Raw genomic sequence first — 57,671 nt, forward strand, 5'->3', positions numbered from 1 at the left:
AAAGGCGAGCTTTTGGCAGACCCGCCAGAGGGAGAGCTGAAATGGGTATCCTTGCAAAAGGCACTGGAGCTGCCGATGCAGGACTGGTTTGCAGAGCGGTTTCCGCGCTTTTTTGATGCGGGTACGTTTGAACGAAGTGTAGTCTGGGAAAAGTCGAGTGGGCAAACCTTGCAGGAGACGTTCAAGACCTACAGCGATGAAGCTGTACGGAAGTAGGCAGGATAACAACAGTTTGTACAAGGGCAAAGGGGATGAATAGGATGGGATATGAGCAGGCGCTGAGCGCATATATAGAAGCAACCAATACACATCGGTTTGATGAGGTAGGCAAGCTGCTTGCACCAAATGCACTGTATTGGTTCACAGGCACTTCCTGCACAACGCTCGCGGAGATACAAGCATATTTCGAGAACGCCTGGGAGACAGTGAAGCACGAAGTGTATCGTGCAGAGGATGTGCAGTGGATTGCTGTGGACGAGCATCAGGCGGTATGCACCTATACGTATCACTGGGAAGGATATGTGCGTGGAGAATATGCTTCAGGACAAGGGCGTGCAACAAATGTGTTTGTCCAGAATGATGAGGGGCATTGGAAACTGGTTCATGAACATTTAAGTACGGGAAAATAAATAGGTGAACATAAATTATATAAGTTGAACTAAAGAATGTACACAATCCACTCCAATATGCTCATCAATTCAGACACATTAGTCCAATATCGTCCATCGCTCATGGCAAGTGGCAAGTGCAAGTCTGCCACCCTCTACTGCGAGCGCTAACGATCAGGAGAAGCCTTATTTCGGCATATTCGGGCTTGGGAAAATTCTAACGATCCCCAGAGACGCTATTGTGCCGAAATCAGCTTGATCAGGCTCATTTTTCAGGATTTCGAACGGAATAAGCTTCCTGGAGATCGTTAGAATTCAAATGTCCCCGATTCAGGGAAAATAAGCTCTATGGGGATCGTTAAGCGGCATAATGTCGTTTCTTTAGTTCAATTTATATAGATAGATTAAACACCATCTTATAGTATCCATATCTATATATTTTGTTCCATATATTATGATATAATGGAGTTTGGTCTTTTTGAAGAGGGGTGTATAAGTGAGCATTGTATTTCGTGAAACACTGGATGGAGTAGAGCTTGAGCAGTTAAGCGGAGGTTTTTTCGACGGGTGGCCGAATCCGCCTTCTACTTCAACGTTTTATAAAATGCTGGAGCAGTCGTACGCGATTGAACTGGCTGTTGATGAACAAACCGGGAATGTTGTTGGTTTTATTCAAGCCATCTCGGACGGGGTACTCAGTGCTTATATTCCACTTCTGGAAGTGTTGCCCGAATACAAAGCTCAAGGAATTGGTAGTACGCTTGTGCAGCGTATGCTTGAGCGGCTTCAGGGACTTTATATGATTGATCTCTTGTGTGATCCGGAAGTACAGACCTTTTATGAAAGACAAGCCATGCAGAGAGCGACGGGCATGTGCATTCGTCATTATTCCAATCAAGCAGGACGCATTGACAATAGACAGAGTGACTAACATAGATTGTGGGACAGCAGAAACATGACGCACGAAACATTCATTTATATAAGTTGAGCTATTCATTTACACGTTAACGGAGAGGACAGAAAAAACCTGGAAAAGCGGAGCTAAAAGCTTTCTGTAAGAAAGCTGCATCGGAAGCATAAGCTTCGCCTTTATCACCGGATTTTCCCCTTTGGAAAAGGGAATCGAAAAAATCTGGGGATAACCGCTACTCTCCAGGTTATTCTGTCATCGGAGTGGTTTGTGTAAAATCTTTAATTTAACTTATATAAAACCGAGCTGATTCGGGAAAGAAGATTTGTAGATTTGCCATACATAGGCTTCTGCAAAAGGCATGAAAAAGTATAATTTGGTTGATGAAAAGGTGGGGATTGGCATGAATTTGTCGTTCCGGATTTTGGACTGGGATGAAGAAAAACCTTATGAGCTCTTGCTGATGGCAGACCCTTCAAAAACGATTGTAGATGAATATCTGAGCAGAGGAGTTTGTTTTATCGCGGAGTATGAAGGAGAGATGGTGGGGGAGTTTGTACTGCTCAAGACTCGTCCCGAGACTGCAGAGATTGTGAACATCGCCGTACAGGAGGAACTGCAGGGGCAGGGTGTAGGTAAACACATGATCAAAGAAGCGATGGAGGCTGCGAGAAGGCTGGGATGCCGAATACTGGAGATTGGAACGGGCAATTCCAGTTTTCATCAATTGAAATTATATCAGCGCTGCGGTTTCCGCATTACGGGTGTAGAGCGGGATTATTTTATAACCCATTATGAGGAAGAGATTATCGAGAACGGTATTCGCTGTGTGGATATGATTCGCCTTGCTGTTGATCTGGATACCATAAGAGATGAGGATAAGAGATAGAGGGCTTCAGAACAGCGAAAGTCCCTCTACCGGGGAGGTGCATGAAAGTGAACAAACACACGCATCTAGGTGTATATGGGCTGGCTGTATGGGAGCAGTCCTATCTTTTGATTCAGAAGGCTCGGGGTCCCTACGTTGGGAAATGGGATCTGCCGGGCGGCAGGATGGAATTCGGAGAGCCGCCAGAGGCCGCATTAAAGCGTGAATTTGAAGAGGAAACGGGTCTTATTCCAATGAAGTTTTCCATTTCTTCCTCCCAATCCACTGTATTGCAGTGGGAGATTCAGGGGAAACCCGAGGAAGTGCATCATATCGGTATTTTATACCATGTGATTAGTCTTCAAGGTAATCAACTGCAACTGCAGCATATCAAACGAGTGGCTGACGGGCATGATTCGCTCGGAGCAGAATGGTTTACATTGGATCAAATCAAGGATATGGAACTGACGCCCTTTGCAAAATACATGATTGATCTTCGTTTATCAAAGGAACGTCATAGCGAACTGAAAAACGAAAGCAAGGTTAACTGATCAAAGCCGCCGGAGATTTGCATTCGGTCGGCTTTGTTTTGCTGCATGTTGCCTTGTCCAAAGCTGTCAAGAGAGCAATGCATTTTTCTGTTGAATGACATGCCAATTGGTTAATGTAATAATGGACGGTTTGTTTTTGTGCAGAATGGACCACAATTGTAAAAAAGAGGTTTAAACGGAATTCAGGTCTTGACTATGATGTAATTCAGCGTTCGCGTTTTCAGTTAAAATCATCTAAATGACTCGATTCATCTAATTTATGCATCAATTGGACTAAAAATAGGAAATGCTCCTGAGCGAAAAAGTTTATAGAATAGATATTAGAACACGGGCTTTGCTAAATTCAGGGAAGCACGTATACCTTCGAACGGATCAGGACAGTATTCGACATCTGTGCGACGGTAGAAATAATCATTGTTTTACTTTGATTTTGAAAACGCAGACAAACCTTTGACGGGAGCGTCGGAACAACGTTATTACCACGAGCAGCACGACTATTGGACTTCATGAAAAATTTCGCTTAAAATGTTGAACGAACGCGAATTACAGCTTATTCAATGATTTCCGTCAAACCCTATGACAAAATCAAGACGGAGGGAACGTCGATGACGATCGAGAAAGGCAACATGAAACCCTGGGAGAGTTACTATGGTCCCAATATGGGATACGTGCAAGAACAATATGAATTATTCACCCAGGATCCGGGTGCAGTAACGCCGGCTTATCGGGAATTGTTTGAACAATGGGGCGCACCGCCGATGTCTGGCAAGGGTGCAGAGTCTCTTTCGAATTCCGGGAACGCCCAAACTGCTTCCGGAAGCGTAGATATCCAGCTATTACAGAAAGCGGTTACAGCGGGCAAGCTCGTATGGAATATCCGTACGTACGGCCATCTCGCTGCTGATATTGATCCGCTTGGAATCAGTGAAGCAACCGACACGTCCTTGCTGGAGCCGAAGCATTTTCAATTAAATGAAGAAGATTTGAAGGCACTGCCTGCTTCCCTGATCTGGGAAGGTGCAGATGGTCAGACAACAACTGGCTGGGATGCTATTCAGCGTCTTCGTCAGATTTATACAGGACCGATTGCTTATGAATTCAGCCACGTTCATGAAGTACAGGAGCGTGAATGGCTGAATCGTCGTGCGGAATCCCGTACATCACCTGCCCCGTTAACACAGAAAGAACGTACAGCGCTGCTGGAGCGTCTGGTCGAAGCGGAGCAGTTTGAAGATTTCCTGCACAAAACGTTTGTAGGACAGAAACGTTTCTCCATTGAAGGTAACGATGTGCTCGTGCCGATGCTGGATGAGGCCGTTCGTCTGATGACAGAAGCCGGCTCAAGCCACATTCTGATGGGTATGGCTCACCGCGGGCGTCTGAACGTTCTTGCTCACGTGCTTGGCAAGCCATACAGTAAAATTTTCTCTGAATTCCATCATGCCCCGAACAAAGATTTGGTTCCATCCGAAGGTTCAACCGGAATCAATTATGGCTGGACAGGGGATGTCAAATATCATATGGGCGCCAACCGTTTTGTAAAAGACGGAGAGACGGTGCAGGCCCGCCTGACACTGGCTAACAACCCGAGCCATCTGGAGTACGTCAATCCTGTGGTGCAAGGTTTTGCGCGTGCGGCTCAGGATGATCGCCGTGAGCCAGGTTATCCGAAGCAGGATGTAACCAAAGCAGCAACCATTCTAATGCACGGGGATGCGGCATTCCCTGGGGAAGGCATCGTGGCTGAAACATTGAACTTCAAAGCATTGCCTGGATACCAGAATGGCGGAACCATTCACATTATCGTGAACAACCGTCTTGGTTTTACAACAGATAGCAGTGACTCACGTTCAACGTATTATGCAAGTGACCTTGCCAAAGGATACGAAATTCCGATTGTGCATGTGAATGCAGACAACCCGGATGCTTGTATTGCAGCAATCCGTATGGCTGCCGAATACCGTAATCGATTCAAAAAGGATTTCCTGATCGACCTGATCGGATATCGCCGTTATGGTCATAACGAGACAGATGATCCTGAAACGACACAACCGCTTGTTTACGACAAAGTGAAAAATCATCCGACGGTCAGCCACCTGTACCAGGAGGTGCTCAAGAAGGAAGCGGTCATCGATGATGCGTATATTGCAAACATTCGAGAAGGAGTAGCGAACCGACTGAAAGAAGCTTATGACCAGATGAAGAAAAATGAAGTACATGAATACTATCAACGCAACATCAGTGAGTCCCAGGCGGTTACCGTTATGCCGACTGCGGTTCCGCTGGAGCAGCTGCGCAGCATTAATGCAGATCTATTGAAATGGCCGGAGAACTTCAACGTTTATCCGAAATTGCAGCGGATTTTGCAGCGTCGCAGTACAGCTCTGAATGAAGGAGAAAAGGTAGACTGGAGCCTTGCGGAAACATTGGCATTCGCAACCATTCTGGCAGACGGCAAACCGATCCGTATCAGTGGTCAGGATGCAGAGCGCGCAACCTTTGCGCACCGTAACCTGGTGCTGCATGATGCGAAGAACGGTGACAAGTTCTGCCCGCTGCATCATCTGCCACAAGCGAAGGCATCCTTCGCGATCTATAACAGTCCGTTATCCGAAGAATCAGTTGTCGGATTCGAATATGGGTATAACGTATATTCACCAGATACACTTGTGATCTGGGAAGCGCAATTTGGTGATTTTGCAAACTGTGCTCAAGTAATCTTTGACCAGTTTGTATCGGCAGGCCGTGCAAAATGGTCTCAAAAATCAAGTCTGGTTATGCTGCTTCCTCACGCGAACGAAGGTCAGGGACCGGAGCATACCAGCGCGCGTCTGGAGCGTTTCCTGCAGCTGTGTGCTGAGGACAATATGACGGTGGTTAACCTGTCTAGTGCATCACAGTATTTCCACCTGCTGCGTCGTCAAGCTTCGTTAACGGAGACAGAAGATGCACGTCCGCTTGTGATGATGTCACCAAAAAGTCTGATCCGTAACCCGCGTGTCGCGTCACCGGCTGTGGAATTCAGTGAAGGCAAATTCGAACTTGTGCTGGAGCAGCCGGGTCTTGGTACTAAACCGAATCAGGTAGAACGTATCATTCTCTGCAGCGGTAAAGTTGCGATTGATCTGGAAGATGCAATTGACAAGGACAAAGAAGCAGACTGGTCTTGGCTTCACATTATCCGCGTAGAGCAGCTCTATCCGTTTCCGGCAGAAGAGATCAAACGTGTACTCGCACGTTTCAGTAAATTGAAAGAGCTGGTGTGGGTACAGGAAGAGAACAAAAACATGGGCGCTTGGACGTACATGGAGCCTCGTCTCCGTGATATCGCACCTGAAGGTACTACCGTGAGATACGAAGGTCGTCCTGAACATGCAAGTCCTTCCAGCGGTTATCAGCTTGTGCATAGTATGGAGCAGCAATTGTTTATTGCAGCAGCGTTGAAACAAACGACGAAGAATAATATTCCACTGGGGAGGTAACAGCTGTGAGTGAAATTAAAGTACCTGCAATGGGTGAGTCAATAACGGAGGGAACGGTATCCAGATGGATGGTCAAAGAAGGAGATACCGTTAACCAGGGTGATGTTCTGCTTGAGCTCGAGACAGATAAAGTCAACATTGAGATCAGTGCTGAAGAGAGCGGTGTACTTGAGAAAATCATTCGTCAGGAAGGCGAGACCGTTGAGATCGGTGAAACGATCGGTACTCTTTCAGCTGGAACAGGAGGAGGCAGCGCTCCGGCTGCTTCCGAGCCGGCAGCGGCTGAGTCCAAACCTGCTGCCCCTGAGGCTCCTGCAGCTGCACCAACACCAGTGCCTGCGCCGCCTGAGTCTTCGGATAGCACCAAAACAGCTTCTCCTTCTGCTCGCAAGCTGGCTCGTGAGCGTGGAATCGAGCTGGATCAGGTGCAAAGCAAAGACCCTATCGGGCGTGTATATCAGGAAGATGTTAAAAGTCATGGCAGTCAGCCTTCCGCTCCAGCGGCACCGGCTGCATCGAAAGCTCCGGCTGCAGCACCTTCGGCTCCAGCGGCAGGTGGCTCTACATTTACCAAGCCGGTAGAGCGTCAACGTATGTCTCGCCGCCGTGCGACGATTGCGAAACGTTTGGTTGAAGCGCAACAGACGGCAGCGATGCTGACCACCTTCAATGAGGTTGATATGACAGCGATCATGGACGTTCGTAAACGCCGTAAGGACAAGTTCAAAGAGAAGCATGACATCAATCTTGGATTCATGTCGTTCTTTACCAAAGCGGTAGTTGGCGCACTGAAAAAGTTCCCTACGATTAATGCCGAGATTGATGGCGAAGACGTAGTATTGAAAAAGTTCTACGATATCGGAATTGCTGTATCTGCCAAAGAAGGTTTGGTCGTGCCTGTTGTGCGTGATGCCGATCGTCTGGGCTTCGCCGAGATCGAAAGAAGCATTGCTGATCTTGCTTCCAAGGCTCGCTCCAACACGCTGGCTTTGTCTGACCTGCAAGGTGGAACGTTTACCATTACGAATGGCGGGACATTCGGCTCCCTGCTGTCCACACCGATTCTGAATACGCCGCAAGTAGGTATTCTCGGTATGCACAAAATTCAGCTTCGCCCGGTGGCGATTGATGCTGAACGAATGGAAAACCGTCCAATGATGTATATTGCCCTGTCATATGATCATCGGATCATTGATGGAAGCGAAGCGGTTCGATTCCTGGTAACGGTAAAAGAACTGCTTGAAGATCCGGAATCCTTGCTGATCGAAGGTTAATGAGTTTCATTGTCTGCAACGGACTTTATTTCATTCCTATGAGATTTGAGATTAAGATTCCGCAATAGAATGGAAAATCCCCTGAACGGGCACAGTACGGACTGTGTCTGGTCCAGGGGATTTTACTTTAATGCCAGGTTAGATTTGATGTAGCTGCTGGAATTGCCCGGTCGCTTGCCGCTGCTGGTTATCTGGCATATGGCGCTCAAGCCAATCCAGAACATCCAGTGTGACTTCTGTCCGATTGGTCTCGTGCAGCATCTCATGGCGCCCGCCAGGGTACAAGCGATATTCTACATCCTGAAGCCCAAGCTTCATATACTGGGAGTATAGGTTAAGAACACCTTTGCCACGCAGACCGACAGGATCAAGTTCACCTGAAAAAAGGAAAATTGCTTTATGCTTAGGGATGCGCTCCATATGCTGTGGTAGGTGGATCTCCAACAGCAGCTTGAAGAAATCGCGGAAAAAACCTGCTGTACAGATGGCTCCGCACATCGGATCATCAATGAAGCGCTGTACCTCGTTATGGTCACGGGACAGCCAGTCAAACGGAGTAGCAGCTGGGCGGAACGCCCGGTTGAATCCGCCAAATACGATAGCATTCAGCAGCATACTGCGATGATTGTCGCCCTGAATGCCACATTGGAGCAAAGCCAGTTTTTCTCCAAACCGGAGCAGCCCTCGTTTCCCGTTGGTACCAGACAGTATAAACGCATGGTATCGCTCATGCCCCGCATACATCAGATACTGAACGAGAAAGGAACCCATACTGTGCCCCATAAGAAACAGAGGTACCTCTGGATGGGCTTTGGCTGCCGTTTCCCCCAGATTAAGCATATCACTAGCCATCCAACGAAAAGCGTCCACACCAGCATCACCCAGCGATTCGGGGTTCTCCACGGTTTTGCCATGCCCTCGATGATCGTTGGCATATACAGCGTAGCCCTGCTTGGTAAGATAACCCGCAAATTCGGCATAACGTGCTGCCGTCTCGCCCATCCCGTGTGCGATTTGAACAACAGCTCGAATGTGTTCGTCTGCATCGGGAAGCCAACGGTACACATGAATACGGGCTCCTTCATTGCCGAGCAGCGTAAAGGTAGATTCCTGCATCTCGTGTCATTCCTCCTTCACAGGTTATCTCTAACTTTATTAAAGTTATTTCCAGGTCTTTCGTTATGCAGTTCTCTTTAGGTCTTTCGTTGAAGGTTATGGAAGATAAGAGCGAAGAACGGTGGTGTTCCCGCTCAAGGTGTAAGATCCCAGGTTGGCTGGCAGCAGATAACACTGACCTGCTTTCAGCGCCAGATGTTCGTTATCAGCGCCAGACCAATCCAGTCTGCCTTCGCCCTCACACACAACCAGAATCGTGAAGCTGTCCGGTGTAGTGTGCAATTCCCAACGATCGGTCACAAGCCCTTTCTCTACAACAAAGTACGGACATGCAGCAAGCCGGAGCCATTCTCCCGGAACAGCATGGTTTGTTTTCATTGTTGTGGCTCCAGCGCCTTCATATGCCGTAACATTCAAAGAATCCTGCACATGCAGTTCCCGTGGTTTGCCATCCAGTCCAGGACGATTATAATCATAAATCCGGTAGGTGGTATCCGAGTTTTGCTGTATCTCGGCTACGACAACACCAGCACAGAGTGCGTGCACTGTCCCGGCAGGAATAAAGAAGGTATCTCCAGCCTCAACAGGAACCTGACGTAAAGTGTCCATCACAGTGCCGTTTTCCAGCGCTTGTTTCAAAGCTTCCCGATCCACACCCTCGTTCAATCCATAAATGATATGAGCGCCAGGCTTGGCATCAAGCACATACCACATTTCCGTTTTGCCCAGTTCACCTGGAGGAAGAGCCTCGTAATCATCAGTCGGGTGGACCTGAACGGACAGATCGTCATTGCAGTCAAGCAGCTTGATCAACAGAGGGAAACGTCCTCCTTTTTCAGAAACACCCTTCGTTCCAAGCCAAGCCGTGCCGAACTGTTCGCGGACCTGATCCAGACCTTTCCCGGCCAGTGGACCGTTGAGAACCTTGGTTGTACCATTGGCATGATCGGCAATCATCCAGCCTTCCCCAATATGTCCTTCAGGTGGGGTAAGACCAAAATGCTCGAGCGCTCGACCGCCCCATACACGTTCTTTGAATTCTGGCTGGAATTGCAATGGATATGGAGTAAACATGGTATCTCTCCTCTAGTATATGAAATGGTGAATCGCTTTAAACGGTTCCAGGTGGGGACAGGGCCTTCTTACTTTTTCTCGATGCCAATCAGATATGGAGACGATGCTCGCTGTAACTGGCGGTAAATGACAACCTGAGCCTGTTCAACAGGCAGCGCTGCGGCCCATGCGGATACAGCTTCTGCTTCCTGAGCGCCTCCGTCATGGCCTGGATAAAGTACAGCTGTAATAATACCGCGTGTACGCAACAAGGACAGCGCTGCTTCAAGCGCTGCAATTGTACTGGTCGTCTCGGTGATAATGGAAGCATCTGCACCTTCAGCAGGCAAATACCCAAGGTTAAACATGACCGCCCCTACCTGTCCTGCCCACGTCTCGGGAACAGCTTCATCCATCCGTGCATGGCTTAATTCCAGCAATGAAATGGAGCCGAGCTTGCTGCCTTCGGAATGCTTGCGAATTCGTGCTTGGGCCAGTGTCAGGGCTTCACTCTGGATATCAAATCCGATGACCTGACCACGATGCCCTACCTGCTGTGCAAGAAATAACGTATCAGCACCTGTGCCTACCGTGGCATCAATCGCCAGATCGCCCGGCTGCAGCCGGGAACTGATCCATTGGTGTGCACAGCTCAAAACGGATAAAAAGCCCAAATTATGCTCCCCTCCAATACTTACCCTGCCAGGAGTCCCGTTCACGCAGCTCGCGGTCAATGGAGTTCAATACTTCCCACTTATTCAGCGACCACATCGGTCCAATCAGCAGGTTGCGAGGGGCGTCTCCTGTGAGACGGTGTACAATCATTTCAGGCGGCAGCATTTCAAGCGTATCAACAATCAGTTTAATGTACTCGTCCTGCTCGAGAAATCGAAGCAAACCAGCTTCATACTGTTTCACCATTGGTGTTTTGCGCATCAGATGCAGCAGATGTATTTTGATCCCCTGCACATCCATATGAGCAACTGCTCGCCCGGTATCCAGCATCATTTCGTGTGTTTCCTGAGGCAGACCGTAGATAATATGTGTACATACCCGAATATTGTGCTTGCGCAGCTTTTTCACAGCGTCTTCGTAACATTGTGTATCGTGTGCGCGGTTGATCAAATTTGAAGTGGAGTCGTGAATCGTCTGAAGTCCCATTTCTACCCACAGATATGTGCGTTTATTAAGGTCTGCCAGGTACTCGACGACATCATCGGGCAAGCAATCCGGGCGGGTAGCGATGGATAAACCGACAACACCGGGCTGTTGCAAAATCTCTTCAAAATATTCGCGCAGCTCCTCAACTGGCGCATAGGTGTTGGTATAGGCTTGGAAATATCCGATATAGTGAGCTGACGGCCATTTCAGATGCTGCTTGTCCCGAATGGTATTAAATTGAGTGACAAGATCTTCGCGTCTACTGCCTGCAAAATCACCCGAACCTCTGGCGCTGCAGAACGTGCAGCCGCCTTTGGCGATAGAGCCATCCCGGTTGGGACAGGTAAATCCGGCATCCAGCATGACTTTGAACACCTTGTTATTAAATTGATCGCGCATTTCGTAATTCCAGGTGTGGAATCGTTTATCCCCCCACATCAGCGGAGCTTGTAAAGCGGGTGCATTCATGTTTAAGGTACTCCTTTAAAGTCTGTGTCTTCAAATTCTTCATTATCTTTATATTTGATACGGGAATAGCATACTTGAACTAGAGCGTCAGATGCTATGCTGTTTTCGTCATTTATTGTATCAAATATCTGAAAAAAAGGGGAATGAAAACGTAAAAAAAGGGCTTGAAATCAACCGTTTTCACTTGAAGTACTTTACACCTTATGTTATATTTAAACTAACGTCAGACACCATCCAGTGAGTAGTTTTCATCGTAGCATTTGAATGAATGCTGACGTCATGGATCATACTATACCGTGAGGTGATATGAATGAATTCACAAGTTAAAAATAATGAATTCCAGCACGTATCCGTTGAATTGACTGCAGAAGAGGCACTGGCCTTGACAGGTGTTCGTTTTAATGGGAATCCGGAAGTGAAAGCGATTGCAAGAAAAAAAGTTCGCGATGCTTTCGAAAAGACATTTGATTTTTCACACCAAGATAAGGTAGACTATGAACTACTAAAGTAGTTGGACCCCAATTCCAAATAAATCGAAAAGGGAATCTTTGAGATCTGCCCAATCTGGCAGGTCCGAAGATTCCTTTTTCATTGCTCTTTACAATTGGCCGGTTCTTCGGCAAAATGAGTCTGAGACAAGTATGGACAAACGGAGGAATAAAATGCGTTTACGTGGCAGAAAAGGGATTCGAGAAAATCTGGAGCAGCAGAATGATCTTGTTGTACTGGAGCCAAAGCAATACAAGGGCAAGTGGGCTGAGCTGTTTGGCAACGATCATCCGATCTTTGTTGAGTTTGGCATGGGTAAAGGTCAATTCATCAGTCAAATGAGTTATAAATATCCCCAATATAATTTTATCGGCATTGATATGTATGATGAACTGGTACGCCGTGCGAGTGAGAAAGCGCGTAACGCCTGGAGTCAGTCCGAGGTAGAGACGCCGCCGAACCTGAAGCTCGCACTGGCCAACATTGAACAGATCGAAGAGGTGTTTGAACCGAAGGAGCTGGAACGTATTTATTTGAATTTCAGTGATCCTTGGCCAAAAGCGAAGCATGCACGTCGCCGCTTGACACATCCACGTTTCTTGAAGAAATATGTGGACTTGCTCAATCCGAAAGGACAGATTCATTTCAAGACCGATTCCGAAACGCTGTTTGAGTTCTCTCTGAATGCCATCGCTGACTTTGGCCTGCAGATGACGAATTTGTCGTTGAACCTGCATCGTGACGGTCTGAACGAAGAGCATGTCATGACGGAATATGAGCAGAAATTCATGGGTAAAGGTATGAATATTCACCGGGTTGAAGTCATTGTAGGGGAAGAGGCCCTGCGAGAGTACAACGCAATGCGTCTGGACAAGTATAAAGTGCGTGAAGCGACAGACGAGTCTGGTGAAAATCAGGACGAAGAATAATTAAAAAGCGGCATCTGAGGCTAATGTGTGGTCCTCGGATGCCGCTTTTTTGTATAGGGAAGAAGAGGCTAGAGCTGGTCAGCCTGAAGCTCTTTCCTGCGATAATCGTTAGGAGTCACGCCGTTGAATTTTTTGAACATGCGATAAAAGTAAGAGCTGTTCGTAAAACCGGTTCGCTCGGCAATATCTGCGACAGAACTTTCAGTCTGAATGAGTAAATGCTGCGCCTTGGTAATCCGTGTCTCATTAATAACGTCTGTAAGTCCTTTTAAAGTGAGCTGTTTATACAGCCTGCTGACATAAATAGGCGACATGGATAACTCCTCGGCAATGGAGGTCAGGCACAGATTCGGATCGGCGTAGTTTCGCTCGATAATGTCATTAATTTTGCGAATGAGTTCTTCGTGCTTGAGTGTACGCTTTTCCTCGACCTTGGAGCCAAGCTCATCAAACATTCGGTAAAAGTGCTCATGGACCTCGCTGATATCCTCTGCATTTTTCACGGGAAGCATCAGACCGCCCGAATCGGAATCCAGTCGAAGCTGATTATTTTTCTTGAGCGTGTTGCGCACATGATTCAGCGTCATCGTCAGATGGGACAGGGCAAGCTGAAAGACGTTGAACGGATAAGCTGCTGTTTCACTGACGATGTCGGCGTAGATCAGCTTGGCTTCCTCCGTTTTGCCAGTCATCAGACAGTCCACAAGCTGTCTTTCTTTGTTTGCAGGGAAAGTGTATTCCTTGTTCTGATATGCCATGATGTCGGATGTAAAGATGAGACAGCCCGGCCCCATGAACAAGCGGTGAAGAGAGGCCTCGGCAGAACGCGCATAACCTTCAATACATTCCTCAAGTGACTGCTCCTCTGGACCTACTGTGCAGGAGATGGAGCATTTGAGATGAGTCATGACCGCAGCCTGCATCATACGCAGCAGTTCTTCGATCTGATGACAGGCGCTGCCCGAGAGTGAATCATGCCCTGATTTTTCATTAAACAGAAGTGTAATCAGGTCACCACCCATATCTACCGCTTCTGCATGGTAATGAAGGTCGGCTGTCTCGGTGCAGATATTCATCATGGCATATTTAACCAGCTTGGTATCGTCCCGGTAAGTCTCGCAAAATTCAGTATAGTGGTCGATGCGAAGCAGCACCAGCCGGGATGTCCGATGTACGTCAACAGCAGAACCGTAAAATTTCATCCGTTCCTCCAGCATAGTGCAGGTGACCGTTTCTCTTCCTTGCAGTGCACCGCGCAAAAAGTCCTGTCTTAACAGGTGCAGACTGCCCCGGCGCTCAGCCTCCATCACGCGCATGCGGACAAGCACATTATTAATCGGATGGTACAGCTTACGGGATACCAGATAGGATAGAATCAGCCCGGCAGCCAGCAATACAGCACAGAACAGCAGCGTATGGGTGCGCATATTGCGAATGTCTGATGTAATAAGGTCATAGGGAGTAATTCGTACATATCGCCACCCAAGGCTGTCCGGAGCGGTATAGGTAATCAGTGATTTTTCTCCGTCCACTTGCTCGGTAAAATAAGCAGAATGCTCTGTATCCTGTAGAATCGGACGCATGAAGGTTTCGTCAGAGAGGTTGTTAAGCAAAGCACGATCCCCGAAATCGGATAACAAATCTCCTTTTTCGTTGACGATAAAGGTTTTGCCTGGTTGATCTACCGCGTTCATATTAGGACTAAGCCAGTCATCCTTAATGTTAACGACAACGGCATAATTCAGCTTGGCATTGTCATTGATTGTGTCATAGCACAGATACGTATAGCTGTTCACTTCACTGGCCCCGGTTGAGCCAACCTTGTATGTACGCGGGATGGGCACAAAGGGTTTATAGTCATGGAAGCGGTCAAGAATGCTTTTAATTCCTTGATCATCGATTTCGGATACAGACTGCTGCCCGTTGCGGACACCGTCGGAACTGATAAAAAATTCATTGTTTCTTGAATTGTAGACATAGATGGATTCAATAAAAGGAAGAGACATACGGTAATTATCGAGCTGCTCCATTGCGGAGGTGATCTGATAGATGCTTGGCTTGGAATAGAGCAGCAGGGAAGAGATAGTATAGTCCTGATAAATCTGGTACGAGAGCGACTTGGCGCTTTCAGTCATCTTGGCTACTTCACGGCTGGTCTGGGTGAGGCTGTTCATATCTGTACGGTAGACCTGCCGCAGAGCAATCCGATTATAATTTACATATAGAATAGCCGAAGCCACAAGCAGTGTTGCTGCTGTGCTTATAATAATGCCAATCAGAATTCGCGCGAATACCTTCTGGCTGTCCTCTGAACGTTTGCGCATTGGTTTTCCCCCTTGAACCTGCTGATGAACAGGAGTGAACTTATATATTTTCATGTGGTTTCACATGAGATATCGGATCGCATAAGTTGTGGAACAGAATGAGAAGAATACCTTGAATTATATATTATGTATGCGTTTTCATCAATGTAGAACTGGCATTTTAGTCCATTATCACTACATAAAGTTCAACTTTCGCAGAATTGTTCACCTGCTGAAGAGCATGCACGATATCAACTTTTGTGAACGTACATGTGCTCATTTCATGATTGGTGCAAATTGTTCACAGCCGAAATCACAGTATCGTTCATGATTCGGCAGGAAGCTTCAGTATGCAAAAGAAAGGATGGCAGTCTACAATAAATCCAGAGCTTCACGATGCGTCTTCGTCACATATCATGTACGTTGTTACAAAAACAGCATCATTCACATCGTTATATTACATCAATCGTGCACATCGCTACATCACATCATTGTGAAACGCTACAAACAATCATCATGCATCGCTGCTACAATTCGGGAGGGGATCGAGCCATGCTCAAAGAATTGAACAAAAACAAAATCATGTTTCTGATGCTGCTGCCCACGCTGATCTTTTTTCTAATTAACTCGTATTTTCCGATGGTCGGTATTTATTACGCGTTTACCAGCTATGATTTTGCAGGAGGGCTGTTTGGAAGTCCGTTTGTCGGGCTGGATAACTTCAAGTTCCTCTGGCAGTCCGGCATGCTGCTGAAACTGACGACCAACACGGTCGGTTACAACTTGGCTTTCATTATACTGGGGAACGGTCTTGCCATCTTTTGTGCAATTATGCTCAGTGAAATTCGGGGCAAGCTGTTCAAAAAAATAACCCAGTCCGTCATGTTTTTGCCGTACTTCATCTCTTTTGTTCTATTAAGTGTAATCGCTTACAACATGTTTAACTATGAATCCGGGTTTGTGAACACGGTGCTCAAACGGTTTGAAGCAGGGCCAGTTGATATTTACAACACACCATGGATCTGGGTGTTTCTGATCATTATCTTTTATCTATGGAAAAATCTCGGGTACAGCATGGTCATCTATCTGGCTGCAATTACAGGTATAAGTGACGAGTATTATGAAGCAGCCCGGATTGACGGGGCCAACATCTTTCAGCGAATCTGGTACATTACGGTACCGATGCTTAAACCAACGTTTGTAATCCTGCTGTTGTTCTCGCTGGGCAGCATTATGAAAGGGCAGTTTGACCTGTTCTATCAACTGATCGGAAATAACGGCGTGCTTTACAACGCTACAGATATCATTGATACGTATGTTTACCGCTCTTTGAAAGTAACCTTCGATATTGGTATGGCAACCGCAGCGGGGCTGTATCAGTCGTTATTTGGTTTCATTCTGATCATGACGGTCAACTACATCATTCGCAAAATTAACGAAGACTACGCCTTGTTCTAATACATCCGCCCGCAGGGCAGAAGGGAGAACCATATGAGCACACAAACGCATACGCAAAGGGGAATTCGTACCCGCACTCGTGCCAAAGATTCCGAATTCAATCTGGCCTTTCAATTGATTGCCTACAGTATCATCATTATTTTGTCATTGATGTGTCTGCTGCCATTTCTGCTTATATTGTCAGGATCCTTCAGCAGCAACGAATCCATCGTACGGGACGGCTATCATCTGATTCCCACACACTTCTCGCTGGAAGGTTACAAGATGGTGTTTAAATTCCCGACTCAGGTTCTGAAAGCATATGGGGTGACGGTGTTTACAACGGTAGTCGGCACCACACTGGGCTTGTTTTTTATCACGATGGCTGGATTTGTACTCCAGCGCAAAGATTTCAAATACCGGAACAAGTTCTCCTTCTTCATCTACTTCACAACCCTGTTCGGCGGTGGGCTTGTGCCGTGGTACATTATGCTTGCGAACTATTTTAATCTTACAGATACGTATACGGTGTTGATTTTCCCGGGACTGATGACGCCGTTTCTGATTATTCTGATGAAAAACTTCATTCGCTCTGCTGTACCCGATGAACTGATCGAATCCGCGAAGATTGACGGAGCTAACGATTTTCGAATTTATGTCAGTATTGTGCTGAAGCTGGCGATGCCAGGCATCGCGACAGTAGGTCTGTTTCTTGCCCTTGGATACTGGAATGACTGGTTTACATCATCCTTGTTCATTAACAACCCGGATATGTACCAGCTGCAATTTTATCTGTACAACACGATGAATACGATTACATTTATTGACCAGATGGCGATTGGTACAGGTGTTACGCTCAGTCAGGACGTTCCGACAGAGTCCACCAAGATGGCGATGGCCATTATCGTTACCGGGCCGATTCTGTTCCTGTATCCGTTTGTGCAGCGTTATTTTGTCAAAGGACTCACGATTGGCGCAGTCAAAGGTTAGAACGTATACACGCTGGGAACTTCAGGCTTACGTGCTGGTGAGGGTCTGATGCATAGCGGGTCTGCGCTAACATATATAAGGTCTAACACAAAAAGGGAGGATGCGTATGCGTAACAAAATGATTCGGCACCTGTCTCTGGTACTTGCCCTGATGCTGTTTGCCGGGGTGCTGGCCGCTTGTAACAGCGGTTCTGGAGGAAATGCGCAAGGCAGTGAGCAGGGGGGCTCATCCGATAATAAAGGTGAGAAGGTAACGCTGCAATTTTACATGCTGGGGGACGCGCCTAAAGACCTGCCTGTGATTGAATCCGAAATAAACAAGCTGGCAGAGGCGGACTTAAACGTCAATGTAAAATTCAACTACACCTCCTGGACCGACTGGGATCAAAAATATAAATTGCTGCTGTCCTCCGGTCAGCCGATCGACTTGATCTTTACAGCAGACTGGACGAATTATCAGTCGTATGCGAAGAAAGGTGCTTTCCTGCCGCTGGACGAACTTTTGGCTAAAACACCTGAGCTGAAATCTCATGTTCCAGATGATATGTGGAATGCAGTTAAAATCAACGATAAAATCTACACGGTTCCATCCACATGGATTGAATATGTAACGGAAGGTATTGCGTACCGCGAAGACCTGCGCGAGAAGTATAATCTGCCGAAGCCGGAATCCCTGGAGACGCTGGAGGCTTACCTGGACGGCATCAAAGCCAATGAGCCAAACATGATTCCGATTGCAGACAGCAACGCAAACCATACACACGGCATTCGTCAATTGACTTCCAAGCTGGTAAATACGGCAGGGCAGCTTCCATATGGACTGGATATTATGTATGACGCACCATCCACAGTGACATCTTATTGGGGCTCACCACAGCACCTGGAGGACCTGAAAACATACAAACGCTGGATGGATAAAGGCTTTTTCCCGAAAAACGTACTGAACGTGAAGGATACATCCAATTCCTTGCTTCAAAATGGTAAAGCGGCTGTCGTTCTTGCCGGAGAGAATCCGAACAAATTCAATTCGGACGTCATCAAAATTCAGTCTACTCACCCAGACTGGAAGCTGGGATACTTCCCTTATCCAAATGCTAAAGGGTTTGCACAGCCAGTACACCCAATTCACAACGGCTTTGCTATTCCGCGCAGCAGCAAAAACCCGGAAAGAGCGCTTGCATTCTATGAAAAAATGGTTACCGATAAACGGTATAACTGGTTGACCGAGTACGGTGTAGAAGGTAAAAACTTTGAAGTAAAAGACGGATATTATCATATGATCGGAGACGCGCAAAGCAATGGCTTCCCGCGTGAAGGCATGAATGGCTGGGCATGGCGTAATCCGGAGTTCATGCTCTACGACAAGAGCTTTGATGATGTACTGACCATGTTCAAGGATCTGGATAAAATTAAAAAGCCGGACATCTTCACTGGTTTTGCAGAAGACTGGACTCCTTATCAAGCGGAGAAAGCCGCTTTGGAGCAAGTGGAGAAGCAATATTTGTATCCGCTTAACGTGGGCCTTGTTGCCGATGTTGAAAGTGGACTGAACACCTTTATGGAAAAGGCAAAACAGGCAGGTCTGGAGAAAATTCAGTCTGAGTATACGAAGCAATGGCAGGAGTACCTGAAATCTGCGGGTATACAATAGGCAGCAAAGCGGAAATGGAACAGAACTTGAATAGAGAAAAAAAGGTGCCTTCGCTCTGAAGGCACCTTTCTTGGTTAGACGTCTATAAATTATTCCGTTTGAGCTGCTGCCAAAGTCAAAGTTATACGGGTGTTTCCTCTGAGGAGGAGGGTCGTACATCCTGCAGCAGATTCATTATACACTGCGCGCTTTCCATCGGATGCACTTTGGCTATTTCCGCCAGATGCTGTTCTCGTTTCTGAACTACTTCAGGATAATGGTGGAGCAGTGTGTCCATCCATTTGACAACGACGTCCAACGAAGTGATAAGTTCACCGAGACCTTTGGCTGTGAAATAATGTACGTTTTCTTCTTCCTGTCCGGGAATCGGATTATGAAACAGCATCGGAATGCCTTTAGCTAATCCTTCACTGCAGGTCATTCCACCGGGTTTGGTAATCAGTAGATCCGAAACTTCCATTAATTTATCAATTTCCGTTGTGTAACCAATGATATGAATGTTTTCTTTTTGAAACTGTGGGTCCTGTTCCATGCTGATTCGTGCTTTGTCATTGCGGCCGTGGCAAAAAATAATCTGGATATCCTCATGCCAGCGCGCTAACAGCTGGTGAACCACCTTGTCGCTAAGCATCCCCCAGCCACCGCCCATCACAAGCACAGTTGGCATGTTTCTCAGATTGAATCTGGAGCGAATCTCATCATGACGGGGGTGCTCCCAGAAGTTTGGATGCACAGGTATGCCTGTGACTTTGATTTTGTCAGCAGCTACTCCCCGGTGCATCAGCTTGGCCTTCACCTCTTCGGAAGAAACGAGGTACAGATCCACCTCCGGGCTAATCCATGTGCCGTGCGCATCATAATCCGTCAGGACGTTGCACAGCGGAACCTGTGTGCCAAGCCGCTTCAACCTGGATATAACAGCACTTGGAATCGGGTGTGTACACACAATTGCATCGGGATGCAGCTGACGAACGACACTGCGCGTATGGGTGTAGAACAATTTGTGCAGTGCAAGAGTAGTCAGCCGATTCAATGGTTTTTTATACTGCTGCTTATATACGTATCCAACAAGCTTCGGCTGATTGGTTACTGTTTTTTTGTACGCATTAATAATAAGCGGTGCAACTTTCGGGTTCAGGAAGCTTCCAAGCTCAAGCACTTTCGTTTGCAGATGAGGCGATAACTTCCGTAAATGGCTGGACAGTGCATAAGCTGCCTGAGTATGACCTGCTCCGAAACCTTCTGATAATAGTAAAATTCTTTTCTTTTCCACGCTTGCTTCACCTGTTCCTGCTAGGTTTTCCTGAGTCTAACATATCGGCTTTAAGCCCAGAATGCAACTGTCGCAAGTGCGACTAAAGTACCGATTGTCGCTCCTGCCAAAACATCTGATGGATAATGAAGCCCCAGATAAATTCGAGAGAATCCGACAATTATAGCCACAGGCAGCAATGTGAGCAAAAGAAACGGCTCAGCAGCCATAAAGGGCACGGTAACCGAAAAAATAGCTGTTGTATGCCCTGATGGAAACGAATGATCCGTTAAAGGATTGCGAAAAGTGATCGTATCCGGCATGGCCAGGTATGGCCGGATGCGCGGATACAGTTTTTTGGCTATAGCTACAGGAATATGACTCACTGCTAATGCAATGCAGGCCTGAAGCCCGATCGTGCTCCATGGAGCTGGTGCGAGAAGCCAGATGATCAGAGATACAGCAATGGAAGCCGTTGCGCCGCCTAGATGGGTGAAATAGTACAGCCAGAAGTTCATAAACCGGTTATGAAGACGGCCATTGATCCACATAAACACATTACGATCGTACTGTTGAAACTTTAAGATAAAACGGCTCATATTGGCCTCCTGCCAGTCAGGCCGCCCCGAGGGCGGCAGTATTTCCGGGATGTTACCAGTGTCCGGTTTCGCCTTGATTACGATATACCCCCTGTTCAAGGGATTGAAATAAATGTCCTCGAGGTTTCGAGGTTATTTCAGGGTTATGTTTATCATATTTTTAAATGTTGTCCTTTTCAAGAAGAACACATGTAAAGAACGTAAAATTCATGTAAAAGAGTGGGTGAAGAACCAGCGCTTCTTTTTGACTTCGAATGGTGAAAAAAGATACAATGATTCAATGCGGCTGAATTGAGGTAAAAAAATGTGAGTTTCAATTCAGGTAAAAAAATGTGAGTTTGAGATTAAACTTTTTGGGGCCCGATTACGTTATTAGAGGTAGGAGCACGCTTAAACTACTGCAAACCGCATAAAAAAGAAGGGACTTTAGAAATAAAAATCAAGAAAACGGCTGAAAATAAGATATAACAGGCATGAATGCGAGGTTGTGGCATGACGGAGTGTATATTCAGCGTTTTAAGTTCACATTTCTGCTTCAGGAAGTGGAATTGGGGTTTTGACAAAAAGCTGAAAAGAATACAGAATCGATAAAGCGGCCCACAGGTCGCTGCCATGAGTTGAAACATTGCCTGAAATATTTGCGTAGTACTCAAAAGAAACAGGGTCATATTCTGCAATTTACAAAAAAATGAGATGCAGAATCAGGAAGAGAAAAACTTATGTAATCTGGGTTTTAAAAAAAGGGGGTAACAGAGAACGATGTTGGACGCTATATTCGTCACGCTGCAGGTCATCTTGGCGCTGCTGGCTGTGTACCAATTCACGTTTTCGCTGTTCGGTCTGTATAAGAAAAAGAAAAAGAAAAATTATCCTGCTACAAAATCATTTGCTGTGCTCGTAGCAGCACATAACGAAGAACAGGTTATCGGTGCGCTGATGGAAAATCTGAAGCAGCTGGATTATCCACGGGATCTGTATGATGTATTTGTCATCTGTGACAACTGCACAGACAGTACAGCGGACATTGTCCGTGAACATGGCTGGAATGCTTGTGTGCGTACTAATCCGGACCTTAGAGGTAAAGGGTATGCCATCGAATGGATGCTCAAGTATTTATGGGATTTGCCACGCCAGTATGATGCGGTAGTCATGTTTGATGCCGATAATCTGGTGGAGCAAAACTTCCTTACTGAAATGAACAATGATCTGTGCAATGGAGCACGTGTCATTCAAGGGTATATCGATACGAAGAACCCTGAAGATTCCTGGATTACAGCTGCTTATGGTGTATCATATTGGTACATCAATCGTCTGTGGCAGCTGTCCCGTCACAATCTGAACATGGCCAATTTCCTTGGCGGTACCGGAATGTGTTTTGAGACGAACCTGCTCAAAGAGATTGGCTGGGGTGCGACAAGCCTTGTAGAGGACCTGGAGTTCACCATGCGGAGTGTGCAGCGTAATGTATACCCGGTGTTTAACTATGATGCCAAAGTGTTTGATGAAAAACCATTGACGTTCAAAGCTTCAGCGAGACAACGTCTGCGCTGGATGCAGGGACACTTTACGGTAGCAAGAAGATATTTCTTCCCGCTATTATGGCAGTCCATAAAGGAACGCAGCCTGGTTAAGTTTGACTTGGCCGTTTACGGTGCCAATGTGTATGTCGTACTGCTGACCTTCCTGCTAACCGCTGTAATGTCACTGGACATCTATGTATTTGATGGCCCGCATATTGCAAACATTTACGGATATTTCCCGTTATGGGTTGGTTTCATAGCGATCGGAATGAACGTGCTGACGTTCCTGTTGTCGATGGCGCTCGAGAAGGTTACTTTTGCCAAAGTATATCTGTACCTGGTTTTGTTCCCGATCTATCTGTTGTCCTGGTATCCGATTACGTTCTATGCGTTCTTTACACAGAACAACAAACAGTGGAGTCACACGCAGCATACACGGGTTGTACGTCTGGATGAGGTTCAGAGTAAACAGGGATAAGTTTCACACAGGTTAATTCGAGATAATAACCTATGCTATGCACATTGTCACAAAGGTTGAAAAAAAAGTGATGCTTTTGCTGTTGACAATGATGCTCGGCAGATGGTATAGTATTCAAGTGTGTTAAACAAATAGCAAAATGGAATCACAAGCAGAAGTCCGACTTCTCACCTGTCCAACAGCAGTTGGCTGGTCAACGATCCCAATAATTTATGAAGTGTATACTCATGAAGAATTGTGTTGATTACAGGGATGTCGGTAGCTTGACCGGCATCCCTTTTATTTTTGTGTAACAGGATATTCAAAATGACCTGGAGGTGGACGGTTATTAGTAAAGATCACATGATTAATGACGAGATTCGGGCGAAGGAAGTACGCCTTGTCGGAGCTGAAGGAGAGCAAATCGGGATTACTCCTATTCGTGAAGCACTTCAAATGGCAATTGACCTGAACTTGGACCTGGTCAATGTGGCCCCACAGGCTAAACCGCCGGTGTGCCGCATCATGGACTATGGCAAATTCCGCTATGAGCAGCAAAAGAAAGAAAAAGAAGCCCGTAAGAACCAGAAAATTGTTGACATTAAAGAAGTATGGTTCCGTTCCAATATTGAGGAGCACGATTATCAAACGAAGCTTCGTAATGTAGTTAAGTTTTTGAAAGAAGGCGACAAAGTGAAATGCTCCGTTCGTTATCGCGGACGTGAGATTGCACATGCCGCTATTGGTCAACGGATTTTGGAGCGTGTGAAAACGGAAGTTGCAGAACTCTGCACCGTTGAGCGTCAGCCAAAACTGGAAGGCCGCAGTATGATCATGATTCTGGCTCCTAAAGCCTGATAACATTGAAGGAGGAAACACAACATGCCTAAAATGAAAACACACAGCAGTTTGAAAGGACGCTTCAAAATTACCGGTTCCGGTAAAGTCCTTCGTTACAAAGCTCACAAAAATCACTTGCTTTCCCACAAATCCAAACGTGCTAAGCGCGTTCTGAACGGAAATCCGGTAATGGCAGCAGGCGACGTGAGACGTTTGAAACAAGGTTTGGCTAACTTGAAATAGTACATCCGTATGGGGGATCGGCTCAGCCGAGCACATATCACGGATACATTTAATATTTATTTGGGAGGTTCTTTAATATGGCAAGAGTAAAAGGCGGTTTTGTAGTACGTCGTCGTCATAAAAAGGTATTGAAACTGGCAAGAGGTTATTTCGGTTCTAAACACCGCATTTTCAAAACAGCTAACGAGCAAGTAATGAAATCCCTGGTTTACGCATACCGTGATCGTCGCAACACGAAACGTAACTTCCGCAGACTGTGGATCGTTCGTATCAATGCTGCAGCACGTCAAAACGGTTTGTCTTACAACAAATTGATCCACGGATTGAAACTTGCTGGTGTAGACATGAACCGTAAAATGCTGGCTGATCTGGCCGTTAACGACATCAATGCGTTCAACTCTTTGGCTACTGTAGCTAAAGGCAAAATCAACGCTTAAATCTGTATTTGCAAGCCGCCGTACATGGCGGCTTTTTTTACGGATTGGGAATAAGAACATGATAGGAAGAACAAGCTAAATATATCGTCAGAGGCTGGGAATGCATCGGGCGAGAAGCAGTGTTAGTGAATAACACTACCTGGCATTACATAAACTACAACGGTGAGAAAGTGCAAATAAAAACCTTTGTTTCATATGGAATTCAGGAGTGATTGAGAGGTATTTGTTATGTAACATCACACCGTTGTAACGTTAGTGTGTTAAACCGTTAAATTATTAAGCGCTTTCAACAAAAAAAGTACAAAAATAAGTGAACTTTGGTGATTATACATCTGGATTTTAACACTGGTTGATTGTATAATCACCTCTAGTAGGCCAGTCCTAAATTTTTCTTTCGGGTCACAATGTTCGGGTTTTCGACAGAAGAGCAGCGAATGTGAAGAGGAAAATGCGCTTTTAGTCGTACTTTAAACAGACATTTTTGCTTCGGGTATGCTTTTCTATCTGTTGATTGCGCAACGCAGACAGGATTTGAAAGGGACATATTATTAAGGGGGAAAAAGAGAAATGAAAAAAATGCTCAGCTTGTCTCTGGTGATGTTGCTGGCAGTATCGGTTATGCTCGCAGGATGCGGAAGCAAACCGAAAGAAGAAACGAATGCCGGAGGAGACAACGGTGGAACTTCCACTGAAGCGAAATCCGACCTCAAAATCGGTATGGTTACTGACGTAGGCGGCGTTAACGACAAATCCTTTAACCAATCCGCTTGGGAAGCTCTTCAAGCAACAGAAACTGAAACAGGAGTAGCAGTTAAGTACCTGCAAAGTAAATCTGACGAAGAATACATTCCAAACCTGAACGAATTCGTTAAAGATGGATATGATCTGACTTGGGGTATCGGTTTCCAATTGGCAGATGCCATCAAAACTGTAGCTGATCAAAACCCTGATTCCAAGCTGGCAATCATCGACAGCGTTGTGGATGCACCTAACGTAAAATCCGTAACATTTGCTGAAGAAGAAGGATCTTTCCTGGTTGGTGTTGTTGCTGGTCTGACAACAAAAACAAACAAAATTGGTTTCGTTGGTGGTATGGAAAGCCCGCTGATCAAAAAGTTTGAAGTAGGTTTCAGAGAGGGCGTTAAGGCAGTAAATCCTAATGCTGAATTCATTTCAAACTACACAGGTGCTTTTGACAAGCCTGACCTGGGTAAAGCAGCAGCAGCTACACTGTACAACAAAGGTGTAGACATTATTTTCCACGCTTCCGGTGCAACAGGTAACGGTGTGTTCAACGAAGCTATTGCTCGTAAGAAGCAAGGTCAGGATATATGGGTAATCGGTGTAGATAAAGACCAATCTTTGGAATTTGGCGATGAAGTAACACTGACTTCCATGATCAAAAAAGTAGACGAAGCGGTTAAACGCGTAAACAAAGAAGTCGTTGACGGTACATTCAAAGGCGGTTCCGAGAATCTGACACTGAAAGAAAACGGTGTTGGTATTGCGGACACTTCAAGCAAAAATGTAAAACCTGATGTTTTGGCTAAAGTTGACGAATACAAAGAAAAAATCATCAGCGGCGAAATCAAAGTTCCTACAGAGTAAATCACGTAGAAAATTTGAATCTGCTGTAACATCATCATCGGGCCGGTCTTGACCGGCCTTGTGATTGTAAACAGAGGAACATTTGATCAAGCTATCATAACATTTGTACAAGTACTCATTTGTGCAGTAACGCTCCGGTAGGAGCTTTTCTTTCGTTTGCGGAACCACACTATATCAGTTATAAGGGTGATTACATGGGTGCAGCAACCCCCGTCGTTGAGTTGAAACAAATAACGAAGCGTTTCCCAGGCATTGTTGCCAACGACGCCATCAGCCTTCAGCTTCGTAAAGGCGAGATTCATGCTCTACTGGGCGAAAACGGCGCTGGTAAGTCAACATTGATGAACATTGTTTTTGGTCTCTATCAGCCGGATGAAGGTTCCATTGAAGTGAATGGCAAACCTGTCATCATCGACAGTCCAAACCGGGCAATCGATCTTGGCATCGGTATGGTGCATCAGCACTTTAAGCTTGTACAGCCGTTCACGGTAACAGAGAACATTATTTTGGGGTCCGAACCTACGAAGGGTCTCAATATTAACTATAAAAAAGCCGCTGCTGAAGTGCAGCGTTTGTCCGAGCAGTATGGACTCAAGGTTAATCCGCATGCCAAAATTCATGACATCTCCGTCGGTATGCAGCAGCGTGTCGAGATTGTCAAAACATTGTATCGCGGTGCGGACATTCTGATCTTTGATGAACCGACTGCGGTGCTTACCCCTCAAGAGATTAAAGAGCTGATGATCATCATGAAAAAGCTTGTAGCAGAAGGCAAGTCAATCATTTTGATTACCCATAAGCTGAAAGAAATCATGGAGATTTCGGATACAGTTACGATTATTCGTCGTGGTAAAGTCATTGATTCCGTCAAAACATCGGAAACGAATCCGAATGAGCTGGCAGAAAAAATGGTTGGCCGCAACGTAACGTTCAAAGTGGACAAGAAACCTGCAACGCCTGGAGCCAATGTGCTTGAGGTTAGCAAGCTGACGGCCAAAAACAAAGAGGGAATCGCGGTTCTGAACGAATTGAACCTGAATGTGCGTGCTGGAGAGATTGTCGGCATTGCCGGCGTTGACGGTAACGGACAAAGTGAATTGATCGAAGCGCTCACAGGTCTGCGTAAAGTAGACAGCGGCTCAATTCGTCTTGAAGGAAAAGAACTGTCGAATCATTCCCCGCGTCATATCTCGGAGGCTGGTGTTGCTCACATTCCAGAGGACCGACATAAGCACGGGCTTGTACTGGATTTCTCGGTAAGCGAAAATATCGTGCTGGAATCGTATTACAAAGAGCCGTATACACGCAAAGGTTTCTTGAACTTTGATGCGATTAAAAAACAGGCCAAACGGCTTGTCGAAGCATTTGACGTACGTACGCCCAGCATTGAGACCAAGGCGCGTTCCTTGTCCGGAGGAAACCAGCAGAAAGCGATTATCGCCCGTGAGGTGGATAAAAACCCTGAATTGCTGATCGCAGCCCAACCAACTCGTGGGTTGGACGTTGGAGCGATCGAGTTTGTGCAAAAGCAATTGATCGCACAGCGTGATCAGGGTAAAGCCGTTCTGCTCATTTCTTTTGAACTGGATGAGATCATGAACGTTTCAGACCGGATTGCGGTGATCTACGAAGGGCAGATCGTAGGTGAGGTGCTGCCAGAAGAAACCAATGACAGGGAGCTCGGCTTGATGATGGCGGGCAGCACCCAAAAGAGAGGTACTGCGCATGAATAAAGTGTTAAAATGGTTTACCCGGGATTCATTTATTTTGCCGATTGTGGCGATTTTGATGGGGCTTGTTCTCGGCGGAATTGTTATGCTGGTGGGCGGTTATAACCCGCTAGAGGCATATGGTGCATTGTTTACAAAGGTATTTGGGGATATGTACAACTTCGGGGAAGCTGTACGGGAAATGACTCCACTCATTATGACAGGTCTGGCCTTTGCCTTTGCTGCTCGCGCAGGTTTGTTTAACATCGGGGGCGAAGGGCAGTTTCTGGTCGGTATGACAGCAGCTACTTTTGTCGGTGTCAAATTTGCAGGTTTGCCAATTTATATTCACGCACCGCTGGCTCTGATTGCGGGAGCGGTATTTGGCGGGCTTTGGGCCGCGATTGCGGGTTATTTGAAGGCTACCCGTGGCGTAAATGAAGTCATCAGCAGTATTATGCTGAACTGGATCGGATTGTATTTAGCTAATCTGATTGTACGTCAGTTTCTATTGCTTCAGGGGGAGAATCGCTCCGTAAACATTAGCGAGTCCGCCTCGATCAGTTTGAATTGGCTTTCTGAATTAATGGGCAATTCCCGTGTTCACTTGGGTACTTTAATTGCGCTTGTTATCGCTGTGCTCTTTTATATTTACATGTGGAAAACCAAACAAGGTTTTGAAATTCGTGCTGTAGGTTATAACCCGAATGCAGCGGAGTATGCGGGGATGCATGTCAACCGGAATATCGTCAAAGCGATGTTCATCAGCGGTATGCTCGCAGGTCTTGGCGGGGCGTTCCAGGTACTTGGAGTATTCCAGTATCAAACGGTAATGTCAGGCTCCCCAGGTACTGGTTTTGACGGTATTGCGGTTGCCTTGATCGGTCTGAATCATCCGTTTGGAGTGCTGCTCGGTGCGCTGCTCTTTGGTACGCTCACATACGGTTCGGCAGGTATGAGCTTTGCTGCGGATGTACCACCTGAGATTATTCGGATTGTCATCGGTTCGATTATCTTCTTCATTGCTGCACAAGGCATCGTGCGCTGGGTACTTAAACCGTTCTATTCCAAGCGCAAGAAAGAGAAGGTGTTGTAGATGGACTTGTTGACAATCGGGCAAATTATCAATACGACGCTTGTCTTTGCTACGGCATTGATTTTTGCTTCCCTCGGCGGGATTTTCTCGGAAAAATCCGGGGTGACAAACCTCGGGCTTGAAGGTTTTATGGTGTTTGGTGCATTTGCAGCCGGTATTGGTGCTCACTATGCCCAGGAAGCGGGTATGGATGGTACAACAGCAGCCTGGATGGGTGTATTGCTTGCCATTGTTCTTGGTGTGCTTGTTTCACTAATCCATGCTGTGGCATCGATTACGTTCAAAGCGGATCAGATTATCAGCGGTATTGTTATTAACTTTTTGGCAGCAGGAAGTACGTTGTATCTGGTAAAACTGCTGTTTGAAGGTTCAGGTGATTCGCCATTGGTGCAGGGCTTCAACAAATTCAGTGTGCCTTTCTTGCAAGACATTCCTTTGCTTGGAGAAGCATTTTTCAAAAATATGTATCCAACAACTTACCTGGCGATTTTGTTTGTATTCCTGACCTATTACATTTTGTTTAAAACACCGTTTGGACTGCGTCTGCGCTCTGTTGGTGAACATCCAAGTGCGGCAGATACAGTGGGTGTTAAAGTACGTCGTTACCGTTATATCGGGGTTATGATCAGTGGTGCGCTTGCAGCTATTGGGGGAGCGGCAATTACACTGACAACGACAGGCACATTCTCACACAATACGGTTTCCGGTCAAGGTTACATTGCCATTGCAGCGATGATCTTTGGTAAATGGAATCCGATCGGTGCTTTTGGGGCGGCAGTATTCTTCGGCTTCTCTCAAGCAATTCGCAACTATGTGCAGCTGTTTGAGTGGTCGCAAAGTATTCCCCAGGAAATTATTTTCATGCTGCCTTACCTGCTCACCATTATCGTTCTCGTGGCTGCAGTCGGGCGTTCATCGGCTCCATCTGCACTGGGTGAACCGTATGATCCTGGTAAGAGGTAAGCCTACACGCAAATTGGATTTTGGTGGAAGAAAATAGAGTATAAGCATAGTAAAGGTCCGCATTCTTGCGGGCCTTTTTGCATGCATAAAAGCACCCAACTTTTGCAGTAGGGACAAAGAAACAAGCGAATTCGGTCATGGACGAATACACTGTTTTGAATGATCCGAGGAGGAGGGATAGTATGAAAAAACATGTTACGCGTACTGAAGCGATGAAACTCATAGGCAAAAACATTGTTGCGATCAAAAAAGACGGTACTCGGGTTACAGGAAAGCTTATAAAGGTATCTGGCAATAAACTGGTGCTCAAGCGTTTTAGCGGAAAAAAAGTGCGGACCAAAGCCATATTGCCGCTGGTATTATTTGATTTGCTTGCGATTGCCACCTTGCCTTATGCGTATGGTCCTGGTCCCGGATACGGTCCCGGCCCCGGCCCAAAACCTTGCCCGTACGGTCAGGGATACGGACCAGGGTATGGTCCAGGCCAGGGATATGGCCCGGGTCCAGGCTACGGGCCTTATGGTCCCGGTCCAAGACCTCCAGGTTTTTTCTAGGAATATAGTGTTTTTTCCATTTCATAGCATCGACTCATTCCAATATATCTAAGGGTTTGATATCCATTTTTATGGTAAAATTGACATCCCTTTGTGTTGCCCTCATCTACCATGACTTTGGATCTTCGGCAGCCCCGAGAGACTGCAAAATGTTCTGCTTTTTGAAGTAAAGTCTGGCCGTATCGTTTACGCTGCTCTTTTGTGCTAACAGCCATCATATCCACGTAAAGCAACTCGCCATGCATGAGGAAATGGATGAAAGCTATAGCCGCTTTGTTAGACTCCGGCGAGATTACAAAGGTCATGCCCCTGTTCATCCGCAGGGGTATTTCTTTGCGAATTTTATTGATTTCCTTCTCACTCATATGGGATAAAGGAACAAGTTGAGTATCAATCAACTTTAGAATTGCGCTATCATCCAGCTTGGATGAACGTTGACGAATAATCATACGGAGCCTCCTTTCGGGACCAGTCGTGCGGCCCGTATATCCTATGCCCGAGGCAAGATAAAAGGTGACTGTATGAAGTTTGGAAGTTGGGGCATTCTAGGATTGGAATATTAGCAGGAAAGAGATCTGCACATTTTTATCAAAAACAGGTATTGACTTATCGGTTAGAGGAATCATATAATGTTCCTAACATTTAACGAGAATATTTCATCGGCTATGAAGAGGACGAAGTTTTAAGGGCTCTTTTGCTCAGAGAGTGGATGGATTTGCTGAAACCACCACCATTACCCCTTATATACGAGCTCACCTCGGAGCTGTTTTCCTGAAAAGCACTGGATCGTCAAATCCTTGCGTATTAGGGAAAATCGTAAGTCTGCGTTACAGACAACAGGTATGGGAGACGACTCTGTTCGTTTGAACATCGTTTTGTTATACCTGGTAAGGTCCGTTATTGCGAAATTTCGGACAAAGTTGGGTGGTACCACGGAAGCGATAACCTTTCGTCCCTCGCAAGCATGAACTTGTTTGCAGGGATGGAAGGTTTTTTTTGTAACTTTGAATGTCAGAATGGTGTAAATTCCGAGAGGAGGATGACTGATGGGAGCTCATATTCCAGAAGTACGATCGACAGATGAATTACGTGAAAAATGGATGAAGCCGGAGGTCATTAGCGGCTCCGAGATTCTGCTGAGAAGTTTGCTGCTTGAAGGTGTTGAGTGTGTATTTGGTTATCCGGGCGGCGCCGTGTTGTATATCTACGATGCGATGTATGGCTTTGAAGATTTCAAACACGTTCTTACACGTCACGAACAAGGAGCGATTCACGCAGCTGATGGTTATGCACGTGCGAGCGGCAAGGTTGGTGTCTGTATCGCTACCTCCGGTCCAGGTGCAACGAACCTTGTAACCGGTATTGCAACAGCTTATATGGACTCCGTTCCTTTGGTGGTTATAACAGGTAATGTTGTTTCCAGCCTGATTGGCTCGGATGCTTTCCAGGAAGCGGACATTACGGGAATTACAATGCCGATCACCAAACACAGCTATCTGGTCAAAGATGTAAAGGATCTGCCGGGTATCATTCATGAAGCGTTCCATATTGCGAACACGGGTCGCAAAGGACCGGTACTGATTGACATTCCAAAAGACGTGTCTGCAAACAAAACGTTGTTTGAACCACACACGGAACCTGTTATATTGAGAGGGTACAATCCACGGACGGTACCGAACAAGCTGCAGGTTGACCGTTTGGCACAGGCGATCCAGGAAGCTGAACGTCCAATGATTCTTGCTGGCGGCGGAGTAGTATACTCCGGTGGACACGAAGCGCTTTTCGAGTTTGTAGAGAAGACAGGCATCCCGATCACGACAACACTTCTTGGACTCGGCGCTTTCCCAAGCGGGCATGAGCTTTGGACCGGAATGCCGGGAATGCACGGAACCTACACATCCAACATGGCAATTCAGCAATCCGACTTGCTCATCAACATCGGTGCCCGATTCGATGACCGTGTAACGGGTAAGCTGGACGGATTCGCACCACATGCGAAAATTGTTCACATCGACATTGATCCGGCAGAGATCGGCAAAAACATTGCGACAGATATTCCGATTGTAGGCGATGTGAAAACGGTACTGGAGATTGCGAACAAGGAAGTTGGACGTGCTGAACGCGCAGATGCATGGAGAGATCAGATCAAACAGTGGAAACAGGAAAAGCCATACACCTATACGGATTCGGATGAAGTGTTGAAACCGCAATGGGTGGTTGAATTGTTAAACGACACCACTAAAGGTGAAGCCATTGTTACAACGGATGTAGGTCAGCATCAGATGTGGGCAGCGCAGTATTACAAGTTTAATCAACCGCGTTCCTGGGTAACGTCGGGTGGTCTGGGAACGATGGGCTTTGGATTCCCTTCAGCAATCGGTGCCCAGATGGCAAATCCGGACAGACTGGTTATCTCCATTAACGGAGACGGTGGAATGCAGATGTGTTCACAAGAGCTGGCCATCTGTGCAATCAACAACATTCCGGTTAAAATCGTGATTATCAACAATGAGGTTCTTGGTATGGTACGCCAGTGGCAGGAACTGATCTATGAAAATCGTTACAGCCATATCGACCTGGCAGGAAGCCCGGATTTCGTGAAACTGGCTGAAGCGTATGGTGTTAAAGGACTGCGTGCAACGAACAAGGAAGAAGCTGAACGTGCTTGGCAGGAAGCTTTGGACACACCTGGTCCAGTCGTTGTAGAATTCGTGGTACGAAAAGATGAGAATGTGTATCCAATGGTTCCGCAGGGAGCGACAATCGATCAAATGCTGATGGGGGATGGCGAAGAATGATAAGACATACAATTTCGATATTGGTTAATGACCAGCCAGGCGTCCTCCAGCGTGTATCCGGATTGTTTGGTCGTCGCGGTTATAACATTGAGAGCATTACGGTAGGACAGTCTGAAGAGCCTGGACTTTCCCGGATGGTCATTGTTACCATTGGTGATGACAAAACATTGGAGCAGATTGAGAAGCAGCTGTATAAGATCATTGATGTCATCAAAGTGGTTGATTTTAGCCTGAAACCGATGGTTGCTCGTGAACTCGCGCTGATCAAGGTGAAGGCAGATCCATCCGAACGTCCCGAAATTTTGGGCGTGGTGGAAACATTCCGCGCATCGGTTGTTGACGTTGGACCGACAAGTCTGATGATTCAGGCGGTTGGAGATACGGACAAAATTGATGCGATGATCGAATTGCTCAAGCCATATGGCATTCGTGAATTGTCTCGTACAGGCGTTACTGCATTGGTGCGTGGCAACGTATAGAGGTATAATGGTTTCAGTACGGGCTGAGACATACATGCGCACAATGATTTCGTTGTGAAAGTGCACGGTTAGTTGAACAAGAAGACTATCTGTTGAACATATGTCAGTCCGCTATCTGCTGTAAAGTAACATTTTAGTGATGTAACGCTTGAAAAGACAGCCACACCCCCGCATTAACGGGCGGGTGTCTGAACGGATCTGGCATCGCCGCTTCAGCAGTGATGAGGCTGTTCTGGCTACCCGCTTGGTCAGGATCACAGATCCATTGAGACACCCGCTCATTAATGAAGGGTTCTTTACAATACAAAGGAGGACTTATAACATGCCAGTAACTACTTATTATGAACAGGATGCAGAGCTTAGCGTATTGAAAGGAAAAACGATCGCGGTGATCGGATATGGTAGCCAAGGTCATGCTCAGGCGCAAAACCTGCGTGACAGCGGATTGAACGTAGTCATCGGACTTCGTGAAGGTAAATCTTTTGATGCTGCGAAAAATGATGGATTCGAAGTATTGTCTCCGGCTGAAGCAACTAGCCGTGCAGATGTAGTTCAAATCTTGCTGCCAGACGAAACACAAGCTTCTGTATACAAAAACGAAATCGAACCAAACCTGAAAAAAGGTGCAGCATTGCTCTTCTCTCACGGTTTCAACGTTCATTTCGGTCAAATCGTTGCTCCAAAGGACAGCGATGTATTGCTGGTAGCTCCTAAGTCCCCTGGTCACATGGTACGTCGTACCTACGTGGAAGGTTTCGGTGTCCCTGGTCTGATCGCGATCGAGCAAGATGCAACAGGTAAAGCAAAAGATATCGGTCTGGCTTATGCTAAAGGTATCGGCTGCACACGTGCTGGTGTTATCGAAACTTCCTTCCGTGAAGAAACAGAAACAGACTTGTTCGGTGAGCAAGCCGTTCTGTGCGGCGGTGTAAGTGCCCTCGTTAAAGCTGGATTCGAAACGTTGACAGAAGCGGGTTATGCGCCTGAGATGGCATACTTCGAGTGTCTGCACGAATTGAAACTTATCGTTGATCTGATGTATGAAGGTGGACTTGCAAGCATGCGTGATTCCATCAGTAACACAGCGGAATACGGTGACTATGTAACTGGACCACGTGTCGTTACAGAAGATACGAAGAAAGCAATGAAAGAAGTGCTTTCCGATATCCAACAAGGTAAATTTGCACGTGACTTCATTCTGGAGAACCAATCCGGCCGTGCATTCCTGACAGCTACTCGTCGCAACGAAGCTGAACACCCGATCGAAGTGGTTGGCGGACAATTGCGTGAAATGATGCACTGGATCAAGAAGTAATAACGGCTTTTGAATGAACAAGCAACTTACAGCGTGAACTGGGAATAGCGGCCGTGCTTATGCGTGAGCCGCTATTCTGGTTTGTGGAAACATATCGAAGCAGGAGGTGCGAGGCGTGCGTAAAATTTACGTTTTTGATACAACGCTGCGTGATGGAGAGCAATCTCCGGGAGTCAATCTGAACACTCGTGAAAAGGTGGAGATTGCCCATCAACTGGAGCGGCTTGGCATTGACCGGATGGAAGCAGGTTTCCCGGCGGCATCTCCAGGTGACCTGGCTGCAGTCAACGCCGTAGCGAAAGCGGTTAAAAATGTGACAGTGATTGGGTTGTCCCGCTCCAGAGAACAGGATATTGATGCGGTCAAAGAAGCGCTTAAAGGTGCACAGGACCCATGTATTCACGTATTCCTGGCGACCTCGCCCATTCACCGTCAGCATAAGCTGCGCATGGATAAAGGTCAGGTGCTGGATACGGCACGCTCTGCGATCCGTTATGCAAAGAAGACATTTTCCAAGATTGAATTCTCTTTGGAGGATGCAGGTCGTACAGAATATGATTTCCTCGTCGAAATGGTCAATATGGCGGTCGAAGAGGGTGCTTCTGTCGTTAATATTCCGGATACAGTCGGGTATCTGAGCCCATACGAGTACGGCAATATTTTCAAACATCTGAAAGAAAATGTTCACAACATAGATAAAGTACAGCTGAGTGCTCACTGCCACAACGATCTCGGCATGGCAACAGCGAATACACTTGCGGCAATTCTGAATGGCGCTGATCAGATTGAAGGCACCATCAACGGGATTGGGGAGCGCGCAGGCAACACGGCGATTGAAGAGATTGCGATGGCACTCGAGACACGCCAGGAGTTTTTCCAGGCCAAAACGACGCTGCAATTGTCCGAAATTGCACGCACCAGCCGTCTGGTCAGCCGTCTGACAGGCATGGTTGTTCCGGGAAACAAAGCGATTGTTGGAGCCAACGCGTTTGCACATGAATCGGGTATTCACCAGGACGGCATGCTGAAGGAAAAAACGACATATGAGATCATGACACCGGAAACGATTGGTCTGAAAGAGAGCAAGCTGGTGCTTGGTAAACACTCTGGCCGTCACGCATTCCGTGAACGTCTGATCGATCTGGGGTATGAACTGGATGAAGAAGCGCTGAACCGGGCGTTTGCACAGTTCAAAGATCTGGCAGACAAGAAAAAGGAAGTTACGGATGAGGATCTGCTCGCTGTAATCGAAGAGAAACTGCAGGATGCACCTGAGGTGTATAAACTGGAATCGATTTTTGTGACATATGGTGATGAATCGGTGCCAACGGCTAAGGTGCGGATTGCAACTCTGGATGGAGAAACCGTCGAGAAGCAGGCTGAAGGCAATGGTTCGGTGGATGCAATCTACAATGCGATTGATCAGGTGAGCGGAGAAGAGGTTACGCTGTCGGATTATTCCATCAAATCGGTCACACATGGCAAAGATGCGCTTGGTGAAGTTCATGTTGTATTGACACAAAACCAGGTCTCTGTTCAAGGACGCGGTGTGAGCACCGATATTCTTGGCGCAAGTGCACGCGCATATGTGGACGGCTTGAACCAGCTGATTGAGAAACGTAAAACATACACGAATCGTGTGAATGTGAATTTGTAGATGATGAGCACTTGAGCACCTAAAAAGTCTGACTCGCTGGAGTCTTCTGTTCGTGTCATATCAACGCGGTTAGAACGTTGATATGATATAAACAGTCCAGCAGGGTCAGACTTTTCTCATGACAACCTTATTTTAGAAAATTACCATGCATATGCGTTAGGTGCGTGCCCGCCAGGGCCAGGGAAGATTTCATCCAGACGCTGAAGCGTTGATTCATCGAGTGTCAGTTCGAGGCATTTCAACGCCGTTTCGAATTGCTCCAGCGTGCGTGGACCGATGATGGGTGCTGTTACCGCCGGATTGGCTGCAACCCAGGCAAGGGCTACTGTGTCCTGCGGCTCACCCAGATCACGGCATAGAGCAGCGAAATCCTCAAGCTGTGATTGCTGCTTCTCGATGCGCTCAGCAATGCCGCCGCTGCGAGTGCCTTCAAGCTTCTGCAGCGCATTGCGTCCCAGGAATCCGCCATCCAGCGGGCTCCACGGGATAACGCCAAGACCTAACGCTTTGGCAGCTGGCAGTACCTCCAGTTCAGGAAGCCGGCAGTTCAGGCTGTATTTATGCTGCTCGGACACAAGTCCGAGGAAATGGCGGTTTTTGGCTTCGCTTTGAGCCAGAGCGATCTGCCAGGCGGCAAAATTGCTGGAGCCTACATATCCGATCTTGCCCTGATATACCGCATGCTCAAATGCTCCCCAGAGCTCGTCCCACGTAACGGCGGGATCGACATGGTGCATCTGATAAAGCTCAATATGGTCGGTTTGCAAACGCTGCAGCGAGCCTTCGAGATGACGTCTGATTTTATATGCGGAGAGACCGGCTTCGTTGTTCGGGCCGTCTGTTTCATCATGCATGGAGCCGTAAACTTTGGTGGCAAGCACAACCTTTTCACGCCGTCCACCACCTTGTTTGAACCAGCGACCGATAATCTCTTCAGTCAGACCGGAATTTTCTCCCCAGCCATAAATGTTAGCGGTATCAAAAAAGTTCACTCCGGCATCCAGTGCTGCATCCATAATGCGGAAAGCTTCTTTTTCGTCCGTGGCAGGTCCAAAATTCATCGTTCCAAGACAGATGCGGCTGACTTTAAGGCCTGATTTACCCAGATAAGAATATTGCATGGTTTAACATCCCTCCAGCATTTCCTGATTTTGACTCAGGTATATTTTACCCTACACTGTTCTGAGGAACAACATGTAAACAAGGTCTCCGAACCTTTAAGCAAGCAATGAATGCGGCTCTTATAGGTAAAAACTATTAAAGTCATAGATTGTATATCTTGGTCAAATGACCGTAGAATATGATACAAAGAAGAGAGTTATTAATGAGACGAAGTTTGAACAGCAAGTCAGAGAATTTAAGAATGACTTTGTGAAAAGATGAAATGAAGAATGATTGAATAAGAGGGAGTGTACAACCTATGGCAGACGTGAAAAAAATTGCGGTAATCGCAGGCGACGGAATTGGTCCGGAAGTGGTGGCCGAGGCTGAGAAAGTTCTGAAACGTACGGAGGAAGTGTTCGGCTATCGTTTTGAAACAGAGCATGCTCTGTTTGGTGGTATTGCGATTGACGAGAAGGGCACACCGCTGCCGGAAGAAACATTGACAGTATGTAAAAATGCAGATGCAGTGCTGCTCGGCGCAGTTGGCGGACCGAAATGGGACAATAACAGCAAGGAACTGCGTCCTGAAACAGGCTTGCTTGGCATTCGCAAAGCGCTTGGTTTGTTCTCCAACCTGCGTCCGGCTGTCGTATTTGACTGCTTGAAAGACGCATCGACGCTGAAACCGGAAGTGCTCGAAGGCACTGACCTGATGGTTGTTCGTGAACTGACAGGCGGTATTTATTTCGGGGAGAAGTTCAGACGTGAAAGTGCACAAGGCGAAGAGGCTGTGGACACTTGTGCGTACAACGTTGCTGAAGTTGAGCGCATCGTTCGTCAAGCATTCGAGATCGCTCAGGGCCGCCGCAAAAAGCTGGCTTCGGTTGACAAAGCAAACGTACTGGAGACCTCCCGCCTCTGGCGTGAAGTGGTTAACCGCGTAGCTCCGGATTACCCGGATGTTGAACTGGAGCATGTGCTTGTAGACAACTGTGCTATGCAGCTGCTGCGCCGTCCGGCAAGCTTTGACGTTATCGTAACAGAAAATATGTTTGGTGATATTTTGAGTGATGAAGCAGCAATGCTGACCGGTTCCATCGGTATGCTGGCTTCCGCATCACTGGGTGAAGGAAGCTTCGGGCTGTATGAGCCAGTGCACGGCTCTGCGCCGGATATTGCTGGTCAAGGATTGGCAAACCCGATCGCAACAATTCTGTCGCTGGCATTGATGTTCCGTACAACGTTTGGATATGCAGAAGGTGCGGATGCCATTGAAGAAGCGGTAGCCAACGTATTGAATGCGGGCCACCGTACAAGCGACATCGCTGTTGACAAGAGCAAAGCCATCAGCACCACAGAGATGGGCGATCTGATTGTCGCAGCTATTCAGAAAAAAGCATAGCCTTTCCGATTCAATTTCCATATAACAAAATATCATAGAGGAATCCATGCTCCGTGATGAATAATAAACAGCCCTTTGCTTCCCATGTCCAACCACCTTTGTTGGTTCCAATCATGGAAAAAACAGAGGGCTGTTCTTTTACAATTTTGGCACGGAAATTTCTTATTTATAATTATTATAAAAAAATAACGTTTATAATCTTGACTTTGAGAAGTACGGATGATAACATTTTAAATGTACTTGAGAACAAGTATCAAACTGATTAATGACAGGACAAGCGCTAGCGTGTATCCTGATGATGAGCAATCCATATGGATGCTTACATAATCCCAAAGGAGGAATTTTTAGTTATGGCAGAACGTTTGGTTGGTAGACCAGCACCAGATTTCGCAATGGAAACAGTATCGGGAGACGGACAAGATTTTGGTTCCGTTAAATTGTCCGATTACCGTGGCAAATGGCTCGTATTCTTCTTTTATCCTTTGGACTTCACATTTGTGTGCCCAACTGAAATTACAGCTTTGAGCGACGCTTCCGAGCAATTCAAAGCTTTGGATACAGAAATCCTTGGTGTGAGCGTAGACTCCGTACACAGCCACAAAGCATGGATCAACACACCGAAAGACAGCAATGGTCTTGGTCAGTTGAACTTCCCGCTCGCTTCCGATATCACGAAGCAAGTAGCTAAAGATTACGGCGTTCTGATCGAAGAAGAAGGCGTAGCATTGCGCGGTCTGTTCATCATCGATCCAGAAGGCGAGCTGAAATATCAAGTGGTTAACCACAACGATGTAGGCCGCAGTGTTGAAGAAACACTTCGCGTACTGCAAGCACTGCAATCCGGCGGATTGTGTGCAATGAACTGGAAACCAGGCGACAAAAACCTGTAAGCCGGTTTTTCTTGAACTCTTCATGTTCAAGCCCTCATCCCACTCGGGATTGAGGGCTTTTTGCAACCTTTTGCAAAGATAAAACGTTATCTTAATCAAAGTGTTTGAACAAGCTTTCAGGCGTGTTAATAATGTAATAGATGAATATCTTGATTTTGGGTAGAGGAAAGAGGAATTGAAGGCTTGTAAGGCGAATAGGGTATGGAAACCCGGTAATTATTCCGGTGGTCCGCATTTATAATTTGTGTATAAATGTGATACACTGTTTGAACACGATTCCCTTTCGGAAGTTTTTGAAGTGCACGGGATTGGTAATAGATAAATTCCGGCACCTAATAAGGAGGGTGAACAAAAATGAGTTACTGTTGTGGGGCTAGTATGGTGGGAACGAAGGGCACGCTGAAGCATTACCGCACCCAGGTTCATAATGTTCCCCTGCTGTTTTGTCCGGTGTGTCACCGGGTCGAGGTGCATTACAAGGTTGAGAACGAATATGAGATTCTTGCTGAGTATGCGCATGGCGATGGAGCTTCCGAGATTGATTTTCAAGACTATGTCACAGAAGACGAGGATGCGATCTTCGAAAATTGCGTCAATCGTGAAAGTGAAGATGCGATGGTGATTGTGCAGCGTCAGATTGACATGTCACTGGATCTGCTGCGGCTCGCCAAGGAAATGAAGGATGAGAAGTGGGAGAGCGAGTTGAAACGTCGTCTTGCCGTCATGAGTCAACGGAAGTTGAAAATTCAGCATAACAAAACGGGACTATAATTACGTACCGGGACATCATATGCACGCATTACATTCAATAAAACGATACGAAACGAAGCTGATTTACCTTTAAGGTGAGGAGGCTTCGTTTTTTGTGCGTTTTATGTCCATATCGGCTGCTATTTTTGCAAAATAATTTCCATTCGACACTTTCTCCGATTGACTCTCTTCCCCAAACTTGTCTATGATAAAAACAGACTTGAAAAAGAGACGGAGCAATGCTTGAAGTTTTCGTCTGGCAATGAGAGAAGTTTGGAAAGGAACCCGGTAATGAACTTAAATCGGCCCTTCCTGTTTCTGTGATGATATGATGTCCGTATGGCAATGTTTATCATTTACGTGAAAAGGAGGAACCTGAATTGATTAGTGAATTTCAGGATACAGTGCCTCAGCGAGCAGATGTACCTCCTCAAGTGCATCTGGATTACAATAAGTATGAGAATGTTTTGGAACACATGGATAGTGGAATTATGCTGTTTGACAACCGCGGTATCTTGACGTTTATTAATGTTCAGATGGCCAAGCTGTTGGAACTGCCGAGAGATCTGTTAAGTGGATGCACGTTGATGCAGATGCTGAGTCTGCCTCAAATGAGTCGATTCAAGAAAAAGAAAATTTTAAGAATTTATCGGGAAACGATCTTTCATCGTAAGCGTTATCATGAGTTGACAGACGAATACGGAAGGCACTGGCTCGTTACGGTTACCTATGGTGATCAGATGGATGGTGATTTTTTATTTAGCGTCAAGGATGTATCGGATTACAAGCAGATCGAGCAAACCGCCTATCAAAATGACAAGCTGGCAATGCTTGGACGTATCTCTGCCTCTATTGCCCACGAGATTCGAAATCCGTTAACCGCTATTCGCGGCTTCATCCAGCTATTGCGTCCTCATCTGCTGCAGCTTGGCAAAGACGAATACGCACGAATTATTTTAACGGAGATTGACCGGGCCAACGATATTATTTACGAGTTTCTGAATTCCTCGAAACCTTCTGCTCCGCAGAAAACGATTATGACCGTAGAATCCTTGCTCAAGGAGGTTGTTCTGCTGACAGAGAGTGAAGGTCTGATGAAGGGCTGCGAAATCTTGCTGGAGGTCGATGATACACCACTTAGCGTATCGATCGACGTTAAGCAGATCAAGCAGGTCATTCTGAACATGGTTAAAAATGCGATGGATGCCATTGAAGAAGTTGGTGAAGAGCATACAGGCATGATTCGCATTAAAACAGCCACGGATAATAACTTTGTGCAGATTACGATAGCTGATAATGGTCGCGGCATGGATCATAATACGCTGGTGCGCCTGTTCGATCCGTTCTTCACTACCAAAGAAAGCGGGACCGGTCTGGGGCTTTCTGTGAGTTACCGTATCATTAAAAATCATGGCGGCACCATCTCGGTGGATAGCCAGAAGGGCGAGGGCACCAGCTTTATGATCAAGCTCCCACTGGTATTTTAATAGAGATCATGTCAGAAGGGATCGGTGTGCTGCCGATTCCTTTGTTTTTTGTCAGAGCGATTAGGGTTATAGTTAGAAATGTATGCGAATACATAGGCTCACTGCGGAAGGATGGGATTACATGAATATTCAGGATATGGAGAGCATGAATCAGCAGTTGATTGAACATGTAGGTAGAGTGATTGTTGGTAAAGAGCGTACGATGGAATTGGTGCTGACAGCCATTATTGCTTCTGGTCATGTGCTTCTGGAGGATGTGCCGGGCACGGGGAAAACGATGCTTGCCAAATCAGTGGCAGCCTCGCTGGACTGCACGTTTCAGCGTATACAGTTTACCCCCGATCTGCTGCCGTCCGATTTGACCGGCATTCATTTTTATAATCAAAAATCAGGAGATTTTGAATTCAGACCAGGTCCACTCTTTGCTAACCTTGTGCTGGCAGACGAGATTAACCGGGCTACACCGCGAACACAGTCCAGTCTGCTCGAATGTATGGAAGAACGTCAGATTAGTATCGACGGCTCTACCCGGCAGCTCGAACGACCGTTTATTGTCATTGCAACCCAGAATCCGATTGATAATCAAGGTACATTTCCGTTGCCTGAAGCCCAGATGGATCGGTTTATGATGAAAATTCGCATGGGTTATCCGAGTGTAGAAGAGAGCATCGAGATTCTCAAAAGAACAGCCGCCAGTCGCTCCGTGCATGAGCTATCTTCAATAATCTCGCGAGAACAGCTTCTGAAAGCCCAGGAAATGTATACAAGTGTTACTGTAAACGAGGATCTGATGCGTTATATCGTGCAGCTTGCGGAAGCAACCAGAGCACATGCTGAATTATCACTGGGTGTTAGTCCAAGGGGCGCACAGGCACTCCTGAGAGCTGCTCAGGCTTGGGCTGCATTGCACGGCAGAGATTATGTTGTGCCGGATGATATCAAAGTGCTTGCAGAGCCCGTACTGGCTCACCGTTTGGTGTTTCGTAATCGGGTGAGGCAGCAGGAAGGACTGGCCGAACAGATTATTCAGCAGATTTTAACCCAGACCGAGGTGCCGACAGAGACACTGACAACAGGCGGGCGCTAGGCTTATGGAACTTCTCTGGCTTGTTGTGGTTGGAAGCCTCATTATGGTGCTGCATGGTATATGGTTTGGGCGTCCAGTGCTGCGTAACCTCAAGTACAGCAGACAATTCAGCAAAATGCGCTGTTATGCCGGGGACGAACTGGAGATGATTGAGACGATATCCAATGAAAAACGAATCTCCGTTCCGTGGCTCAGACTGGAGGCGATGATGCCGGCTTCATTTATTTTTCGCACCGGCTCAGGCATGGATATCAGTCAAGGGAATATTTATCAGAACCATAAAAGTATTTTCACATTAAAACCCTATAATCGAATTACACGCACACATCCGTTTGTGTGCTCCAAACGTGGTATTTACAGGATGGATACAGCTACAATGACCGGTGGAGACCTGTTTGGTGTGTGGCGTTCCACAAAACCGATCCCTGTAGAGATGTCGATGATTGTGTATCCTTCACTTGTAAGCATAGAAGATATGCCGGCAATCTATCAGGTATGGCAGGGCGAGGTTGAGGTGTCACGCTGGATTGTGGAAGATCCGTTTCTGATCCTGGGTGTACGGCCTTACGGAGCCGGTGATCCAATGAATCGTATTCACTGGAAAGCCAGTGCGCGTACCGGTGAGCTGCAGGTGTACAAGCAAGGCTGGACCGCTGATCCCCAGTCCTGGATTATCGTCAATATTCAGGAATCGGCAGACATGTGGAGTGTAGTCACCCGGCCTGAGCTGATTGAACAGGCGCTTCGCTACGCAGCCACCGCAGCTACCGATGCGATCGGCAGAGGGCTGCCTGCCGGCTTTGCTCATAACGGATACAGAGCAGACGGAGGGCGTGATGTGCTTCGAATCGAGCCGGATTATGGAACACCACATCTGGAGATGTTACTGGAGGCTATGGCTGAAACCGAATTGAAATGTTTGGTGCCGATGGAGCAGTTTTTACAGGATGAGGTTAAATGGAGTGAAGAAGAGCAGCAGGTCCGCAGTTATTTGTTAATTACGTCCTATGTATCAGCAGCTATGGAGTATGAAATCATGCGTTTGCAGGAGCAGGGACATCGGGTAACCATTCTGCCTGTCGAGCAGTTGAAAATGAAAACAGAGGCGGTGGGCGCATGAACGAAAACGATGAAAGAAAGCGCACTCACAGCATCGCAATGCTTGCTTTATTAAGCATCGGTGTATATCTGTTTCCAATTATGACGATCACGTCGCTCTATGCTCACAGGTTGTTACCGTTTGTGTTATTTGGTTTATTTGTCATGACTGGCTGGTTTGTTCAATGGCTCCAGCATCGCTTCACCGGTTTTGTGGAACGCAGCTCGTTCGTTCGGAGTGCTGCAGCACTGGTCATCGGCACTTTGTTTGCTATCATTCCGGGCACGCTGTTGCATCTCTCCCTTCCAGTTATTATAACGCTGGCTGCATGTTCGATTACGGCATCGTTTACAGGCTTCCAGTACGATCACGGTTATCATTCCACGATGCTGTGGCGCTTGCAGATTATGGGTGTAATCAGTGCCATCGTGCTCACGATAGCGGCAGGTCAGGTTCAATTTTTGTGGCCAATGCAGATGTACACGATGTATATGTATGCCGCCGGCGTAATCAGCTTTGTGTTATGGATTGTTGCACAGTACAGGACACAGCTCGATCGGGCGGTGCTTAACGACGGGAGTCGGAGACTGGTGCTGCGGGAATTTACGCGGGCGAACCATCAACGGATCATATGGATGTTGGTGGTAATCGCGGGAATTGGTGCTTTTCCAAGTCTGGCGGCCTGGCTCGCACCGCTGCGTGATCGTGTGCTGGCGTGGATTCGAAGTTTATTGGGAACGTCGTCCCCGCAGCAACTGCCTGATACACCTCAGACTCCCAACGAGCCGATGACCTTGCCCGATGAATTGAAGGGTCCTCCTTCGGAACCTTCTATGTTCTGGGAGATTCTCAGCTGGGTTGTTTTTGGTGCAGCGGCGGCAGTGATGATCTGGCTTCTCGCCAAACTGGCAAGAGTGATCTGGAATAAACTTGAGGAACGATTCAAGGGTATGCTGCAGCCTGCCCAGAAAAGGGAAGCACCCAAAACAGAGTATGTAGATATCAGTGAATCGCTGGAAGTGCCAACGCAGGTTCGCAAGCGATGGTTCCGCAAAAAAGAATCGGTTCCGGCACAGAGCGGCGAACGTATTCGGTATTATTATCGAACATGGGTAAATCAGGCGTTACAGCGTGGAGTCGGGATCGAAAAGTCACATACACCTTTGGAGGCAGCAGAAACTATTATAAAAAGTGGCTCAAAATCTTCGGATAGAAACAGTGGCTTCAAATCATCGGATATAAAAAGCAGCTCCAAACCTTTGGCTGCGAAAAGCCATTTCAAACCTGGCGAGCAGGAACTGGCTGCACGGCTTCCTGCGGCATACAACGCTGTTCGGTACGGACGGAACGGGGAAGAATATCCGGATGTGATTGAGATGGATCGAATCTGGAAATCTTACAGTAAATAAGCCCGGAATCCCTTTACTTTTCTTATCACGTTCAAGTATCATGAGAGGAATACACAAGTTGGTCAGAAAAGGAGCAGACATTGATGAAGACAAATCATTGCAAAATTGTAGACTGTACCATCCGTGATGGTGGATTGGTGAATAATTGGGATTTTAGCGTAGACTTTGTTCAAAAGCTGTATGCAGGCCTGAACGAAGCTGGCGTTGATTATATGGAGATCGGCTACAAAAACTCCCCTAAATTGCTCAAAGGTGCAGAAGAAGCCGGACCATGGCGCTTTCTGAACGATGATTTTCTGCGCAAAGTGATTCCGCAAAAAGGAAATACCAAATTGTCTGCACTTGTAGATGTGGGCCGGGTAGATGAGAATGATATTTTGCCGCGTAGTGAAAGCATGCTGGATCTCATTCGTGTGGCTTGTTACAGCAAAGATGTGGACAAGGCGCTTGCATTGGTGCAAACATTCCATGACCGCGGTTATGAAACGACACTGAATATTATGGCCCTCTCCAATGTAATGGAGAATGAGCTGCTGGAAGCGTTTGAAATGATTAAAGACAGCTCGGTTGATGTGGTTTACATCGTGGACTCTTACGGCAGCCTGGATCATAACGATGTGAAATATCTGGTCGAGAAGTTCAAAACACATCTTCCGAATAAACGTCTTGGTGTTCACACCCATAACAATATGCAGCTTGCCTTCTCCAACACACTTGTAGCAGCAGAGCTTGGCGTTGAATTGCTGGATGCTTCTGTATATGGCATGGGACGTGCAGCAGGGAACTGTCCGACTGAACTGCTCGTAGCTCATCTGAAAGGAACTAAATATAATTTGCGTCCAGTACTTGACGTGTTGGAGCAGCTGATGGTTCCGTTAAGAGAAAAAGAAGAATGGGGATACATCCTGCCTTACATGATCACAGGTGCACTGGACGAGCATCCTCGTTCGGCTATGGCACTTCGTGCATCGGAAAACAAAGACAAAGTGGTTGACTTCTATGACAAGCTGACAACCCCTGAAGTGAATTTCGATAAATGAAAAATAGTCTGAAATAAGGTTGAAAATCAAAAAAACATGGTTTCTCACTTGAGAACCATGTTTTTTTAGTTCTTTGTTCCTTGTTTTTAGTCATTTTTATGAATAGATATTCCTACTTATAACTATTTTTTAGTTCACGAATGCGGATTTAAATGTTATTATGTACCAGATAGAACATGCAGAATATAGAATTAAACATTGGTCAATATATTTTTTTGTCGAAATGTGTAATATACTTGGTGAAATAGAGAAAAATAGCGTTATTCTTACACGTATTTCAGGATAGTGATCCCGGGAAGGAAAAAATGCATGAAGGTTAAAATGCAAGATCAGAGTCAAATAGGTTGGGTCGCCGCAGGCGGCTTATTGTTTTTCCTCGTAAGTCAATGGTTTCGTTCTTCTTCAAACTCTGATCTGATCATTTCGGGTTACCCGGTGTTAACATTGCTGGGTGGATTCGCTGCAGCCGCCGCTTGTATAGGTATCTACAATCAAAGCTGGCTGTTCCAGACCCAAAAATTGACGCTGCGCAGAGTGTTAATGACAACACTTTTTCTCATGGTGGGTCTATTTGAACTGGTTCATATCGTTTCATTTGCTGAAGAAGTTCCTTATAAAGCGATGATGGAATCCAACTTTTCCTTGATGATGACTACGATGGGATCACTGATTTGCTCCGCGGGTCTGTTATTCATTTATACGGTACAGGAGAAACAAGTTGCATTACCGCGCAAATTTTTTCTGTTTAGTGTGACACTGGGCAGCTTTCTCATTTTGTACATACTTGCTATCCAGGAATGGAACTGGATGCCCAAAATGCTTGATGGGCAGGAGCTTGGTGAAATATTCAATATTATGCACGGAGTAGCAGGCCTGATGTATGTCTTTAGTGCTCTCATTCTTTATACAGAGTGGAGAAAGTCCAGAGACTTCAATATTCCGCCTATACTCTGTGGTATACTTTGTTTCTTGTTAGCTCAAGGCTTTCTTGTATTCTCGGAGACAGTGGAAGATCTGAATCTGCTCTTTGGTATGCTTAGCAATTGTATGGGATACTTTTTCATTCAAAAGGGGCTTTACTCCTCTGTGGTGGACACACCTTTCTTGCAGCAGCAGGCAGCTGAGGCCAAAATGAATTATATCGCACATCATGATGATGTAACGCGTCTTCCGAATCGCCGTCGTCTTACCCAGCAGCTGAAAGTGATGATGGATGAGGCTGTTGCGGAGGAGAAGCTCGTTGGTGTGCTGGTGCTCAATATTAATCGGTTCAAAACAATTAACGATTCACTCGGCCAGCAGGCAGCTAATCGGGTGTTACATCAGGTTGGACAACGCTTGAGACAATCTTGTCTCCCGGGAGAAGAGGTATTCGGATTGGGGCGAGACGAGTTTGCCCTGACGATGACAGACTTTTACGGCACGGATACCGCGGTGCGCCGCACACGATCCATTCTGCAGCTCTTTGAGAAGCCTGTCATGGTGGATGGGAACGAGTATCATCTAACATTAGGTATCGGTATGGCCATTTTCCCTTACGACGGGAAATCTCCGGAAGAGATGATACAGAATGCAGATACCGCACTGCACAGTGCGAAGGAACAGGGGATAGAGCTTAACCGTTACGCACATGCGATGCAAATGAAGGCACAGGAGCGCTTGCAGCTGGAGAATGATCTGCGTAAAGCATTGGTTCGTAATCAATTTTACCTGGTATACCAGCCTCAGGTGAATCTGCAGAGCGGACTGGTTGTAGGCATGGAGGCGCTGGTCAGATGGCAGCATCCGGAGCGAGGCTCCGTATCGCCAGCAGAGTTTATTCCGCTGGCGGAGGAGAGTGGACTGATCGTTCCGCTGGGAGAATGGGTTCTGCGTGAGGCATGTGCTCAGAACAAGCGGTGGCAGGACGCGGGATATCGTAAATTATGCGTGTCAGTCAACCTCTCGATGAGACAGTTCAGACATTCCCATCTGCTCGATAGTATCAATAACATCCTTAAAGAGACGGGGCTGGAGCCTGCATGGCTTGAACTGGAAATTACCGAGAGTATGACGTTTGACAAGGATCGGGCTTTTGAACAGCTTCGTAAAATTAAGGAGATTGGTGTACATATCAGTATTGATGACTTTGGTACAGGATATAGTTCATTGCATTATCTCAAGGATTTGCCGATTGACAGGCTCAAGATTGACCGTTCTTTTGTCAATGAAATTATGGAAGATAGCAACAACGCCGCTATTGTATCCACCATCACTTCGATGGCACACCATCTGCAGCTGAAAGTGACAGCTGAAGGGGTAGAGAATGAAGATCAGATATTGTTTTTGCGCAACCAGCACTGCCATGAGGCTCAGGGGTATTTCTTCAGTCAACCGATTGAAGCTGCCGTTTTCGAGAAGAAGTTCCTAAGGGACATAGACATACCTGCGGGGTAAGAGCAGCAGGGCCGCGAGAGCGTTCCTGCCTTTTGGTACCCTTTTTTATGGTAAAAATCGTAAAAGAACCTTGCGCGTTCTTATGGATCATGTTATATTAAGTTTTGTAAAATTACTGTTAACTTCCATTGGAATTTAACGGGACGTAGCTCAGCTTGGTAGAGCACCTGGTTTGGGACCAGGGGGTCGCATGTTCAAATCGTGTCGTCCCGATCGTTCATTTTGCGGGTGTAGTTCAATGGTAGAACTTTAGCCTTCCAAGCTAATAGCGTGGGTTCGATTCCCATCACCCGCTTCATAAGCAGCACCGGAAACCCTTGGATTCAAGGGTTTTTCTTTTGTTCATTTTTAAAGATTTGCGACAGCTTATTTATTGAGATTGGCTTTTTTTCAATGATCTGGTACAATAGCGAGGTATTGATACTACACATGAATGAGAGGTAACCATACGTCCCATGAAGTAAGACACATGAATTGAACCCCAGTTAACTGCACATTGATGTATGACGCAGTCAGCCGAGCGGCTGAGCAATGAGGGGATTCGTGTGTCCAGATTCAGCTATGGGAATGGTATGGGACCAATGAGAAGAGCGGGCTTGGAAGCTTTGCTGTACTCCAATTTGGGTTTCTTTGTTCATGCCATTGTAGACCTATGTCTGTATTTGAATGCCTGATTCCATAACAATTGCTAAACCGCCGGCTGATGCCAGCGGTTTTTTTGTTCAGGAAAGGATGAGGACTCATGATGACATTGGTACGCTTGCATGAAGTATCAAAAGAGTGGAACGGACATGAATTGTTTGCAGGATTAAACCTTGAAATTAACGAGGGCGAACGCCTTGCTATTCTGGGTCGCAACGGCTGCGGCAAAACCACCTTGTTACGCATTATATTAGGTGAGGAGCAGGGAGGTGGACGGATCGATCGGCATCTTCCGCTGCAGGAATGGGGTTTTATGCGCCAGCGAACAGACGTAACGGAAGACATCCAGGTGCTGGATGCAGTACGCCGGGAGAGTGGACGGATTGACGAGATCAAACGTGCACTGGAAGACATGGAGCATCGGTTAAGGGATTCAGATGCAGAGGAGGACACTTCTTTGCTTGACCAATATGCTCGCTCTTTGGAAGAATATGAGCAGCTGAACGGGTATATGTGGGAAACAGAGGTAGAGAAGGTGTTGACCCGGCTTGGTCTGACGGCAGAGCATTGGGGCAGGCCTTACCACTCCCTTAGCGGCGGTCAGAAAACGAAGGCTCGGCTGGCAGGGCTTCTAGTGAGCAAGCCCAGGTTTCTGATTCTGGATGAGCCAACGAATCATCTGGACGAAGAGAGCATGCGCTGGCTGGAAAGCTGGCTGTCTGCATATGAAGGCACGGTGCTGTTTGTATCCCATGACCGCACGTTTATAGATCAGGTGGCCACAGGTGTCATCGAATTCAGCGCCGATCGGCTAACCAAATACAAGGGCGGTTACTCCGATTACAAAGCCCATAAGGAGCGTGAGCTCAAAGAGCAGGAGACGATCTATCGCAAGCAGCAGCTGGAACGCAAAGCGCTGGAGGAAACGATTCGTAATTATCAGCAATGGTTTCATAAAGCCCATAACTCGGCTGGAGACCAAGAGGTGAAGATCACCCAGAGCTTTTACAAGGCCAGGGCCAATAAAAATATTTCGCGTTACCACGCCAAACAGAAGCAGCTGGAACGGCTGGAGAATGAACGGGTGGATAAACCGCGTGAAGCAGCCAAGCTGAACATGGAACTGCAGATGAGCACACTTGGTGCGCGGCAGCTTCTGGCGCTGGAGGGAGTCAGCTTTTCCTATAAGCCGGAGCAGTCTTTGCTTTGTGATATTCAAATAGCAGTGGAGCGCGGGGATCGGCTTGCGGTCCGCGGACCAAATGGAACAGGCAAAAGCACGCTGCTGAAATTAATGATTGGAGAGCTGCAGCCTTTTCAGGGGCGGGTCACCCGGCATCCGCAGCTCCGCATCGGTTATTTTTCACAGGAGCTGGAAGGTCTGCCTGAACACATGACATTGCTGGACAGTCTGCTTGTGCTTCCCTCGATGACACAGAGCGCTGCGCGCACGATTCTGGGATGTTTTTTATTTTCAAGAGAAGATGTGTTCAAGCGTATTGGAGATTTAAGCATGGGGGAGAAGTGCAGGGTAGCGTTTCTGCGTTTATACTTTGGCGGTGCCAATCTGCTTGTGCTGGATGAACCGACGAATTATCTGGATATCGATACGCAGGAAGTGATGGAAAATGTACTGAAAGAAGCTTCCGGCGCGTTGGTTCTTGTATCTCACGATCGCATGTTAGTCCGAACACTGGCGAATCGTCTGTGTGACTTGAAGCCGGACGGATCGGCATCACTCTTCGAGGGTGGTGTAGCCGATTGGGAACAAACAGTGCGGCTGCGGGATTCTGCGCTGGATACACGGGATTCGGATGATGAACGGCTGCGTCTGGAGATGAGGCTGTCGGAGTTGCTTTCCCCAGTCAGTGCCGCCGGAGCTGAGCGGTTGAACACTGCCGAGGATGAGGAGAGACGGGAGTCGGAAGCCGCCGAGATTCGTATGATCCAGCAGCGATTGAGAGAACTGAGGAATCAGGGGAACGCTGCAAATTAACATCTGGGCAAGCTTGCTATTTCGTCGTATTTTGCATATAATAATGAACGATCATGCGATCATTGGTATGTATAAGCATAAGTTTAACTTGAGCAAACGTATTGATGGAGACAAGTAAGCAGTGCCTCTGGACAGGGAGGAAGCGCCATAGATTGAGAGCGTTTCTGTAGAACCAGGCTGCTGAAATTCACTCCGGAGCGGTTCCCTGAACCTGTTGATGTGTGTATGCACGGAAGCGACAGTAGGGGTAAACGGTTAACGGTCGTTATTCCGTACAGAGTGAGACAGAACGTGCTGCGTCGGATATATAGTTCGATGTGACAACGGGAGTCTAACAAGGGTGGTACCACGGTCTTTTCGTCCCTTTTGGGGAGAAAAGGCCTTTTTTTGTTGCAATAACAGCATTTAAAGGGGGCAATTACACATGAAAGAACGTTTAGAGGCATTGAAGATCGAAGCGCTGGAGCAGCTGTCCGGCGTAACCGATCCGCAGACGCTGGCCGATCTGCGTGTAAAGTATTTGGGCAAAAAAGGTGCATTGACTGAAATTTTGCGCGGCATGGGTGCACTTAGTGCAGAGGAACGTCCAGTCATCGGGCAAGTCGGTAACGAGGTGCGCGCAGCCATTGAAGAGGTCATCAACAGCAAGCAGGAGCAATTCCAGAAGGAAGAGACCGCGAAGCGTCTGCAATCCGAGAAGATTGACGTAACCTTGCCAGGACGTCGTGGACGTCAAGGCGGTCTGCACCCGCTGACCAAAGTGGTGCAGGAGATCGAAGATATTTTCATCGGCATGGGATATCGTGTAGCGGAAGGTCCAGAGGTTGAGATGGACTATTACAACTTCGAAGCGTTGAATCTGCCTAAAAATCACCCGGCCCGTGATATGCAGGATTCCTTCTACGTGACAGAGGACCTGCTTATGCGTACACACACCTCACCTGTGCAGGTTCGTACGATGCAGAGCATGAAAGGTGAAGTTCCCGTAAAGGTCATCTGCCCGGGTAAAGTATACCGCCGTGATGACGATGATGCGACGCACTCCTTCCAGTTCCATCAGGTAGAAGGTCTTGTGATCAGCGAAAACATCCGCATGAGTGATCTGAAAGGAACACTGCTGCAGTTTGTGCGTGAAATGTTCGGAGCTCACACGGAAATTCGTCTGCGTCCAAGCTTCTTCCCGTTCACCGAGCCAAGTGCTGAAGTTGATGTAACCTGCGTGCAGTGCGGCGGCAGCGGTTGTCGGGTTTGCAAACAAACAGGCTGGCTTGAAATTTTGGGCGGCGGTATGGTTCACCCGAAAGTGCTTGAGATGGGCGGATATGACCCGGAGAAATACAGCGGTTTTGCCTTTGGCATGGGGGTAGAGCGGATTGCGATGCTCAAATACGGCATTGACGACATTCGTCATTTCTACAACAGTGATCAGACGTTCCTGAAACAATTCGGACGGCTGTAATTCAAATAAACGTCAAACCAATATATAGATTAAGGAAGTGAACATGCATGAGAGTATCGACAGATTGGCTGTCTGATTATATTTCGCTTGAAGGTGTGACACCACAGGAGCTGGCAGAGAAAATTACCCGTGCAGGGATCGAAATTGATGTTGTGGAGAACCGCAATCAGGGCGTAAACAAGGTCGTTGTGGGCTACGTCAAAAGCAAGGAGAAACACCCGGACGCGGACAAACTGAATGTATGTGTTATCGATGCAGGACAAGAGGAAGATCTGCAGATCGTATGCGGCGCAAAAAATGTAGATGCGGGTCAAAAGGTGGCGGTAGCCCTTGTAGGTGCGAAGCTCCCTGGCGGTCTGGATATCAAAAAGGCGAAGCTGCGCGGCGTGGTATCGCTCGGCATGATCTGTTCCGCCAAAGAGCTGGGCATGAACGACAAATTGCTGCCGAAGGATCAACAGGAAGGTATTCTGGTTCTGCCGGAGCAGACCGAGATTGGTACGCCGATCAGCCGGGTGCTGGGTCTTGACGATCATGTGCTGGAGCTGGATCTGACGCCGAACCGCTCCGACGCTTTGAGCATGCGCGGTGCAGCGTACGAAGTGGGAGCTATTCTGGGACGCGAAGTGACGTTGCCGAATCCGAAAGAGCAGCTGGTCGAAGCTGGCGATGAAGCCGCTAAACATATTTCTGTAGAGATCAAAGCTCAGGAGCAATGCAGCCACTATGCGGCTCGTTATGTGACTGGCATCAAGCTGGGTGCTTCCCCGCTGTGGATGCAAAACCGTCTCGTTGCAGCCGGCGTACGTCCCATCAACAATATCGTGGACATTACGAATTATGTGATGCTGGAATATGGTCAGCCTTTGCATGCATTTGACGCCGATAAGCTGGAAAATGGACGCATTGAGGTGCGCATGGCGCATGAGGGCGAAACGATTGTGACGCTGGACGGTCAGGAGCGCAAGCTGGAGCCGCACATGCTGCTCATTACCGATGGCGTAAAACCGGTTGCCATCGCAGGGGTGATGGGCGGTGAAAACTCCGAGGTATCGGAGGGCACCGTAAATCTGCTTCTGGAGTCCGCCAAGTTTGACGGCGGAACGGTGCGGAAGACGTCGCGCCAACTGGGGCTGCGTTCCGAAGCAAGCTTGCGTTTTGAAAAAGAGGTGGACCCGGGGGCGGTCATTACAGCTCTGGATCGTGCGGCTGAACTCATCCAGCGTTATGCGTCAGGTATTGTGCATCAAGGGATTGTGCAGGCTGGAGCGGAGGCTTCCGAGAAACGTGTCATTCAAATGTCGCTGAGCAGGCTCAACCGTTATCTGGGTACAGACTTGTCTTTGCTAGAGGTGAAAACGATCTTTGCCCGGTTGCATTTTGCTTGTGGTGATGCGGAGCAGGGAGTGCTGGACGTTGAGGTGCCAACGCGCAGAGGAGATATTACGCTGGACGTGGATTTGTTTGAAGAGGTTGCCCGTCTGTACGGGTATGACAACATTCCAACGACATGGATCGAAGGCCCGACGACACCGGGAGCATACACACGTCCTCAAGCCATTCGTCGTACGATTCGCAGTGTAATGTCCGGCAGCGGCTGGCAGGAAATGATCAGTTATTCGTTTGTGCACCCGGACAAAGCGGTGTTGTTCCCTGCACTGACACAAGGCAGCAAAGCGGTTAAACTGGCAATGCCGATGAGTGAAGATCGCAGCGTGCTGCGTACGAGCATTTTGCCACAGATGCTGGATGCTGCTGTATATAACATGAACCGGAAACAGGATTCACTTGCGGTGTTTGAAGTGGGCAATGTGTTCTTCACGGAAGAAGAAAAGCTGACCAAGCAGCCGCATGAAATTCCGGTACTCGCTATGCTGCTTACAGGCAATCGTGCAGCGCAGCAATGGAATGTCGGGGCAGAGAAAGTGGATTTCTTCGACTTGAAGGGAGCGCTTGAACATCTGTTTGCTTATCTGGGATTGGGGCAACGAATTCGTCTTGTGGCGAACAGTCCGGAAGGTTTCCATCCGGGGCGTTCTGCCTCCGTGCTCCTGGACAGCAAAGATGGCAGCGAGAGTACGTTGATCGGTACAATTGGTCAACTGCATCCAGAGCTGCAGCAACAGTATGATCTGAACGATGTTTATGTGGCTGAAATTGCCCTTGAGGCGATATATAAAGAAGCTGATGCGGATATTCGTTATCGCGAGCTTCCGCGCTTCCCGGCTGTAGAACGTGATATCGCTGTAGTGGTAGGCAAGGATATTGAAGCTGGAGACATGCTGCGCGTTATTCGTGAATCCGCAGGTGAACTGCTGGAGACTGTGCAGGTATTCGATGTATTCACAGGCAGCAAGCTTGGTGAAGACAAGAAAAGTGTGGCGATGGCTCTCGTATACCGGAACCGTGAACGTACGCTGACGGATGAAGAAATTACGGAAGTCCATGCACGTGTTGTCACACGTTTGGAAGAGCAATTCAACGCAGAACTGCGCAAATAGAACTGAAGTCAATTTTTTGAATAGAGATTAGCAGGAATTGCTTGAAGTCACATCGAATCCTTAGCAGTAGAGGATCGATGTGACTTTTTTGTCATGACAGCTTAGAATCAACATACAGACTTGAAGGAGGGCACAACTGTGACTACACCTGATCGTACACGCGTCACCGTAGAGATTTACGGGACTTCCTATAAACTGGTTGGCAGCAGTGCCGACTATATGAAACAAGTAGCAAACCTGGTAGATGAGCGTATGAGCGCTATTTCAAAAAGTCATTCCCGTTTAGATACGCCGCGGATTGCTGTACTTGCGGCTGTACATATGGCTGAGCAGTCTCTTCAGACGGAGGAAATCCGCAATGAGCTCAAGATGCTTACGGGAGAACGTACAGAGCTTCGCAAAGAAATCAACCGGTTAAACGCTATTCAGAGTGAACATCAAAACGAATTGCAGCTGCGCGACCAGTCTCTTAATGAGGTTCGTCAGCAGAAGCAGGAAGCGGAGCAGGCTTTGCAGAAGCTGGCTTCAGAGAAGCAAGCCGAAATCTCCAGACTGACTTCGCTATTGGAGCAAGAACGCAGTCAGATGAAGCAGCAGGTTCAGAAGCTGCAGACTCAAGGTGCGGCACAGCTTAAAGAAGCGGAGGCCAAGGCTGCTGCACGTGTTAAGGAAGCAGAGGAAAAAGCGGCCAATCAGCTGAAGCAAGTGCAGGCGCAGTCTGCTGCGCAGCTTAAGGAAGCTCAGAACCGTGCGACAGCGGAGCTGCAGCAGGTGCAGGCCAAAGCTGCTGCTCAATATAAAGAGCTGCAGGACAGAAGTGCAGCTCAATTGAAGGAAGCAGAACGCCTGGCGGCGGCTGAACGGCAGAAAGTGGAGGCTCAGGCGGCACAGCTGGTGCAGGCGGCCAAGGAAGAAGCTGAAGCAGCTATTCTATCTGAACTGGAACAGGCTGAGGTTAAATTGCAGCAGGTGCAGGAGGAAGCAGCTGTTCAATATGCTGAACTGCAGGAGCAGATGAAGCATCGTCTGGAGCAAGCACAGCATGATGCCCGGAAGCAGGCAGATGCTTTGACTGCGCAGGCCAAGCAGGAGCGAGAGGTTTTACAGGCTGAAGCAGAACAGAAGCAGCGTACTGTGATGGAACAGCTTGAGGCCGAATTTAAAGCTCTTGCAGAGCAAGCTGAACTGGAATGGATGGAGAAAGAAGCATTGCTTGAAGAGCAGCTGAAAGAAGAGCAGGAGGCGGCAGCTGCCCGTGCTGCTGAGACAACAGCAGCAGCTGAGGAACGCCTTAAACAGGAACGAGGCAAGCTCATACATCAGCTTGAGGAAGAACGCAGACAGGCGAAAGCTCGTATACAACAATTGAATGAACAGCTTGAAGCAGTACGGCAGCAGCTGAAGCATGCGCAGGAAGTGGTTTCCGAGCAGGAGCAGCTGCTGCAGACGGAACGTACACAAGTACAGTCGCTGCATGAGGAGCGAGAGGCTCTCATGCAGGAGCAGGAAATTCAGGCACGCCGCATTGTGGAGCTGCAGCAGCAGCTGGAGC

The 57,671-nt window shown here is 47.2% G+C and carries 48 protein-coding genes and 2 tRNA genes (2 of these 50 running past the window's edge); 40 read left to right on the forward strand and 10 right to left on the reverse strand.

Features of this window, described 5'->3' with window-relative positions:
- From ACQSGY_RS05870 to odhB, 7 genes are all read left to right on the forward strand, one after another.
- Positions 1-216: the 3' portion of an 8-oxo-dGTP diphosphatase gene (locus ACQSGY_RS05870; protein WP_427051092.1), read on the forward strand. Its footprint begins 282 nt before the window's first position; only the last 216 of its 498 coding nucleotides appear in the window; its start codon lies beyond the left edge, outside the window; it ends in the stop codon at positions 214-216.
- A gap of 44 nt (positions 217-260) precedes the next feature.
- Entirely contained in the window at positions 261-629 is a 369-nt protein-coding gene (locus ACQSGY_RS05875) for a YybH family protein (protein ID WP_427051094.1), read from the forward strand.
- 475 nt (positions 630-1,104) lie between these two features.
- Positions 1,105-1,539: a GNAT family N-acetyltransferase gene (locus tag ACQSGY_RS05880; protein ID WP_427051095.1), complete on the forward strand. Its 435-nt coding sequence runs from the start codon at positions 1,105-1,107 to the stop codon at positions 1,537-1,539.
- Between the two features lie 382 nt (positions 1,540-1,921).
- Complete coding sequence (locus tag ACQSGY_RS05885) at positions 1,922-2,407, forward strand: GNAT family N-acetyltransferase (protein WP_427051096.1); 486 nt, start codon at positions 1,922-1,924, stop codon at positions 2,405-2,407.
- Positions 2,408-2,454: 47 nt separating this feature from the next.
- Positions 2,455-2,937 carry an NUDIX domain-containing protein gene (locus ACQSGY_RS05890; RefSeq protein ID WP_427051097.1) on the forward strand — a complete coding sequence of 161 codons (483 nt, stop codon included), beginning with the start codon at positions 2,455-2,457 and terminating at the stop codon, positions 2,935-2,937.
- Positions 2,938-3,542: 605 nt separating this feature from the next.
- Positions 3,543-6,419: a 2-oxoglutarate dehydrogenase E1 component gene (locus tag ACQSGY_RS05895; RefSeq protein WP_427051098.1), complete on the forward strand. Its 2,877-nt coding sequence runs from the start codon at positions 3,543-3,545 to the stop codon at positions 6,417-6,419.
- 5 nt (positions 6,420-6,424) lie between these two features.
- A complete protein-coding gene (gene odhB, locus ACQSGY_RS05900) occupies positions 6,425-7,693 on the forward strand; it encodes a 2-oxoglutarate dehydrogenase complex dihydrolipoyllysine-residue succinyltransferase (protein WP_188592479.1) in 1,269 nt (422 codons plus the stop codon).
- A gap of 138 nt (positions 7,694-7,831) precedes the next feature.
- Here odhB and ACQSGY_RS05905 read toward each other — a convergent pair whose 3' ends face one another.
- The 4 genes from ACQSGY_RS05905 to ACQSGY_RS05920 all read right to left on the reverse strand — a co-directional run bounded on the left by ACQSGY_RS05905 (position 7,832) and on the right by ACQSGY_RS05920 (position 11,491).
- Complete coding sequence (locus ACQSGY_RS05905) at positions 7,832-8,809, reverse strand: alpha/beta fold hydrolase (RefSeq protein ID WP_427051099.1); 978 nt, start codon at positions 8,807-8,809, stop codon at positions 7,832-7,834.
- 96 nt (positions 8,810-8,905) lie between these two features.
- Positions 8,906-9,883: a type I phosphomannose isomerase catalytic subunit gene (locus ACQSGY_RS05910; RefSeq protein ID WP_427051100.1), complete on the reverse strand. Its 978-nt coding sequence runs from the start codon at positions 9,881-9,883 to the stop codon at positions 8,906-8,908.
- Positions 9,884-9,951: 68 nt separating this feature from the next.
- Positions 9,952-10,536 carry a class I SAM-dependent methyltransferase gene (locus ACQSGY_RS05915; protein ID WP_427051101.1) on the reverse strand — a complete coding sequence of 195 codons (585 nt, stop codon included), beginning with the start codon at positions 10,534-10,536 and terminating at the stop codon, positions 9,952-9,954.
- 1 nt (position 10,537) lies between these two features.
- A complete protein-coding gene (locus tag ACQSGY_RS05920; RefSeq protein WP_145403130.1) occupies positions 10,538-11,491 on the reverse strand; it encodes a TIGR01212 family radical SAM protein in 954 nt (317 codons plus the stop codon).
- Positions 11,492-11,801: 310 nt separating this feature from the next.
- Here ACQSGY_RS05920 and ACQSGY_RS05925 point away from each other — a divergent pair, with 310 nt between their 5' ends.
- Together ACQSGY_RS05925 and trmB are read left to right on the forward strand one after the other, a co-directional pair.
- Positions 11,802-12,002 (forward strand): hypothetical protein, encoded by a 201-nt coding sequence (locus ACQSGY_RS05925; RefSeq protein WP_110897666.1) that lies wholly within the window; start codon positions 11,802-11,804, stop codon positions 12,000-12,002.
- Positions 12,003-12,153: 151 nt separating this feature from the next.
- Positions 12,154-12,909 carry a tRNA (guanosine(46)-N7)-methyltransferase TrmB gene (trmB, locus tag ACQSGY_RS05930; protein ID WP_427051102.1) on the forward strand — a complete coding sequence of 252 codons (756 nt, stop codon included), beginning with the start codon at positions 12,154-12,156 and terminating at the stop codon, positions 12,907-12,909.
- Positions 12,910-12,977: 68 nt separating this feature from the next.
- Here the strand turns inward: trmB and ACQSGY_RS05935 are convergent, their stop codons facing one another.
- Complete coding sequence (locus ACQSGY_RS05935; RefSeq protein WP_427051103.1) at positions 12,978-15,233, reverse strand: AraC family transcriptional regulator; 2,256 nt, start codon at positions 15,231-15,233, stop codon at positions 12,978-12,980.
- 531 nt (positions 15,234-15,764) lie between these two features.
- Here ACQSGY_RS05935 and ACQSGY_RS05940 point away from each other — a divergent pair.
- From ACQSGY_RS05940 to ACQSGY_RS05950, 3 genes are all read left to right on the forward strand, one after another.
- Complete coding sequence (locus ACQSGY_RS05940) at positions 15,765-16,670, forward strand: ABC transporter permease (RefSeq protein WP_090922181.1); 906 nt, start codon at positions 15,765-15,767, stop codon at positions 16,668-16,670.
- Positions 16,671-16,703: 33 nt separating this feature from the next.
- On the forward strand, positions 16,704-17,639 hold the full coding sequence (locus ACQSGY_RS05945) for a carbohydrate ABC transporter permease (RefSeq protein ID WP_427051104.1): 936 nt from the start codon (positions 16,704-16,706) through the stop codon (positions 17,637-17,639).
- Positions 17,640-17,739: 100 nt separating this feature from the next.
- The gene (locus tag ACQSGY_RS05950; RefSeq protein ID WP_427051106.1) at positions 17,740-19,290 is read left to right on the forward strand and encodes an ABC transporter substrate-binding protein; all 1,551 of its coding nucleotides are present in this window, start codon (positions 17,740-17,742) and stop codon (positions 19,288-19,290) included.
- A 121-nt stretch (positions 19,291-19,411) separates the two neighbouring features.
- Here the strand turns inward: ACQSGY_RS05950 and ACQSGY_RS05955 are convergent, their stop codons facing one another.
- Positions 19,412-20,563 carry an MGDG synthase family glycosyltransferase gene (locus ACQSGY_RS05955; RefSeq protein ID WP_427051107.1) on the reverse strand — a complete coding sequence of 384 codons (1,152 nt, stop codon included), beginning with the start codon at positions 20,561-20,563 and terminating at the stop codon, positions 19,412-19,414.
- A gap of 50 nt (positions 20,564-20,613) precedes the next feature.
- Complete coding sequence (locus ACQSGY_RS05960; RefSeq protein WP_184183981.1) at positions 20,614-21,141, reverse strand: phosphatase PAP2 family protein; 528 nt, start codon at positions 21,139-21,141, stop codon at positions 20,614-20,616.
- Between the two features lie 759 nt (positions 21,142-21,900).
- On the opposite strand from ACQSGY_RS05960, the gene ACQSGY_RS05965 reads away from it, so the two are divergent.
- The 9 genes from ACQSGY_RS05965 (at position 21,901) to ACQSGY_RS06005 (ending at position 30,568) form a co-directional block, all read left to right on the forward strand.
- Positions 21,901-23,139 (forward strand): glycosyltransferase family 2 protein, encoded by a 1,239-nt coding sequence (locus tag ACQSGY_RS05965; protein ID WP_111272367.1) that lies wholly within the window; start codon positions 21,901-21,903, stop codon positions 23,137-23,139.
- 342 nt (positions 23,140-23,481) lie between these two features.
- Entirely contained in the window at positions 23,482-23,976 is a 495-nt protein-coding gene (gene infC / locus ACQSGY_RS05970) for a translation initiation factor IF-3 (protein WP_110897658.1), read from the forward strand.
- A gap of 24 nt (positions 23,977-24,000) precedes the next feature.
- Positions 24,001-24,201, forward strand: coding sequence for a 50S ribosomal protein L35 (rpmI, locus tag ACQSGY_RS05975; RefSeq protein ID WP_062320217.1), 201 nt, complete (start codon positions 24,001-24,003; stop codon positions 24,199-24,201).
- A gap of 77 nt (positions 24,202-24,278) precedes the next feature.
- Complete coding sequence (gene rplT / locus ACQSGY_RS05980; protein ID WP_095288335.1) at positions 24,279-24,638, forward strand: 50S ribosomal protein L20; 360 nt, start codon at positions 24,279-24,281, stop codon at positions 24,636-24,638.
- A 567-nt stretch (positions 24,639-25,205) separates the two neighbouring features.
- Entirely contained in the window at positions 25,206-26,246 is a 1,041-nt protein-coding gene (locus ACQSGY_RS05985) for a BMP family lipoprotein (RefSeq protein WP_427051108.1), read from the forward strand.
- A gap of 194 nt (positions 26,247-26,440) precedes the next feature.
- A complete protein-coding gene (locus ACQSGY_RS05990; protein ID WP_111272364.1) occupies positions 26,441-27,979 on the forward strand; it encodes an ABC transporter ATP-binding protein in 1,539 nt (512 codons plus the stop codon).
- Positions 27,972-29,051: an ABC transporter permease gene (locus ACQSGY_RS05995; RefSeq protein ID WP_111272363.1), complete on the forward strand. Its 1,080-nt coding sequence runs from the start codon at positions 27,972-27,974 to the stop codon at positions 29,049-29,051. The genes ACQSGY_RS05990 and ACQSGY_RS05995 overlap by 8 nt, the downstream gene beginning before the upstream one ends.
- Positions 29,052-30,014, forward strand: a complete 963-nt coding sequence (locus tag ACQSGY_RS06000; protein ID WP_111272362.1) for an ABC transporter permease — start codon at positions 29,052-29,054, stop codon at positions 30,012-30,014.
- A 182-nt stretch (positions 30,015-30,196) separates the two neighbouring features.
- Positions 30,197-30,568: a hypothetical protein gene (locus ACQSGY_RS06005; protein ID WP_427051110.1), complete on the forward strand. Its 372-nt coding sequence runs from the start codon at positions 30,197-30,199 to the stop codon at positions 30,566-30,568.
- Here the strand turns inward: ACQSGY_RS06005 and ACQSGY_RS06010 are convergent.
- Complete coding sequence (locus tag ACQSGY_RS06010) at positions 30,565-31,014, reverse strand: GNAT family N-acetyltransferase (protein WP_427051203.1); 450 nt, start codon at positions 31,012-31,014, stop codon at positions 30,565-30,567. The two genes, ACQSGY_RS06005 and ACQSGY_RS06010, sit on opposite strands and share 4 nt — an antisense overlap.
- A 600-nt stretch (positions 31,015-31,614) precedes the next feature.
- Here ACQSGY_RS06010 and ilvB point away from each other — a divergent pair.
- Positions 31,615-33,366 (forward strand): biosynthetic-type acetolactate synthase large subunit, encoded by a 1,752-nt coding sequence (gene ilvB, locus ACQSGY_RS06015; RefSeq protein ID WP_145403119.1) that lies wholly within the window; start codon positions 31,615-31,617, stop codon positions 33,364-33,366.
- Entirely contained in the window at positions 33,363-33,845 is a 483-nt protein-coding gene (ilvN, locus tag ACQSGY_RS06020; RefSeq protein WP_184184000.1) for an acetolactate synthase small subunit, read from the forward strand. The genes ilvB and ilvN overlap by 4 nt, the downstream gene beginning before the upstream one ends.
- A gap of 133 nt (positions 33,846-33,978) precedes the next feature.
- Here ilvN and ACQSGY_RS06025 read toward each other — a convergent pair whose 3' ends face one another.
- Positions 33,979-34,119 (reverse strand): hypothetical protein, encoded by a 141-nt coding sequence (locus ACQSGY_RS06025; protein ID WP_427051112.1) that lies wholly within the window; start codon positions 34,117-34,119, stop codon positions 33,979-33,981.
- A gap of 48 nt (positions 34,120-34,167) precedes the next feature.
- On the opposite strand from ACQSGY_RS06025, the gene ilvC reads away from it, so the two are divergent.
- Both ilvC and ACQSGY_RS06035 read left to right on the forward strand, forming a co-directional pair.
- The gene (gene ilvC / locus ACQSGY_RS06030) at positions 34,168-35,160 is read left to right on the forward strand and encodes a ketol-acid reductoisomerase (RefSeq protein ID WP_111272358.1); all 993 of its coding nucleotides are present in this window, start codon (positions 34,168-34,170) and stop codon (positions 35,158-35,160) included.
- Between the two features lie 115 nt (positions 35,161-35,275).
- The gene (locus tag ACQSGY_RS06035; protein WP_145403118.1) at positions 35,276-36,817 is read left to right on the forward strand and encodes a 2-isopropylmalate synthase; all 1,542 of its coding nucleotides are present in this window, start codon (positions 35,276-35,278) and stop codon (positions 36,815-36,817) included.
- 140 nt (positions 36,818-36,957) lie between these two features.
- Here the strand turns inward: ACQSGY_RS06035 and ACQSGY_RS06040 are convergent, their stop codons facing one another.
- Complete coding sequence (locus ACQSGY_RS06040; protein WP_289374751.1) at positions 36,958-37,938, reverse strand: aldo/keto reductase; 981 nt, start codon at positions 37,936-37,938, stop codon at positions 36,958-36,960.
- A 299-nt stretch (positions 37,939-38,237) separates the two neighbouring features.
- Between ACQSGY_RS06040 and leuB the strand changes: the two genes are divergently transcribed.
- The 15 genes from leuB to zapA form a co-directional block, all read left to right on the forward strand.
- Positions 38,238-39,323, forward strand: a complete 1,086-nt coding sequence (leuB, locus tag ACQSGY_RS06045; protein ID WP_110897647.1) for a 3-isopropylmalate dehydrogenase — start codon at positions 38,238-38,240, stop codon at positions 39,321-39,323.
- Positions 39,324-39,673: 350 nt separating this feature from the next.
- A complete protein-coding gene (locus ACQSGY_RS06050; protein ID WP_111272355.1) occupies positions 39,674-40,213 on the forward strand; it encodes a peroxiredoxin in 540 nt (179 codons plus the stop codon).
- Positions 40,214-40,567: 354 nt separating this feature from the next.
- Positions 40,568-40,984, forward strand: coding sequence for a hypothetical protein (locus ACQSGY_RS06055; protein WP_090922221.1), 417 nt, complete (start codon positions 40,568-40,570; stop codon positions 40,982-40,984).
- Positions 40,985-41,343: 359 nt separating this feature from the next.
- The gene (locus ACQSGY_RS06060) at positions 41,344-42,450 is read left to right on the forward strand and encodes an ATP-binding protein (RefSeq protein ID WP_184184010.1); all 1,107 of its coding nucleotides are present in this window, start codon (positions 41,344-41,346) and stop codon (positions 42,448-42,450) included.
- Positions 42,451-42,571: 121 nt separating this feature from the next.
- Positions 42,572-43,537 (forward strand): AAA family ATPase, encoded by a 966-nt coding sequence (locus ACQSGY_RS06065; protein WP_216519381.1) that lies wholly within the window; start codon positions 42,572-42,574, stop codon positions 43,535-43,537.
- A gap of 4 nt (positions 43,538-43,541) precedes the next feature.
- Entirely contained in the window at positions 43,542-44,657 is a 1,116-nt protein-coding gene (locus ACQSGY_RS06070) for a DUF58 domain-containing protein (RefSeq protein WP_427051113.1), read from the forward strand.
- Positions 44,654-46,045, forward strand: a complete 1,392-nt coding sequence (locus ACQSGY_RS06075; RefSeq protein ID WP_427051114.1) for a hypothetical protein — start codon at positions 44,654-44,656, stop codon at positions 46,043-46,045. Before ACQSGY_RS06070 ends, ACQSGY_RS06075 begins: the two co-directional genes overlap by 4 nt.
- Before the next feature lie 83 nt (positions 46,046-46,128).
- Positions 46,129-47,085, forward strand: a complete 957-nt coding sequence (locus ACQSGY_RS06080) for an aldolase catalytic domain-containing protein (protein ID WP_184184022.1) — start codon at positions 46,129-46,131, stop codon at positions 47,083-47,085.
- A 309-nt stretch (positions 47,086-47,394) separates the two neighbouring features.
- On the forward strand, positions 47,395-49,521 hold the full coding sequence (locus tag ACQSGY_RS06085; protein WP_427051115.1) for a bifunctional diguanylate cyclase/phosphodiesterase: 2,127 nt from the start codon (positions 47,395-47,397) through the stop codon (positions 49,519-49,521).
- A gap of 139 nt (positions 49,522-49,660) precedes the next feature.
- A tRNA-Pro gene (locus ACQSGY_RS06090) sits at positions 49,661-49,734 on the forward strand.
- Positions 49,735-49,745: 11 nt separating this feature from the next.
- Positions 49,746-49,816: transfer RNA gene (locus ACQSGY_RS06095), tRNA-Gly, on the forward strand.
- Positions 49,817-50,263: 447 nt separating this feature from the next.
- Positions 50,264-52,159, forward strand: a complete 1,896-nt coding sequence (abc-f, locus tag ACQSGY_RS06100; protein WP_427051116.1) for a ribosomal protection-like ABC-F family protein — start codon at positions 50,264-50,266, stop codon at positions 52,157-52,159.
- A 424-nt stretch (positions 52,160-52,583) separates the two neighbouring features.
- Entirely contained in the window at positions 52,584-53,618 is a 1,035-nt protein-coding gene (pheS, locus tag ACQSGY_RS06105; protein WP_289374735.1) for a phenylalanine--tRNA ligase subunit alpha, read from the forward strand.
- A gap of 47 nt (positions 53,619-53,665) precedes the next feature.
- Positions 53,666-56,119 carry a phenylalanine--tRNA ligase subunit beta gene (gene pheT, locus ACQSGY_RS06110; protein WP_427051118.1) on the forward strand — a complete coding sequence of 818 codons (2,454 nt, stop codon included), beginning with the start codon at positions 53,666-53,668 and terminating at the stop codon, positions 56,117-56,119.
- 138 nt (positions 56,120-56,257) lie between these two features.
- Positions 56,258-57,671, forward strand: the start of a protein-coding gene (gene zapA / locus ACQSGY_RS06115; RefSeq protein WP_427051119.1) for a cell division protein ZapA. The gene runs 1,475 nt beyond the window's last position; the window shows 1,414 of its 2,889 coding nt (coding positions 1-1,414); its start codon is at positions 56,258-56,260; the stop codon falls past the right edge of the window.

The sequence above is a fragment of the Paenibacillus sp. TC-CSREp1 genome (genome assembly GCF_050171015.1).
Taxonomy (GTDB): domain Bacteria; phylum Bacillota; class Bacilli; order Paenibacillales; family Paenibacillaceae; genus Paenibacillus; species Paenibacillus silvae.

What these genes read in the sequence shown, in the direction of transcription:
- ACQSGY_RS05875 (WP_427051094.1), top strand. Translation starts at nt 261, where the DNA reads ATGGGATATGAGCAGGCGCTGAGCGCATATATAGAAGCAACCAATACA.
- ACQSGY_RS05885 (WP_427051096.1), top strand. Translation starts at nt 1,922, where the DNA reads ATGAATTTGTCGTTCCGGATTTTGGACTGGGATGAAGAAAAACCTTAT.
- ACQSGY_RS05895 (WP_427051098.1), top strand. Translation starts at nt 3,543, where the DNA reads ATGACGATCGAGAAAGGCAACATGAAACCCTGGGAGAGTTACTATGGT.
- ACQSGY_RS05905 (WP_427051099.1), bottom strand. Translation starts at nt 8,809, where the DNA reads ATGCAGGAATCTACCTTTACGCTGCTCGGCAATGAAGGAGCCCGTATT.
- ACQSGY_RS05910 (WP_427051100.1), bottom strand. Translation starts at nt 9,883, where the DNA reads ATGTTTACTCCATATCCATTGCAATTCCAGCCAGAATTCAAAGAACGT.
- ACQSGY_RS05920 (WP_145403130.1), bottom strand. Translation starts at nt 11,491, where the DNA reads ATGAATGCACCCGCTTTACAAGCTCCGCTGATGTGGGGGGATAAACGA.
- ACQSGY_RS05925 (WP_110897666.1), top strand. Translation starts at nt 11,802, where the DNA reads ATGAATTCACAAGTTAAAAATAATGAATTCCAGCACGTATCCGTTGAA.
- trmB (WP_427051102.1), top strand. Translation starts at nt 12,154, where the DNA reads ATGCGTTTACGTGGCAGAAAAGGGATTCGAGAAAATCTGGAGCAGCAG.
- ACQSGY_RS05935 (WP_427051103.1), bottom strand. Translation starts at nt 15,233, where the DNA reads ATGCGCAAACGTTCAGAGGACAGCCAGAAGGTATTCGCGCGAATTCTG.
- ACQSGY_RS05940 (WP_090922181.1), top strand. Translation starts at nt 15,765, where the DNA reads ATGCTCAAAGAATTGAACAAAAACAAAATCATGTTTCTGATGCTGCTG.
- ACQSGY_RS05945 (WP_427051104.1), top strand. Translation starts at nt 16,704, where the DNA reads ATGAGCACACAAACGCATACGCAAAGGGGAATTCGTACCCGCACTCGT.
- ACQSGY_RS05950 (WP_427051106.1), top strand. Translation starts at nt 17,740, where the DNA reads ATGCGTATGCGTAACAAAATGATTCGGCACCTGTCTCTGGTACTTGCC.
- ACQSGY_RS05960 (WP_184183981.1), bottom strand. Translation starts at nt 21,141, where the DNA reads ATGAGCCGTTTTATCTTAAAGTTTCAACAGTACGATCGTAATGTGTTT.
- ACQSGY_RS05965 (WP_111272367.1), top strand. Translation starts at nt 21,901, where the DNA reads ATGTTGGACGCTATATTCGTCACGCTGCAGGTCATCTTGGCGCTGCTG.
- infC (WP_110897658.1), top strand. Translation starts at nt 23,482, where the DNA reads ATGATTAATGACGAGATTCGGGCGAAGGAAGTACGCCTTGTCGGAGCT.
- rpmI (WP_062320217.1), top strand. Translation starts at nt 24,001, where the DNA reads ATGCCTAAAATGAAAACACACAGCAGTTTGAAAGGACGCTTCAAAATT.
- rplT (WP_095288335.1), top strand. Translation starts at nt 24,279, where the DNA reads ATGGCAAGAGTAAAAGGCGGTTTTGTAGTACGTCGTCGTCATAAAAAG.
- ACQSGY_RS05985 (WP_427051108.1), top strand. Translation starts at nt 25,206, where the DNA reads ATGAAAAAAATGCTCAGCTTGTCTCTGGTGATGTTGCTGGCAGTATCG.
- ACQSGY_RS05990 (WP_111272364.1), top strand. Translation starts at nt 26,441, where the DNA reads ATGGGTGCAGCAACCCCCGTCGTTGAGTTGAAACAAATAACGAAGCGT.
- ACQSGY_RS05995 (WP_111272363.1), top strand. Translation starts at nt 27,972, where the DNA reads ATGAATAAAGTGTTAAAATGGTTTACCCGGGATTCATTTATTTTGCCG.
- ACQSGY_RS06000 (WP_111272362.1), top strand. Translation starts at nt 29,052, where the DNA reads ATGGACTTGTTGACAATCGGGCAAATTATCAATACGACGCTTGTCTTT.
- ACQSGY_RS06005 (WP_427051110.1), top strand. Translation starts at nt 30,197, where the DNA reads ATGAAAAAACATGTTACGCGTACTGAAGCGATGAAACTCATAGGCAAA.
- ilvB (WP_145403119.1), top strand. Translation starts at nt 31,615, where the DNA reads ATGGGAGCTCATATTCCAGAAGTACGATCGACAGATGAATTACGTGAA.
- ilvN (WP_184184000.1), top strand. Translation starts at nt 33,363, where the DNA reads ATGATAAGACATACAATTTCGATATTGGTTAATGACCAGCCAGGCGTC.
- ilvC (WP_111272358.1), top strand. Translation starts at nt 34,168, where the DNA reads ATGCCAGTAACTACTTATTATGAACAGGATGCAGAGCTTAGCGTATTG.
- ACQSGY_RS06040 (WP_289374751.1), bottom strand. Translation starts at nt 37,938, where the DNA reads ATGCAATATTCTTATCTGGGTAAATCAGGCCTTAAAGTCAGCCGCATC.
- leuB (WP_110897647.1), top strand. Translation starts at nt 38,238, where the DNA reads ATGGCAGACGTGAAAAAAATTGCGGTAATCGCAGGCGACGGAATTGGT.
- ACQSGY_RS06050 (WP_111272355.1), top strand. Translation starts at nt 39,674, where the DNA reads ATGGCAGAACGTTTGGTTGGTAGACCAGCACCAGATTTCGCAATGGAA.
- ACQSGY_RS06055 (WP_090922221.1), top strand. Translation starts at nt 40,568, where the DNA reads ATGAGTTACTGTTGTGGGGCTAGTATGGTGGGAACGAAGGGCACGCTG.
- ACQSGY_RS06065 (WP_216519381.1), top strand. Translation starts at nt 42,572, where the DNA reads ATGAATATTCAGGATATGGAGAGCATGAATCAGCAGTTGATTGAACAT.
- ACQSGY_RS06070 (WP_427051113.1), top strand. Translation starts at nt 43,542, where the DNA reads ATGGAACTTCTCTGGCTTGTTGTGGTTGGAAGCCTCATTATGGTGCTG.
- ACQSGY_RS06075 (WP_427051114.1), top strand. Translation starts at nt 44,654, where the DNA reads ATGAACGAAAACGATGAAAGAAAGCGCACTCACAGCATCGCAATGCTT.
- ACQSGY_RS06080 (WP_184184022.1), top strand. Translation starts at nt 46,129, where the DNA reads ATGAAGACAAATCATTGCAAAATTGTAGACTGTACCATCCGTGATGGT.
- ACQSGY_RS06085 (WP_427051115.1), top strand. Translation starts at nt 47,395, where the DNA reads ATGAAGGTTAAAATGCAAGATCAGAGTCAAATAGGTTGGGTCGCCGCA.
- abc-f (WP_427051116.1), top strand. Translation starts at nt 50,264, where the DNA reads ATGATGACATTGGTACGCTTGCATGAAGTATCAAAAGAGTGGAACGGA.
- pheS (WP_289374735.1), top strand. Translation starts at nt 52,584, where the DNA reads ATGAAAGAACGTTTAGAGGCATTGAAGATCGAAGCGCTGGAGCAGCTG.
- pheT (WP_427051118.1), top strand. Translation starts at nt 53,666, where the DNA reads ATGAGAGTATCGACAGATTGGCTGTCTGATTATATTTCGCTTGAAGGT.